This is a genomic window from Curtobacterium sp. MCJR17_020 (assembly GCF_003234365.2).
GTDB lineage: Bacteria > Actinomycetota > Actinomycetes > Actinomycetales > Microbacteriaceae > Curtobacterium.
On the sequence record NZ_CP126261.1, the window covers coordinates 57,672 to 111,928 of the forward strand.

The 54,257-nt window shown below is 68.1% G+C and carries 59 protein-coding genes and 2 pseudogenes; 33 read left to right on the forward strand and 28 right to left on the reverse strand.

The window, feature by feature from the left end:
• Positions 1 to 216: 216 nt before the first annotated feature.
• From DEJ14_RS18960 to DEJ14_RS19005, 10 genes are all read left to right on the forward strand, one after another.
• Positions 217 to 1,695 carry a sugar porter family MFS transporter gene (locus DEJ14_RS18960; RefSeq protein ID WP_111085100.1) on the forward strand — a complete coding sequence of 493 codons (1,479 nt, stop codon included), beginning with the start codon at positions 217 to 219 and terminating at the stop codon, positions 1,693 to 1,695.
• A 21-nt stretch (positions 1,696 to 1,716) separates the two neighbouring features.
• Positions 1,717 to 2,739: a LacI family DNA-binding transcriptional regulator gene (locus DEJ14_RS18965; RefSeq protein WP_181437501.1), complete on the forward strand. Its 1,023-nt coding sequence runs from the start codon at positions 1,717 to 1,719 to the stop codon at positions 2,737 to 2,739.
• Between the two features lie 141 nt (positions 2,740 to 2,880).
• On the forward strand, positions 2,881 to 4,041 hold the full coding sequence (locus tag DEJ14_RS18970) for a Gfo/Idh/MocA family protein (RefSeq protein ID WP_111085198.1): 1,161 nt from the start codon (positions 2,881 to 2,883) through the stop codon (positions 4,039 to 4,041).
• Entirely contained in the window at positions 4,038 to 4,940 is a 903-nt protein-coding gene (locus tag DEJ14_RS18975) for a sugar phosphate isomerase/epimerase family protein (protein WP_111085102.1), read from the forward strand. Before DEJ14_RS18970 ends, DEJ14_RS18975 begins: the two co-directional genes overlap by 4 nt.
• A complete protein-coding gene (locus tag DEJ14_RS18980; RefSeq protein WP_111085103.1) occupies positions 4,937 to 5,989 on the forward strand; it encodes a Gfo/Idh/MocA family protein in 1,053 nt (350 codons plus the stop codon). Before DEJ14_RS18975 ends, DEJ14_RS18980 begins: the two co-directional genes overlap by 4 nt.
• Positions 5,990 to 6,020: 31 nt before the next feature.
• Positions 6,021 to 7,031 carry an inositol 2-dehydrogenase gene (gene iolG / locus DEJ14_RS18985; protein ID WP_111085104.1) on the forward strand — a complete coding sequence of 337 codons (1,011 nt, stop codon included), beginning with the start codon at positions 6,021 to 6,023 and terminating at the stop codon, positions 7,029 to 7,031.
• The gene (locus DEJ14_RS18990) at positions 7,028 to 7,906 is read left to right on the forward strand and encodes a sugar phosphate isomerase/epimerase family protein (protein ID WP_111085105.1); all 879 of its coding nucleotides are present in this window, start codon (positions 7,028 to 7,030) and stop codon (positions 7,904 to 7,906) included. The genes iolG and DEJ14_RS18990 overlap by 4 nt, the downstream gene beginning before the upstream one ends.
• A gap of 101 nt (positions 7,907 to 8,007) precedes the next feature.
• Positions 8,008 to 8,847: a 5-deoxy-glucuronate isomerase gene (gene iolB / locus DEJ14_RS18995; protein WP_111085106.1), complete on the forward strand. Its 840-nt coding sequence runs from the start codon at positions 8,008 to 8,010 to the stop codon at positions 8,845 to 8,847.
• A gap of 24 nt (positions 8,848 to 8,871) precedes the next feature.
• Entirely contained in the window at positions 8,872 to 10,788 is a 1,917-nt protein-coding gene (gene iolD / locus DEJ14_RS19000) for a 3D-(3,5/4)-trihydroxycyclohexane-1,2-dione acylhydrolase (decyclizing) (RefSeq protein ID WP_111085107.1), read from the forward strand.
• Entirely contained in the window at positions 10,785 to 12,290 is a 1,506-nt protein-coding gene (locus DEJ14_RS19005) for an NAD-dependent succinate-semialdehyde dehydrogenase (RefSeq protein WP_111085108.1), read from the forward strand. The genes iolD and DEJ14_RS19005 overlap by 4 nt, the downstream gene beginning before the upstream one ends.
• Before the next feature lie 48 nt (positions 12,291 to 12,338).
• On the opposite strand, the gene DEJ14_RS19010 is transcribed toward DEJ14_RS19005, so the two are convergent.
• Together DEJ14_RS19010 and DEJ14_RS19015 are read right to left on the reverse strand one after the other, a co-directional pair.
• Positions 12,339 to 13,109 (reverse strand): IclR family transcriptional regulator, encoded by a 771-nt coding sequence (locus tag DEJ14_RS19010; RefSeq protein WP_111085109.1) that lies wholly within the window; start codon positions 13,107 to 13,109, stop codon positions 12,339 to 12,341.
• Positions 13,102 to 13,887 carry an IclR family transcriptional regulator gene (locus DEJ14_RS19015; protein WP_111085110.1) on the reverse strand — a complete coding sequence of 262 codons (786 nt, stop codon included), beginning with the start codon at positions 13,885 to 13,887 and terminating at the stop codon, positions 13,102 to 13,104. Before DEJ14_RS19015 ends, DEJ14_RS19010 begins: the two co-directional genes overlap by 8 nt.
• A gap of 122 nt (positions 13,888 to 14,009) precedes the next feature.
• Between DEJ14_RS19015 and DEJ14_RS19020 the strand changes: the two genes are divergently transcribed.
• From DEJ14_RS19020 to DEJ14_RS19035, 4 genes are read left to right on the forward strand one after another with little or no spacing between them, the layout of a single operon-like run.
• Entirely contained in the window at positions 14,010 to 14,900 is an 891-nt protein-coding gene (locus DEJ14_RS19020; RefSeq protein WP_258373247.1) for a transketolase, read from the forward strand.
• A complete protein-coding gene (locus DEJ14_RS19025) occupies positions 14,897 to 15,880 on the forward strand; it encodes a transketolase family protein (RefSeq protein WP_111085112.1) in 984 nt (327 codons plus the stop codon). The genes DEJ14_RS19020 and DEJ14_RS19025 overlap by 4 nt, the downstream gene beginning before the upstream one ends.
• Positions 15,877 to 16,920, forward strand: coding sequence for a 1-phosphofructokinase family hexose kinase (locus DEJ14_RS19030; protein ID WP_111085113.1), 1,044 nt, complete (start codon positions 15,877 to 15,879; stop codon positions 16,918 to 16,920). The genes DEJ14_RS19025 and DEJ14_RS19030 overlap by 4 nt, the downstream gene beginning before the upstream one ends.
• A gap of 45 nt (positions 16,921 to 16,965) precedes the next feature.
• A complete protein-coding gene (locus tag DEJ14_RS19035) occupies positions 16,966 to 18,846 on the forward strand; it encodes a phosphoenolpyruvate carboxykinase (GTP) (RefSeq protein WP_111085114.1) in 1,881 nt (626 codons plus the stop codon).
• Here DEJ14_RS19035 and DEJ14_RS19040 read toward each other — a convergent pair.
• Positions 18,830 to 19,156 carry an MFS transporter gene (locus DEJ14_RS19040; RefSeq protein ID WP_258373261.1) on the reverse strand — a complete coding sequence of 109 codons (327 nt, stop codon included), beginning with the start codon at positions 19,154 to 19,156 and terminating at the stop codon, positions 18,830 to 18,832. The two genes, DEJ14_RS19035 and DEJ14_RS19040, sit on opposite strands and share 17 nt — an antisense overlap.
• Positions 19,157 to 19,452: 296 nt before the next feature.
• Positions 19,453 to 19,896: an iron chelate uptake ABC transporter family permease subunit gene (locus DEJ14_RS19045; protein WP_181437502.1), complete on the reverse strand. Its 444-nt coding sequence runs from the start codon at positions 19,894 to 19,896 to the stop codon at positions 19,453 to 19,455.
• Between the two features lie 147 nt (positions 19,897 to 20,043).
• Between DEJ14_RS19045 and DEJ14_RS19050 the strand changes: the two genes are divergently transcribed.
• Positions 20,044 to 21,402: a hypothetical protein gene (locus DEJ14_RS19050; RefSeq protein WP_146249726.1), complete on the forward strand. Its 1,359-nt coding sequence runs from the start codon at positions 20,044 to 20,046 to the stop codon at positions 21,400 to 21,402.
• A gap of 429 nt (positions 21,403 to 21,831) precedes the next feature.
• On the opposite strand, the gene DEJ14_RS19055 is transcribed toward DEJ14_RS19050, so the two are convergent.
• Genes DEJ14_RS19055 through mobC form a run of 3 tightly spaced genes read right to left on the reverse strand, consistent with a single transcriptional unit; the run spans position 21,832 to position 24,578 of the window.
• A complete protein-coding gene (locus tag DEJ14_RS19055; RefSeq protein WP_111085117.1) occupies positions 21,832 to 22,638 on the reverse strand; it encodes a hypothetical protein in 807 nt (268 codons plus the stop codon).
• 39 nt (positions 22,639 to 22,677) lie between these two features.
• Positions 22,678 to 24,267: a relaxase/mobilization nuclease domain-containing protein gene (locus tag DEJ14_RS19060; RefSeq protein ID WP_146249728.1), complete on the reverse strand. Its 1,590-nt coding sequence runs from the start codon at positions 24,265 to 24,267 to the stop codon at positions 22,678 to 22,680.
• Positions 24,267 to 24,578: a plasmid mobilization relaxosome protein MobC gene (gene mobC / locus DEJ14_RS19065; protein ID WP_181437503.1), complete on the reverse strand. Its 312-nt coding sequence runs from the start codon at positions 24,576 to 24,578 to the stop codon at positions 24,267 to 24,269. The genes DEJ14_RS19060 and mobC overlap by 1 nt, the downstream gene beginning before the upstream one ends.
• Before the next feature lie 379 nt (positions 24,579 to 24,957).
• Here mobC and DEJ14_RS19070 point away from each other — a divergent pair, with 379 nt between their 5' ends.
• From DEJ14_RS19070 to DEJ14_RS19085, 4 genes are all read left to right on the forward strand, one after another.
• Positions 24,958 to 25,323, forward strand: coding sequence for a hypothetical protein (locus tag DEJ14_RS19070; RefSeq protein WP_111085120.1), 366 nt, complete (start codon positions 24,958 to 24,960; stop codon positions 25,321 to 25,323).
• 30 nt (positions 25,324 to 25,353) lie between these two features.
• Positions 25,354 to 26,865, forward strand: a complete 1,512-nt coding sequence (locus tag DEJ14_RS19075; RefSeq protein WP_111085121.1) for a hypothetical protein — start codon at positions 25,354 to 25,356, stop codon at positions 26,863 to 26,865.
• Positions 26,866 to 26,905: 40 nt separating this feature from the next.
• The gene (locus DEJ14_RS19080) at positions 26,906 to 27,061 is read left to right on the forward strand and encodes a hypothetical protein (protein WP_181437504.1); all 156 of its coding nucleotides are present in this window, start codon (positions 26,906 to 26,908) and stop codon (positions 27,059 to 27,061) included.
• 135 nt (positions 27,062 to 27,196) lie between these two features.
• Positions 27,197 to 27,424: a hypothetical protein gene (locus DEJ14_RS19085; protein WP_111085122.1), complete on the forward strand. Its 228-nt coding sequence runs from the start codon at positions 27,197 to 27,199 to the stop codon at positions 27,422 to 27,424.
• Between the two features lie 12 nt (positions 27,425 to 27,436).
• Here the strand turns inward: DEJ14_RS19085 and DEJ14_RS19090 are convergent, their stop codons facing one another.
• The 10 genes from DEJ14_RS19090 to DEJ14_RS19135 all read right to left on the reverse strand — a co-directional run bounded on the left by DEJ14_RS19090 (position 27,437) and on the right by DEJ14_RS19135 (position 32,260).
• On the reverse strand, positions 27,437 to 28,252 hold the full coding sequence (locus DEJ14_RS19090; protein ID WP_111085123.1) for a Fic/DOC family protein: 816 nt from the start codon (positions 28,250 to 28,252) through the stop codon (positions 27,437 to 27,439).
• A 3-nt stretch (positions 28,253 to 28,255) separates the two neighbouring features.
• Complete coding sequence (locus DEJ14_RS19095) at positions 28,256 to 28,459, reverse strand: hypothetical protein (protein ID WP_111085124.1); 204 nt, start codon at positions 28,457 to 28,459, stop codon at positions 28,256 to 28,258.
• A 24-nt stretch (positions 28,460 to 28,483) separates the two neighbouring features.
• A complete protein-coding gene (locus DEJ14_RS19100; protein ID WP_111085125.1) occupies positions 28,484 to 28,903 on the reverse strand; it encodes a hypothetical protein in 420 nt (139 codons plus the stop codon).
• On the reverse strand, positions 28,903 to 29,151 hold the full coding sequence (locus DEJ14_RS19105) for a hypothetical protein (RefSeq protein WP_146249729.1): 249 nt from the start codon (positions 29,149 to 29,151) through the stop codon (positions 28,903 to 28,905). The genes DEJ14_RS19100 and DEJ14_RS19105 overlap by 1 nt, the downstream gene beginning before the upstream one ends.
• Positions 29,148 to 29,759, reverse strand: a complete 612-nt coding sequence (locus DEJ14_RS19110) for a hypothetical protein (RefSeq protein WP_111085127.1) — start codon at positions 29,757 to 29,759, stop codon at positions 29,148 to 29,150. The genes DEJ14_RS19105 and DEJ14_RS19110 overlap by 4 nt, the downstream gene beginning before the upstream one ends.
• 17 nt (positions 29,760 to 29,776) lie before the next feature.
• Positions 29,777 to 30,232 carry a hypothetical protein gene (locus tag DEJ14_RS19115; RefSeq protein WP_111085128.1) on the reverse strand — a complete coding sequence of 152 codons (456 nt, stop codon included), beginning with the start codon at positions 30,230 to 30,232 and terminating at the stop codon, positions 29,777 to 29,779.
• Entirely contained in the window at positions 30,232 to 30,480 is a 249-nt protein-coding gene (locus DEJ14_RS19120) for a glutaredoxin domain-containing protein (protein ID WP_111085129.1), read from the reverse strand. The genes DEJ14_RS19115 and DEJ14_RS19120 overlap by 1 nt, the downstream gene beginning before the upstream one ends.
• 355 nt (positions 30,481 to 30,835) lie before the next feature.
• Positions 30,836 to 31,297: a hypothetical protein gene (locus DEJ14_RS19125; RefSeq protein WP_111085130.1), complete on the reverse strand. Its 462-nt coding sequence runs from the start codon at positions 31,295 to 31,297 to the stop codon at positions 30,836 to 30,838.
• Between the two features lie 85 nt (positions 31,298 to 31,382).
• Positions 31,383 to 31,970, reverse strand: coding sequence for an LPD29 domain-containing protein (locus tag DEJ14_RS19130; RefSeq protein WP_111085131.1), 588 nt, complete (start codon positions 31,968 to 31,970; stop codon positions 31,383 to 31,385).
• An 86-nt stretch (positions 31,971 to 32,056) separates the two neighbouring features.
• A complete protein-coding gene (locus DEJ14_RS19135; protein ID WP_111085132.1) occupies positions 32,057 to 32,260 on the reverse strand; it encodes a hypothetical protein in 204 nt (67 codons plus the stop codon).
• Positions 32,261 to 32,784: 524 nt separating this feature from the next.
• Here DEJ14_RS19135 and DEJ14_RS19140 point away from each other — a divergent pair.
• Complete coding sequence (locus DEJ14_RS19140; RefSeq protein ID WP_284180446.1) at positions 32,785 to 32,925, forward strand: hypothetical protein; 141 nt, start codon at positions 32,785 to 32,787, stop codon at positions 32,923 to 32,925.
• Between the two features lie 376 nt (positions 32,926 to 33,301).
• On the opposite strand, the gene DEJ14_RS19145 is transcribed toward DEJ14_RS19140, so the two are convergent.
• Entirely contained in the window at positions 33,302 to 34,732 is a 1,431-nt protein-coding gene (locus DEJ14_RS19145; RefSeq protein ID WP_111085133.1) for a ParB/RepB/Spo0J family partition protein, read from the reverse strand.
• 223 nt (positions 34,733 to 34,955) lie between these two features.
• On the opposite strand from DEJ14_RS19145, the pseudogene DEJ14_RS19150 reads away from it, so the two are divergent.
• The 3 genes and pseudogenes from DEJ14_RS19150 to DEJ14_RS19160 all read left to right on the forward strand — a co-directional run.
• Positions 34,956 to 35,600: pseudogene (locus tag DEJ14_RS19150) on the forward strand (SGNH/GDSL hydrolase family protein); the annotation flags it as partial.
• A gap of 1,154 nt (positions 35,601 to 36,754) precedes the next feature.
• Complete coding sequence (locus tag DEJ14_RS19155) at positions 36,755 to 37,141, forward strand: hypothetical protein (protein WP_111085134.1); 387 nt, start codon at positions 36,755 to 36,757, stop codon at positions 37,139 to 37,141.
• 591 nt (positions 37,142 to 37,732) lie between these two features.
• Positions 37,733 to 38,965, forward strand: coding sequence for a DUF3500 domain-containing protein (locus tag DEJ14_RS19160; RefSeq protein WP_111085135.1), 1,233 nt, complete (start codon positions 37,733 to 37,735; stop codon positions 38,963 to 38,965).
• A gap of 723 nt (positions 38,966 to 39,688) precedes the next feature.
• Here the strand turns inward: DEJ14_RS19160 and DEJ14_RS19165 are convergent.
• Complete coding sequence (locus DEJ14_RS19165) at positions 39,689 to 40,159, reverse strand: DUF1772 domain-containing protein (RefSeq protein WP_111085136.1); 471 nt, start codon at positions 40,157 to 40,159, stop codon at positions 39,689 to 39,691.
• Positions 40,160 to 40,291: 132 nt separating this feature from the next.
• Positions 40,292 to 40,654 (reverse strand): DUF4267 domain-containing protein, encoded by a 363-nt coding sequence (locus DEJ14_RS19170; protein ID WP_111085137.1) that lies wholly within the window; start codon positions 40,652 to 40,654, stop codon positions 40,292 to 40,294.
• Between the two features lie 207 nt (positions 40,655 to 40,861).
• On the opposite strand from DEJ14_RS19170, the gene DEJ14_RS19175 reads away from it, so the two are divergent.
• Positions 40,862 to 41,320, forward strand: a complete 459-nt coding sequence (locus DEJ14_RS19175; RefSeq protein WP_284180453.1) for a TetR-like C-terminal domain-containing protein — start codon at positions 40,862 to 40,864, stop codon at positions 41,318 to 41,320.
• 325 nt (positions 41,321 to 41,645) lie between these two features.
• Here the strand turns inward: DEJ14_RS19175 and DEJ14_RS19180 are convergent, their stop codons facing one another.
• Positions 41,646 to 42,332, reverse strand: coding sequence for a TetR/AcrR family transcriptional regulator (locus tag DEJ14_RS19180; RefSeq protein WP_111085139.1), 687 nt, complete (start codon positions 42,330 to 42,332; stop codon positions 41,646 to 41,648).
• Positions 42,333 to 42,410: 78 nt separating this feature from the next.
• Between DEJ14_RS19180 and DEJ14_RS19185 the strand changes: the two genes are divergently transcribed.
• The 5 genes from DEJ14_RS19185 (at position 42,411) to DEJ14_RS19205 (ending at position 46,803) form a co-directional block, all read left to right on the forward strand.
• Positions 42,411 to 43,166 (forward strand): SDR family oxidoreductase, encoded by a 756-nt coding sequence (locus tag DEJ14_RS19185; protein WP_111085140.1) that lies wholly within the window; start codon positions 42,411 to 42,413, stop codon positions 43,164 to 43,166.
• Between the two features lie 184 nt (positions 43,167 to 43,350).
• Positions 43,351 to 43,584 carry a hypothetical protein gene (locus DEJ14_RS19190; RefSeq protein WP_258373248.1) on the forward strand — a complete coding sequence of 78 codons (234 nt, stop codon included), beginning with the start codon at positions 43,351 to 43,353 and terminating at the stop codon, positions 43,582 to 43,584.
• A gap of 78 nt (positions 43,585 to 43,662) precedes the next feature.
• Positions 43,663 to 44,847 (forward strand): low temperature requirement protein A, encoded by a 1,185-nt coding sequence (locus DEJ14_RS19195; RefSeq protein ID WP_258373249.1) that lies wholly within the window; start codon positions 43,663 to 43,665, stop codon positions 44,845 to 44,847.
• Positions 44,848 to 44,999: 152 nt separating this feature from the next.
• Positions 45,000 to 45,494, forward strand: a complete 495-nt coding sequence (locus tag DEJ14_RS19200; RefSeq protein WP_111085142.1) for a winged helix-turn-helix domain-containing protein — start codon at positions 45,000 to 45,002, stop codon at positions 45,492 to 45,494.
• Between the two features lie 694 nt (positions 45,495 to 46,188).
• Entirely contained in the window at positions 46,189 to 46,803 is a 615-nt protein-coding gene (locus DEJ14_RS19205) for a DUF6766 family protein (RefSeq protein WP_284180448.1), read from the forward strand.
• Between the two features lie 686 nt (positions 46,804 to 47,489).
• On the opposite strand, the gene DEJ14_RS19210 is transcribed toward DEJ14_RS19205, so the two are convergent.
• Positions 47,490 to 47,768 (reverse strand): hypothetical protein, encoded by a 279-nt coding sequence (locus tag DEJ14_RS19210; RefSeq protein ID WP_111085145.1) that lies wholly within the window; start codon positions 47,766 to 47,768, stop codon positions 47,490 to 47,492.
• Positions 47,769 to 47,995: 227 nt separating this feature from the next.
• Here DEJ14_RS19210 and DEJ14_RS19215 point away from each other — a divergent pair, with 227 nt between their 5' ends.
• The gene (locus tag DEJ14_RS19215) at positions 47,996 to 48,952 is read left to right on the forward strand and encodes a helix-turn-helix domain-containing protein (RefSeq protein ID WP_111085146.1); all 957 of its coding nucleotides are present in this window, start codon (positions 47,996 to 47,998) and stop codon (positions 48,950 to 48,952) included.
• Between the two features lie 19 nt (positions 48,953 to 48,971).
• Here the strand turns inward: DEJ14_RS19215 and DEJ14_RS19220 are convergent, their stop codons facing one another.
• The 3 genes from DEJ14_RS19220 to DEJ14_RS19230 all read right to left on the reverse strand — a co-directional run bounded on the left by DEJ14_RS19220 (position 48,972) and on the right by DEJ14_RS19230 (position 50,859).
• Entirely contained in the window at positions 48,972 to 49,883 is a 912-nt protein-coding gene (locus DEJ14_RS19220) for an NAD(P)-dependent oxidoreductase (protein ID WP_181437505.1), read from the reverse strand.
• A gap of 245 nt (positions 49,884 to 50,128) precedes the next feature.
• Positions 50,129 to 50,386: a hypothetical protein gene (locus DEJ14_RS19225; protein WP_111085148.1), complete on the reverse strand. Its 258-nt coding sequence runs from the start codon at positions 50,384 to 50,386 to the stop codon at positions 50,129 to 50,131.
• A gap of 41 nt (positions 50,387 to 50,427) precedes the next feature.
• Positions 50,428 to 50,859 (reverse strand): Hsp20/alpha crystallin family protein, encoded by a 432-nt coding sequence (locus DEJ14_RS19230; RefSeq protein WP_111085149.1) that lies wholly within the window; start codon positions 50,857 to 50,859, stop codon positions 50,428 to 50,430.
• A 276-nt stretch (positions 50,860 to 51,135) separates the two neighbouring features.
• Here DEJ14_RS19230 and DEJ14_RS19235 point away from each other — a divergent pair.
• Positions 51,136 to 51,652: pseudogene (locus tag DEJ14_RS19235) on the forward strand (TnsB C-terminal domain-containing protein); the annotation flags it as partial.
• A 381-nt stretch (positions 51,653 to 52,033) separates the two neighbouring features.
• On the forward strand, positions 52,034 to 52,321 hold the full coding sequence (locus DEJ14_RS19550) for a zinc ribbon domain-containing protein (RefSeq protein ID WP_111085150.1): 288 nt from the start codon (positions 52,034 to 52,036) through the stop codon (positions 52,319 to 52,321).
• A gap of 338 nt (positions 52,322 to 52,659) precedes the next feature.
• On the opposite strand, the gene DEJ14_RS19240 is transcribed toward DEJ14_RS19550, so the two are convergent.
• A complete protein-coding gene (locus DEJ14_RS19240) occupies positions 52,660 to 52,872 on the reverse strand; it encodes a hypothetical protein (RefSeq protein WP_111085151.1) in 213 nt (70 codons plus the stop codon).
• Positions 52,873 to 52,925: 53 nt separating this feature from the next.
• Between DEJ14_RS19240 and DEJ14_RS19245 the strand changes: the two genes are divergently transcribed.
• A complete protein-coding gene (locus DEJ14_RS19245; RefSeq protein ID WP_111085152.1) occupies positions 52,926 to 53,210 on the forward strand; it encodes a hypothetical protein in 285 nt (94 codons plus the stop codon).
• A gap of 161 nt (positions 53,211 to 53,371) precedes the next feature.
• Here the strand turns inward: DEJ14_RS19245 and DEJ14_RS19250 are convergent, their stop codons facing one another.
• Positions 53,372 to 53,557: a hypothetical protein gene (locus DEJ14_RS19250; RefSeq protein ID WP_111085153.1), complete on the reverse strand. Its 186-nt coding sequence runs from the start codon at positions 53,555 to 53,557 to the stop codon at positions 53,372 to 53,374.
• A gap of 40 nt (positions 53,558 to 53,597) precedes the next feature.
• On the reverse strand, positions 53,598 to 53,990 hold the full coding sequence (locus DEJ14_RS19255) for a single-stranded DNA-binding protein (RefSeq protein WP_111085154.1): 393 nt from the start codon (positions 53,988 to 53,990) through the stop codon (positions 53,598 to 53,600).
• Between the last annotated feature and the right edge of the window lie 267 nt (positions 53,991 to 54,257).

The following is a 54,257-nucleotide window of genomic DNA, read 5'->3' on the forward strand; positions in this document are numbered from 1 at the left end:
GTTCCGCTGTGGTGCACGGGTTCGACGGTTCCGCCGAGGTGCTGTCTGAGAGTCAGCGACCTTGCCAATTCTCACCTGGCGGGTTGTCTGTCCGGCGTACGGTATAACGAATCACCCTGGTCCACAAGAGTGGAACCTCGTGATCGGCGCCTGTTACCCTGTGAACAGTCCGTCCGTGGTGTGAGAACTACGGGAGTCGATGACGAAGGAGTCAGCATGTCTGGACAGGGTCAACCGCGCGGAGCGCTCGAACTGCCACCCCTCACGACGGGACTGCACCGGAAACGAATCGGTCTCATCTCGGTCGTCGCCTGCCTCGGCGGCCTGCTGTTCGGGTACGACACCGGCGTCAGCAACGGCGCCGAGATCTCGATCCAGTCGCAGCTCGGGCTCGACGACATCGGCCTCGGTGTCGTGATCTCGTCGCTCGTCTTCGCCGCGGCCGTCGGCGGCCTGATCGGCGGTCCGGTGTCCGACCGCATCGGCCGGCGCTCCACGATCCTCGCGATGGCGGTCTTCTTCTTCTGCGGCACGCTGCTCGCGGTGTTCTCGCCAAACTTCGAGGTGCTGCTGGCCGGACGCATCGCCGTCGGCCTGGCGGTGGGCGCCGCGTCCATCGTCGTCCCCGTGTACCTGGCCGAACTCGCACCGCTCGAGATCCGCGGCATGATCACCGGGCGCAACGAGCTCGCGATCGTGAGCGGGCAGCTCGCCGCGTTCGTCATCAACGCGATCATCGGCATCGTCCTCGGCGACGAGGGCGGCGTGTGGCGCGTCATGTTCTTCATCTGCGCGATCCCGGCCGCTGCCTTGTTCATCGGCATGCTCCGGATGCCGGAGTCCCCGCGCTGGCTCGTCGAGCACGGTCACGACGAGCGGGCGCTCGCGATCCTCAAGACCGTCCGCAACGAGGGCCGTGCCGAGGCCGAGCTCGAGGAGATCCGTCGGGTGACGGCCGAGGAGCCCAGCGAGACCCGCCTGAACGGGCTGAAGGCCCTGTTGTCCAGCCGCTGGCTCATCCGCATCGTCCTGATCGGGTGCGGCGTCGCCATCGCCCAGCAGGTCACCGGCATCAACTCGATCATGTACTACGGCCAGCGCATCCTGATCGAGTCCGGGTTCGGGGCGAACGCCGCACTCATCGCGAACATCGCCCCGGGCATCCTCGCGGTCGTCGGCGGGCTCATCGCCCTCCGGAACATGGACCGCGTGGACCGTCGGAAGACGTTCATCCTCGGGCTCTCCCTGACCACGACCTGCCACATCCTGATCGGCGTGTCGTCCCTGGTGATCCCGGACGGCAACCCGATCCGCCCTTACGTGCTCCTGTTCCTGATCTGCGCCTTCGTCTTGTCGATGCAGTCCTGCCTCAACATCGCGGTCTGGGTGTGGCTGGCCGAGATCTTCCCGCTCAACATGCGCGGCCTCGGGACCGGCATCGCGGCGTTCGCCGGCTGGCTGATGAACGGTGTCCTGGCCCTCTACGTGCCGTCGCTCATCGAGGGTGTCGGCATCACCGGAACGTTCTTCCTCTTCGCCGTGATCGGTGCCATTGCGTTGGCGTTCATCGTGACGCAGGTACCGGAGACCCGAGGCTGGTCGCTCGAGAAGCTCGAGGAGGAGGTCACGACCGGTGCGATCTACATCGACACCATCAAGGGCAAGGCGAAGCGGGCCGGTCGCGACGAGCGGTGACCGTGCTGCAAGATGTGGAGCATGGCTGACGACGGGTCCACCACAGCGGGGCGGCGCGCGACCATGCGGGACGTCGCCGACCGTGCGGCGGTGTCGAAGTCGCTCGTGTCGCTCGCGTTCAGCTCACCAGGTTCGGTCAGCCCCGAGCGCCTCGCTCGGATCCTCGACGCCGCCGACGTGCTGGGGTTCCGGCCGAACCGGGTGGCGCGCTCGCTCAACGGCGCCCGGGACGACTTCGTCGGGATCCTGGTCGCCGACTCGCGGAACCCCGTGCTCGCCGAGGTCGTCGACGCGGCGCGGGTGTCCCTGGCGTCGGGCGGTCGCCTCGGGCTGATGACCAGTGCGGTGCTGCCGAACGGTTCGTCACGCCCGCGCCTCGACCTCGACGCGGTCGCGATGCTCGGTGACCTGCAGCCGTCCGGGCTCATCGTCGTCGGGTCGGTGCCGACCATGGACCGGGTCGTGCAGGTGATGGGCGCCGCCCGCATCGTGATCGCCAGCGCACGGCCCGGTCGGCTCGCCGGTGCTGCAACGGTCCGCGGGGACGACGAGGTCGGGATCCGGCTCGTCGTCGACCACCTGGTCGACATCGGGCACCGGCGCATCGGGCACGTGGGCGGAGCCGGGGGCCGCGTAGCAACCGGGCGTGTGGAGGCCTTCCGTGCAGCGGTCCATGAACACGGGCTCGACGGGGGGCTGGTCGCCGAGAGCGACTTCTCCGAGGCTGCCGGGTACCGAGCGGCCCTCGAGCTGCTCGACCGGGACGAACCGCCGACGGCGATCACGGCCGTGAACGACCTCGCCGCGATCGGCGTGACGGCGGCCGTCCGGCAGCGCGGGCTCACCGGCTCGGTCGCGGTCACCGGGTACGACAACACGTACCTGGCGGCGCTCGGGGCGGTGGACCTGACGTCCGTCGACCCGGACAACGCGGCGATCGGGCGACGTGCCGCGGAACTCCTGCTCTCGGAGGAGAACCCCGGCGAGGTGCTCATCGCGCCGACGCTCCGGGTCCGGTCGTCGTCAGTACTGCGCCGAGGTTGACATCGGCGAAACCGGGGTCGTACATTGAACCGGTCCAGATTTTGGACCGGTTCAAAATCCTCGCCAGGAAGCAAAGGAGCACCCGTGGCAGAGAACAGCGCACCCCGCTCGGTCGGAGTCGGCCTCATCAGCGTCGGCTGGATGGGGCGCCTCCACTCGCGCTCCTACGCCCTCCTCCCGCTCGTCTACCCGGAGCTCGGGCTCCGTCCCCGACTCGTCGTCGCCGCCGACGTCGCACCCGCCGGTCGCGACCACGCGAAGGACGTCCTCGGCTACGAGAAGGTCGTCTCGGACTACCGCGAAATCCTGGCCGACCCCGAGGTCGACGTCGTGTCGATCTGCGCCCCGAACTCGCTGCACGCCGAGATCGGCATCGCCGCGGCCGCAGCCGGTAAGCCGTTCTGGATCGAGAAGCCCGTCGGCCGCGGGGCGGAAGAGACCGAGTCGGTTGCTGCCGCCGCTGACGCCGCCGGGGTCGCGACCACCATCGGCTTCAACTACCGGCACGTCCCGGCGGTGCAGCACGCACGGCAGCTCGTCCTCGACGGTTCGCTCGGCCGGATCACCAACGTCCGCGGTCGGTTCTTCGGCGGCTTCTCCTCGAACCCGGAGGACCCGCTGACGTGGCGCTTCGTCCGGGCGACCTCGGGCAGCGGGGTCCTCGGTGACCTGATGGGGCACCTCGTCGACCTCATGCACTACGTCCTCGGCCCGATCGGCTCGATCTCGGCCGCGACCGGCACCTACCTGACCGAGCGGCCCGGGCTCCCCGGCACGCCCGACGCCGGCAAGCTGCTCCCCGTCGAGAACGAGGACTACGCCACGATGCTCGTCCGCTTCGGCGAGTCCGCCGTGGGCGCGGGCGCGATCGGCAACCTCGAGGCCTCCCGCATCGCGGTCGGCCCCCGGTCCGAGTACGCGTTCGAGGTCTTCGGCACCGAGGGGTCGGTCCGCTGGGACTTCGAGCGGCTCAACGAGCTCGACGTCGCGCTGGCCCGCACCGGCCCGCACGTCGGCTACACCCGCGCGTTCGCCGACGGGTACTTCCCCGACTACTCCCGCTTCCAGCCGAGCTCGGGCACGAGCATGGGCTACGACGACCTCAAGGTCATCGAGGCGGCGAAGTTCCTCACCGCGGCCACCGGCGGCGAGGCCACCGGGTCGAACATCCACGACGCCGTCGCCTCGGCCCGCGTGCTGAGCGCCGCCGAGGAGTCCGCTGCTTCCGGGCAATGGGTCGACCTGCCCGTCGAACCCGGCACCACCGCCAACACCGCCGTCACCGCAGGGGTGCGTGCATGAGCCTCCGCATCGCGACCGCACCGATCTCCTGGGGTGTCAGCGAGGTTGACGGCTGGGGCCACCAGCTGCCGCCAGAGCGCGTCCTCGCCGAGATGACGTCCCTCGGTTTCGAGGCCACCGAGCTCGGCGCCCAGGGGTTCCTGCCCCCGGCGCCCGAGGACAAGGCGGCCCGGCTCGCCGAGTTCGGCATGACGGCGATCGGCAGCTTCGTGCCGGTCATCGCCCATCAGCCCGGCACCGACCCGCTGCCCCGGATCGAACAGGAACTCGCCGACTACGCGGCCTCCGGGGCGACCGTGCTCGTGGTCTGCGCGGACAGCGAGCAGACCGGCTACGACGCCCAGCGCGAGCCGCTCACCGACGAGCAGTGGGCGACGCTGTTCACCAATTTCGACCGGATCACCGAGGCGGCGGCGGCGGTCGGCGTGACAGCGACCCTGCACCCGCACGTCGGGACCGTCGTCGAGACGAAGGACGACGTCGATGCCGTGCTCGCCGGATCGACGATCCCGTTCTGCTTCGACACCGGACACCTGTTCCTCGGTGGCACGGACCCGGTCCGCTTCGCCGCCGAGCACAGCGACCGCATCGCGTACATGCACCTCAAGGACGTGTCCCTCGAGGGTGCGCAGCAGGTGGCAAATGGCGAGATCAGCTACTTCGACGCAATCAAGGCGGACCTGCTCTACCGACCCGTCGGACAGGGCGACGTGGACATCCGCGCGATCCTGACGAGCATGGTAGAAGCCGGCTTCGACGGCTGGATCGTCCTCGAGCAGGACAAGGTCGTGCTCGAGGAGCCCGCTCCCGGGACCGGCCCGATCGAGGACGCCCGTGCGAGCGTCGAGTTCGTCCGCGCCCTCGTCGCCGAGCTCGAGGCCGCCGAGGTCACCCGGTGAGGGTCGGCGTCGCCGGCCTCGGCCGCATCGGCGCGATGCACGCGCGGAACCTCGCCAGGACCCCGGGCGTCGACGAGGTCGTGCTGATCGGCCGCGACGCCGGCCGGACCGAGGGCGTGCGCACCCGGCTCGACGAGCAACGCGGGGCCGAGACCGGCTGGGCGTCGGTGTCGACCACCGTCGAGCCGCTCGCAGACGTCCTGCCCTCGCTCGACGGCGTCCTCGTCGCGGCGGCGACGGACACCCACGCCGACTTGGCCCGCGTCGTCGCGGACTCGCACACCCCGCTCCTGATCGAGAAGCCCCTCGCACTCGGCGTGGACGAGCTCACCGAGCTGTCCCGCGACCTCGACGCGACCGGCACCCCGATCATGGTCGCGTTCCACCGCCGCTACGACCCGGGCTACCAGCGATTGCGGCAGCACGTCCTCGACGGTGACATCGGCACGCTGCGACTCGTGCAGGCGACCGAGAACGACCACCACGCCCTGCCGGTGGACTACATACCGCAGTCGCACGGCATGTGGCTCGACCTGCTCGTCCACGACTTCGACATCATCCCGTGGGTCGTCGGCGACCCCGTCGTCGAGATCTCGATGATCGGGTCCGTCCTGGACGAGCCCGTCTACGGTGACTACCAGGACACCGACACCGCGATGGTGACCCTGCGGTTCGCCTCGGGTGCCGTTGGCAGCATCGGGGCGCTCCGCCGGAGCGACGCCGGCCAGGACGTCCGGCTCGAGGTCACCGGGACGAACGGCGCGTTCGGCGCGGGCTACGGACCGCGCACGCCGATCACGTCGACCGAGCCCGGCGGCATCGCCCCGGCGAACCCGTACGACACCTTCGGCGACCGGTTCGTCCCGGCGTTCGAGGAGGAGATCGCGCACTTCGTACGGATGATCCGTGGTGAGTCGGAGAGCCTCACCCCGCCCGCCGCCGGTCTCGTCGCCACCGCACTCGCCGAAGCTGCTGCCGAATCGTTCCACACCGGTCGTCCTGTGCGACCGCGCAGTACCGCGTCGACCATGCGGACCACCACCGCGTAGACCACGCGACCAACACCACCTGGAGATTGCAATGGCGCAACAGATCCGGATCGGCCTCTTCGGCACCGGGCGCATCGGACAGGTCCACGCCATGAGCGTGGCCGCCATCGACGACGCAGAGCTCGCGTGGGTCTGCGACCCGTTCGTCGAGGGCGCCGAGCGAACGGCCGCCGAGTACGGCGGCGCGGTCAGCACCGACCCGGCCGAGGTATTCGCCTCGGGCGAGGTCGACGCGGTCATCATCGCGGCACCGACGGTCACCCACGTCGACCTCATCGACGCCGCGATCGACGCGGGCGTCCCGGTGCTCTGCGAGAAGCCGATCGACCTCGACCTCGAGCGGGTGGACCGGTTCCGCGCGAAGGCCGCGGCCGCCACCGTCCCGATCGTGCTCGGTTTCAACCGGCGGTTCGACCGACACTTCGCCGAACTACACCGCCGGGTGAGCGCGGGGGAGATCGGCACGCTGGAGCAGGTCCTCATCACGAGCCGCGACCCCGCCGAGCCACCGGCCGGGTACCTGGCGTCGTCCGGCGGGATCTTCCGTGACATGACGATCCACGACCTCGACATGGCGCGCTTCTTCGTGCCGGACATCGTCGAGGTGACCGCCCGTGGCGCGAACACGTTCAGTGCGACGGCCCGCGAACTCGGCGACTTCGACTCCGCGGTCGTCACCCTCCGCGGTGCGGGCGACGAACTCGTGGTGATCACGAACTCGCGGCACGCGGCGTACGGGTACGACCAGCGCTTCGAGGTCTTCGGGTCCGAGGGGCTCCTGCAGGTCGGCAACCAGACCGACACGCTCGTACGGCACTGGGGTGCCGACGCCGTCGAGGCACTGGAGCCGTACCAGAACTTCTTCCTGCAGCGGTACGCGGAGGCATACCGGCTCGAGGTCGTCGAGTTCCTGAAGGCGGTGCGGGGCGAACCCTCCCGCAGCCCCGGGTTCGAGGACGGCCGTGCCGCGCTCGTCCTCGCCGACGCCGCCGACCGGTCGGCCCGCACGGGCGGATCGGTCGCGGTCGACCTGTCGCGATGACCGGGATCAGCCACGACCTCGTCGCCACCTGCTGGACGACGTCGGGGACCGCGGTGCCGGACGGCACGTCGGAGCGCAGCTCGTTCTCGGCACGGGACCGGGTCAGTGCCGCGGCTGACGCCGGGTTCACCGGGCTCGGGTTCGTCGTCGACGACCTCGAGGTCGTCCGGGACACGATCGGGTTCGACGCGCTCCGGGCCCATGCCGACCGCCTCGGCATCGGTCACCTCGAGGTCGAGCTCGTCAAGGACTGGTGGCGCGACCCGTCGGACGCGCCGTGGCGTGCCCGATGGGGCCTGCTCCGCGACGCCGCGCAGGCCTTCGACAGCCCGATGGTGAAGATCGCTCCGCCTCCGGCGCCGACGGTCGCTTCGGTCGAGCCCTACGTCGGACCGTTCCGCCGGCTGGCCGACGAGGCTGCGGCGATCGGCACGCGACTCGCGCTCGAGCCGCTGCCCTTCGCCGGTATCTCCTCGCTGCCGCAGGGGTCCGAACTGGTCGGGGCGGTGGACCATCCCCACGCCGGCCTGGTCGTCGACTCCTGGCACGTCTTCCGCGCCGGGACCTCGCTCGACGAGCTCCGACGCACCCTGGACCCCACGACGGTCGTCGGGGTCGAGGTGAACGACGCGGACGCCCTGCCCGAGGCTGGCCGCACCCTGTTCGAGGACACCCGGGACAACCGGCGCTACCCGGGCGAGGGCGCGCAGGACGTCGTCGGCTTCTTCCGCACGATGGCCCGGGTCGGCTGGTCCGGCCCGTGGGGCGTCGAGATGCTCTCGATCGAGCACCGCGCGAAGTCGCTGGCCGACGCCCTGGACGCCGCACGGGACACGACCCTGCGGTGCATCCGGCTCGCTGAAGCCGGGTTCTGATTCGTCTGACCGCTTTTCTCACAGCGGACGGTTCGTCCGCCAAGCGAGAACAGCTGTATGCTCTCCCCATCCGAACGCAACGACGCAGAGAGGATCACAACATGGTCGACCCGCAGGTGCTCAAGCACGGCGCATGGGACGTCATCACTCCGGAGATCGCCGGTTGGGAGTTCATCACCTTCCAGGTGAAGACCTTCGGCGACGGCGAGACGGTCGAGCTGCCCGCCGACGGCAACGAGCGGGCGTTCGTGAACCTGCACGGCGACCTCGTCCTCACGGTCGCCGGCGAGGAGTACCGCCTCGGTGGCCGGGACACCGTCTTCGACGGACTCGGGCACACGCTCTCCGTCCCGCGCGACACCGGAGTGACGATCACCGCCACCCCCGGAGCCGAACTGGCCATCGCGACCGCGTCGGCCACCGAGCAGCACGAGGTCGTCCTGGTCACGCCGGACGACGTCGGATCCGCCACCCGCGGTGCCGGCAACGCGACGCGGCAGGTCTCCACGCCGATGTCACCCGACTTCCCGGCCGACCGCCTGCACATCGTCGAGGTGTGGACCCCGGGCGGCAACTGGTCGAGCTTCCCGCCGCACAAGCACGAGCACGACATCGACGGCGAAGCGCAGCTGGAGGAGGTCTACTACTACCGTCTCCGCGACCCGGAGAACGGGTGGGCGCTGCAGCGGGTCTACAGCCCGGAGCGTGACTTCGACCTCGACGTCCCCGTCCGCGACGGCGACATCTGCCTCATCCCCTGGGGGTACCACACCACCGTGGCCGCCCACGACCAGGACCTCTACTACCTGAACGTCCTCGCCGGCCCGGCGCCGAAGCGCACCCTGCAGGCCGCAGAGGACCCCGCGCTCGCCCCGGCCCGCGCCAAGTGGGAAGCCCTCGGCACCGATCCGCGTGTGCCGTTCGTCCCCGTCCGCCCCTGACCCACCACGAAAAGGAAGTTCGCAATGGCGCAACACCCTCAGCCGACCCGCCGCCTCACGGTGGGCCAGGCGATCGTCGAGTTCATGCAGGCCCAGCACGTCGAACGTGACGGGGTGACGCAGTCCTTCTTCGGCGGCGCGTTCGGCATCTTCGGCCACGGCAACGTCGCCGGGCTCGGACAGGCGCTCCTGCAGTACCAGGACGTGTTCCCCTACTACCAGGGCCGCAACGAGCAGGGCATGGTCCACATCGCGACCGGCTACGCGAAGACGAAGAACCGCCTCGGCGCGCTGGCCGTCTCGACCTCGATCGGCCCCGGCGCGACCAACATGGTCACCGGTGCCGGTACCGCGACGGTGAACCACATCCCCGTCCTGCTCTTCCCGTCGGACGCCTTCGCCACCCGGTCCACCGGCGCGGTGCTCCAGCAGCAGGAGCACCCGTACGCGATGGACGTCACAGCGAACGACTCGTTCCGTGCGGTGTCGCGGTACTTCGACCGGATCAGCCGGCCGGAGCAGCTCCCCTCCGCCCTGCTCGAGGCGATGCGCGTACTGACGAGCCCGGCCGACACCGGCGCCGTCACCATCGCCCTGCCGCAGGACGTGCAGGCCGAGGCGTTCGACTTCCCGGAGACGCTGTTCTCCGAGCGGGTCTGGCACGTCGCCCGCAACCGTCCCGACACCGCGGCGATCCAGCGTGCGGCCGAGCTCATCAAGGGTGCGAAGAAGGCCGTCGTCATCGCCGGTGGTGGCGTCGTGTACTCCGAGGCGACCGAGGAGCTCGTGCGCTTCGCCGAGTCGACCGGCATCGGCGTCGGCGTGACGCAGGCGGGCAAGGCCGGCATGCCCTGGGACCACCGGCTCGCCCTCGGCGCACTCGGTTCCTCCGGATCCGCGTACGCCAACGCCATCGCGAACGACGCCGACGTGGTCATCGGCATCGGGACCCGCTACACCGACTTCACGACGGCCTCGAACACCATGTTCCAGAACCCCGACGTGGCGTTCGTGAACATCAACGTCGCCGAGATCGACGCGTTCAAGGAGTCCGGCATCCCCCTGGTCGGCGACGCCCGCGAGACGCTCGCTGAGCTCCGCGCCGCGCTCGACGGCTTCACGCTCGACGCCGACGTCGTGGCCGCGAACGAGCAGGCGGCCGCGGACTGGCGTGCCGAGGTCGACCGCATCGTCGAGGTCCAGGACAGCCCGACGCTGTCCCAGGCCGAGATGCTCGGGCTCCTCAACGCCTCGGCCGAGCCCGACGACGTCGTGGTCAACGCCGCAGGCTCGATGCCGGGCGACCTGCACCGCCTGTGGCGTCCGGGCGGCCCGAAGGGCTACGACATCGAGTACGGCAACTCGTGCATGGGTTACGAGGTCGCCGGTGGCGTGGGGGCACAGCTCGCCGCACCCGAGCGGCGCGTGCACGTGCTCGTCGGTGACGGCTCGTACCTGATGATGTCGCAGGAGATCATGACCGCGGTGCAGGAGCACCTGCAGATGACCATCGTCATCGTCGACAACTTCGGCTACGGCTCGATCGCTGCACTGTCCGAGACCCTCGGCTCGCAGACGTTCGGCACCCGCTTCAACGAGCGCGGTGAGGCACTCCGACACGACGGCCGCCGGCTCGAGGTCGACTTCGTCGCCAACGCGGCGAGCTACGGTGCCGAGGTCTTCTCCGCCGACACCGCGGACACCTTCCGTTCCGCGCTCGACGCGGCCCGTGCACACGACGGCACCAGCGTCGTGTACGTCCGCGTCGACGCCCAGGGTCGCTTCGGCGGCTCCGGCGCCTGGTGGGACGTGCCGGTCGCCGAGGTCTCGACCCTCGACAGCACGAAGGACGCCCGTGCCACCTACGACGAGCACAAGCGCGAGCAGCGCCTCTACCTGACGCAGCCCGCACCCCGCGTCCGAGAACTGGAGCACTCATGACCGACGTGACCGACGTCCGCGACGCCATCGACGCCGTGGACTCGACGACCGACCGGGCGAGTATCACCGCCGGCGTCCCCACGGGCCTCCTGATCGGCGGGGTGGAACGCGCAGCGTCCGACGGCGCGACGTTCGACGTTCACGACCCCGTGGACGGCAGCGTCATCGCCACCGTCTCGAGCGGGACCCGGAACGACGCCCAGGCGGCCGTCGACGCCGCGGCGGACGCTGCCGCCGGCTGGGCCGCGACCCCGCCCCGGAAGCGATCCGAGGTGCTGTCGCGGGCGTACGACCTGATGGTCGAGCGCGCCGACTGGTTCGCGCGGCTCATCACGGCGGAGAACGGCAAGGTCTTCGCCGACGCCCGCGGCGAGGTCCTGTACGCCGCCGAGTTCCTCCGCTGGTACGCGGAAGAGGCCGTCCGGATCCCGGGTGCGCTGCAGACCGCACCGGGTGGCACGAACAAGATCCTCGTCGAGCACCGTCCGATCGGCATCGCGATCCTCGTCACCCCGTGGAACTTCCCCGCGGCGATGGCGACCCGGAAGATCGGACCGGCCCTCGCCGCCGGGTGCACGACGGTCCTGAAGCCGGCGAGCGACACCCCGCTGACCGCCCTGGCGATCGGCGCGCTCTTCGCCGAGGCGGGCCTGCCGGCCGGTGTCCTCAACGTGCTGCCGAGCCGGTCCTCCGGCACCGTGGTCGAGCAGATGGTGCGCGATCCGCGTGCCCGGAAGCTCTCGTTCACCGGATCGACCGAAGTGGGCGTGAAGCTCATGAAGCTCGCCGCGGAGTCCGTCGTGAACACGTCGATGGAGCTCGGTGGCAACGCACCCTTCGTGGTCTTCGACGACGCCGACCTCGACGAGGCGGTCGCCGGCGCCATGATCGCCAAGATGCGGAACGGCGGCGAAGCCTGCACCGCGGCGAACCGCTTCTACGTGCAGGAGGGCATCGCCGATGCGTTCTCGGCACGTCTCGCCGAGGCGATGGGCGCGCTCCGGACGGGCGACGGCCTCGACCCGCAGGTCCAGCTCGGCCCGATGGTGAACGAGACCGCCCGCGACGACATCGCCCGGCTCGTCGACGGCGCGAAGGAGGACGGCGCCACGGTGCTGACCGGCGGAGCGTCCCCGGACGGCCCCGGCTGGTTCTACCCGGCGACCGTGCTGACCGGGGTGCCGGAGCACGCGCGCATCCTCAAGGAGGAGATCTTCGGGCCGGTCGCGCCCGTGGTCACCTTCCGCACCGAGGACGACGCCGTCCGGCTCGCGAACGGGACCCCGTTCGGCCTGGTTTCGTACGTGTACACGCAGGACCTCGCTCGGGGCCTGCGGGTCAGCGGACGGATCGAGTCCGGCATGGTCGGGCTGAACCGTGGTCTGGTGTCCGACCCGGCGGCGCCGTTCGGCGGGATGAAGGAATCGGGCATCGGCCGCGAGGGCGGCGCCGAGGGGCTCCTGGAGTACATGGAGTCGCAGTACATCGCCGTGAGCTGGTAGCGCTCGCGCCACCGCAGGCCCGGGCCCGCCGACGGCACGGCGTGCGCGTCAGGACAGCGGGGTCGCCAGTTCGCTGGTGGCCCCGCTCCTCAATTCCGCGACGGCCGCACGCGCGGCGTCGGTGAACTCCTGCTGGCGCTCGCGGACATCGACCGACCGGCCGGCGACCGACAGGCACCCGATCAGCGCCCCATCGGACCCGAGCACGGGGAACGCGAGCGCGCCGATCCCGATCGTGGCGTCGTCGAGCGACAGTGTGAACCCCTGGGACCGCGTGCGCTCGACGTCCTCGCGGAGCGCGTCGGCGTCGACGATCGTCGCGCTCGTCAGCGGTCGACGCTCGGGCCCGTCGGCCAGGTACTCGTCGACGTCACGGGCGTACGCGAGCACGAGGCGACCGGCGCCCCCGGCGTACAGTGGCAGAGACCGGCCCGGTGCCAGGGTGAGGACGCCGATGCCTCGACCGGGCGCCCAGTCGACGCACACGGCCTCGTCGCCGCGCGGCACGGTCAGGAACGCGGTCTGTTCGGTGCGCTCGGCGAGGTCGTCGAGGATCCGTCGGGCGCCGGACCACTCGGTCATGGCGTCCCGTGCGGCGTCGGCAAGGTGCAACCACTTCACGCTGAGGCGCGCACGGTTCTCGTCCGTGGTGGTCGCCATCCCGACGGCCCGGAGTCCGTCGATGAACCGGTAGACGCTGGGGCGGGGGAGTCCCGTCGCCTCGGCGAGTTCAGCGGGCGAGAGGTCCCCCCGCTCGGCGAGGGCCTCGACCACCGCCATCGAGTTGGCGAGCACGCGCATCGGCTTCCGGTCAGCCACGTCGACCTCCGTCGTACCCCAGGTCCGCACTGATCGCGGCGGCGGTGGACATCACCAGGTCCGCGAGCTCGGACTCGCGGTCGACGAGCCGTTCTCGCAGCCCGCTGATGGACACCGCGGCGACGAGCTCGCCGCGGTGGTTGAAGACGGGACTGCCGAAGGCGGCGATGCCGATCGTGACGTCCTGGTCGGACCGGGCGTACCCGCGCGATCGAGTCGCCTCGAGCTCCGCCTGCAGCGCGCCCCGGGACGGGACGGCGTACGGCAGGTCGGGCGTCGCCAGGAGCTCGTCGACCACGGCGTGCTGTTCGCCGGCGGCCAGGAACGCCAGGAGGGCGCGGGGCGCCCCGCCGACGTGGAGCGGCAGCGAGTCGCCCACCTGCATCGCCACGGAGCGGACGTCGTGGCCCTCGAGGCGTTCGACGCACACGGCGCGCGTGCCCCGGCGGTAGCAGAGCAGTGCAGCCACGCCGGCGCTCGAGCGGAGTTCTCGCATCCGGGGCAGGGCGAGCCCGCGGACGTCGAGCGAGTCCTCCAGGACGCCGCCGATCTGCATGCAGGCGAGCCCGAGACGGTAGGTGCCGCGGGCCGGGGCGGCGTCGACCCAGCCCATCGCGATGAGGCTCTGCAGCAGGCGGTAGGTGGACGACGTGGGTTCCCCGACCGCGTCCGCCAGCGCGCTCACCGTCAGGGCCTCGGTCTCGGCCAGCGCGTCGATGATCGCGCCGGCCTTGCTGAGGATCTCGATCCCACCGTCGTCGGAGGCGCCGTCTGCCATGTCGTCATCCTCCCACGCCGACCACGCCGGCTTCGTCGACTCGTCCCGCTAATCTCACGCAGTAGACACGCCGTTCACAGAGTGATAGTTTGATGCCACCACCGCAGAACGAAGGAGTCGCCGTGACACGCAACGACGCGAGAGACGTCGAACACCTGGAGACCGTCGCCCGAGAAGGACGCTGGCGTGTCCTCGAGACGGTCGCGACGAGCAAGGCGGGGCACATCGGTGGCCCGATGTCCGCCATGGACCTGATGGTCGCCCTCTACTTCCACCAGCTCCGGATCGACCCGGAGCAGCCGCAGGACCCTGACCGCGACCGGTTCATCCTGTCCAAGGGGCACTCGGCGATCGGGCTCTACTCGGTGCTCGCCCTCCGGGGGTACTTCCCCGTCGAGGAGCTCGCCACCTTCGACCACGGCGACTCCCGACTCCAGGGGCACCCCGACATGAAGCTCACGCCGGGGGTGGACTCCTCCACCGGGTCCCTCGGGCAGGGACTTTCCGCCGGCTCCGGAATGGCGATCGCCGCGAAGATGCAGGGCAAGGACTTCCACACCTGGGTGGTGCTCGGCGACGGCGAGATCGAGGAGGGCATGGTCTGGGAGACCGTCATCCACGCCCCCCGCTACGGCCTCGACAACCTCACCGCGATCGTCGACCTCAACGGTCTGCAGCAGTACGGCTGGCCGGCCGGCGAGCACGACCGCTACGACCGCAGCGAACCGATGGGGCACGTGAACCTCCCGGCCGTGTTCCGCGGGTTCGGCTGGAACGTCATCGAGATCAACGGCCACGACTTCGAGGAGATCCTCGACGCGTACTCCGAGGTCGACGCCGCCCGCGGCGCGACCGGCAAGCCGACGGCGATCATCGCCCACACCGTCAAGGGCAACGGTGTCTCGTTCACCCGCGCCACGTTCAAGTGGCACAACGGCGTCCCGACCGCGGAGCAGCTCGACACCGCCCGCACGGAACTGCTCATCGACCAGAAGACAGAGGCCCTGGCATGAAGGCGCAGCGCGCAGTGTGGGGCGACACCCTCACCGAACTCGCACGGACCGACGACCGCATCGTCGTCGTCGACGGCGACCTCGCGACCTCGACCATGGCGGTCACGTTCGCCGAGGCCCACCCGGACCGGTTCGTCCAGGCCGGCATCGCCGAGCAGAACATGGTCGGCATCGCGTTCGGCATGTCGACGCTCGGCTACCGCCCCTGGCTGTCGTCGTTCGGGGTCTTCCTGACGAACCGCGCGCTCGACCAGGTGCGCATGCTCGTCTCCCAGACGAAGGCCCCCGTCCGGCTCGCCGCCGCGTACACCGGGCTGCTCAACGGCGCGAGCGGCAAGACCCACCAGGACATCGAGGACCTGTCGGTGATGCGTGCGCTGCCGAACATGATCGTCCTCGCGCCGGCCGACGAGACCGAGGCCGCCGCGATGATCCGCTGGGCCGCCGACCACGACGGCCCCGTGTACCTCCGGCTCGCCCGCGACGCGGTCGCCGACGTCTTCGACGGCAGCTACGCGTTCCGCATCGGCGCGCCCGTGCTGTTGCGAGACGGCAGCGACGACGGCGAGGGCAACGAACGCGACGCGGGGACCGGCCCCGACGTCACCGTCGTCTCGACCGGCGTCCAGACCTCCCGCACCGTCGAGGCCATCACCGCCGTCGAGGCCGAGGGACACCGCGTCCGACACGTGCACCTGCCGACGATCAAGCCCCTCGACGACGACGCCCTCTGGGCGCTGCTCGACGGTGCGGCCCAGGTCGTCACGGTCGAGGAGCACAACGTCGTCGGCGGACTCGGTGACGTCGTCGCGGCGGTCCTCGCCGGCCACGCCAGCGGAGCCCGACTGCACAAGGTCGGGCTCGTCGACTCCTGGGCCGAGTCGGGCCCCAACGACTTCCTGCTCGACAAGTACGGACTGTCGGTCGAGCGCGTCGCGGACCGCATCCGTGCCGTCCTCGGGGAGCGAGTCGCCGCATGAGCACGGTACGTCCGGACGCTGCGGCGTGGACGGCGACCCGGACGGGACGCACGATCGTCACGCTCACCCCGGCGCCTGCGATCGACCGGACGTACTCCGTCGACACCCTGCGGGGCGGGACCGTGCACCGCGCCCACACCGTCACCGAGACACTCGGGGGCAACGGCGTGAACGTCACCCGTGCGCTCCTCGCGCACGGCGCGGCGTCGCACGCGGTCGCCCCGTTGTCGCCGGAGGCGCTCGCGCCGCTCGACGACGACGCACGCTCCGGCCTGACGCCGGTGGACCTCGGCGTGCGCACCCGGGTCAACACCGTCGTGACCGCGGCGGACGGCGCCACCACGAACGTCAACGAGGCCCCGGCCCCGCTGACACGTGCGCAGTGGACGACGCTGACCGTGGCCGTGCTCCGCACCACGCTGGAGACCGACGCCCGATGGCTCGTGGTGACCGGGTGCCTCCCGGCCGTCGCCGGTGGCGACCACCTCGTCGACGTGCTCCCGCTCGTCGTCGCGGCCCGCGCCATCGGACTGTCGGTCGCGTTCGACGTCCCCGGCCACCAGCTGACGGCGGTGCTCGACCCGCTCGCGCCGGTCGACCTCGTGAAGCCGAACGTCGACGAACTCGCGCAGGCCGTCGGACACCCCGTCACGACGGTCGACGAGACGGTGCGTGCAGCGCGCGCCCTCCTCTCGCGGGGCGCACGACGCGCGCTTGTCACGATGGGTGCCGCCGGGGCGCTCCTCGTCGATGCCCACCGACACGAACTGGTCCCCGGGGTCGCGACCGACTGCGTCGACACGACCGGGGCCGGTGACGCGGCACTCGCCGGGTACCTCGCCGCCGAGTCGGACGGCGCGACGCCGTCGGCCGCCGCGCGACTCGCAGTCCGTTGGGGCGCTGCAGCGGTCGCCCAGCGGGGTGCTGCACTCCGCGCCACCCCGGCCACCCGCGGCGACGGCGCCCAGCCGTTCCGCCCACCGCACCACACCGACCACTCCACCTGGCTGCGCGTCGACTCGCTCGCCGCGACCGGCTGACGCCGTCCGCAGCACGCCACGGGCGCCCGACCTCGAAGGATCAGCATGACTGCCACCACCGAGACGATCGGATCGACGATCGAGCCAGGACCCGGCCTGGAGGCCCTCCACCACTGGGTGGACCAGGTCGCGTCCCTGACGGAACCGGACCACGTCGTCTGGTGCTCCGGCAGTGAGGTCGAGAACCGCGCACTGCTCACCGAGATGGTCGCCGCCGGCTCCCTCATCGCGTTGGAGCAGGGCCTGCGCCCGGACAGCTTCCTCGCCAGGAGCGACCCCGCGGACGTCGCACGGGTCGAGGACCGCACCTTCATCTGCTCCGCCACCGAGGCCGACGCCGGCCCGACGAACAACTGGCGGGAACCCGACGTCATGCGCACCGAGCTCACGGCGCGCTTCCGGGGTGCGATGCGCGGGCGGACGCTCTACGTCGTGCCGTTCTCGATGGGGCCGGTGGGTGGGGCGATCTCGCAGGTCGGCGTCCAGATCACGGACTCGCCGTACGTCGTGGTGTCCACCAGGATCATGACCCGGATGGGCGCTGATGCCCTCGCGCAGATCGGGCCAGACACGGTCTGGGTCCCGGCCCTGCACACCGTGGGCATGCCGCTCGTCGACGACGACGGCACGAGGATCCCGGACGTGCCGTGGCCGTCGAACTCGACCAAGACGATCGCGCACTTCCCGGAGACCCGCGAGATCTGGTCGTACGGCTCCGGGTACGGTGGCAACGCCCTGCTCGCGAAGAAGTGCTTCGCCCTCCGCATCGCGTCGTCGATGGCCCGCGCGGACGGCTGGCTCGCCGAGCACATGCTCCTCATCCGCGTCACCACGCCCACGGGGAAGGTCCTGCACGTCGCCGCCGCCTTCCCCTCCGCCTGCGGCAAGACCAATTTCGCGATGATGACCCCGACGCTGCCCGGCTGGAAGGTCGAGACCATCGGTGACGACATCGCGTGGCTCCGCCCCGGTGCCGACGGCCGTCTGTGGGCGATCAACCCCGAGGCCGGGTTCTTCGGCGTCGCACCCGGGACCGGCCCGGACACGAACCCGGCGGCGATGACCACTGTCCACTCGAACACGATCTTCACGAACGTCGCGATGACGCACGACGGCGACGTCTGGTGGGAGGGCGCGTCGGAGGAACCGCCGCGGCACCTCATCGACTGGCGCGGACGGCCGTGGGAGCCGGGCAGCGTGACCCCGGCCGCGCACCCCAACGCACGCTTCACGGTCGCCGCTGACCAGTGCCCGACCATCTCGGACGACTGGGACAGCCCCGACGGCGTGCCGATCGACGCCATCGTCTTCGGCGGTCGCCGCGCCACCAACGTCCCACTCGTCGCCGAGGCCGAGGACTGGGAACACGGCGTGTTCTTCGGCTCGACGATCTCCAGCGAGCAGACCGCTGCGGCAGAGGGACCCGTCGGCGAACTCCGCCTCGACCCCTTCGCGATGCAGCCGTTCTGCGGCTACAACATGGCGGACCACTGGGCGCACTGGCTCGAGATCGGTGACCGCCTCGGCTCGAAGGCACCGCGCGTCTTCCGAGTCAACTGGTTCCGCAAGTCCTCGGACGGCGGCTACCTCTGGCCCGGGTTCGGCGAGAACGTCCGCGTGCTCGAATGGATCGCCGGCCGGCTCGACGGCTCAGCGGACGTGGACTGGAGCCCCATCGGCGGGCTGCCCGCTGTGGGCGCACTCGACCTGGTCGGGCTCGACCTCGACGGCTTCGCGCTCGACGAGTTGTTCGCCGTCGACCCGGCGGCGTGGTCCGCCGAGGCCGAGCAGCTGCGGGCGCACTTCGACCGGTTCGGCGACCGGGTACCGGCACGGCTGCAGGCACGTCTGGACCAGCTCGTCCGTCGGTTGAGGGACAAGGCGCTGGCGGAGAAGACGCGATCGGGGCTTAGTGGGTTTCGATGATGGGGATGGCGCCGGTCTTGAGAGTCTCTTCGATTTCGTGGAGGCTGGCGTCCTTGGTCTCGGGGACGAAGAACCGGACGAATGCGATGCCGGCCGTTCCGAGTCCGGCGAAGACGAGGAAGGTGGCGCCGGCGCCGATGGCGTCGACGAGGGGCAGGAACACCAGCGCGATGGCGAAGTTCGCCATCCAGACGAAGATGCCGCCGATGCCCATGGCGATGCCACGGGCTTGAGCGGGGGCGAGCTCGCTGAGCAGCAGCCAGGTGACGGTGCCGACGGCGGATTGCTGGAACGCGAGGAATCCGATCATCAGGCCCACGAGACGCTCCTGCTCGCGCGAGTCAGCCCACGTCGCCACTGTCGACAAGACAGGGTGGTGCTATACACGCTGCACGATTGTTGAAGTCTTCATCTGTGGGAAGTCCACGGAGTCGATTCGCATCATCGTGTCGACCTGCTCACGTCGCGGTCCGTGATCAGGACGCGGTCGTCGCGAGGCAATCTTCGTGGGCCTTGCGCTCAAACCTGGCATGGGCGGCAAGGTTCTCCAGAACCCTCGAATCTTCAGCGCCCAAGCCAGGTGAGGCAGCCGTGAGCTGGGCTGCCCTACCGGTGGGTTCGTGATCGTTGCGAGAAGCGGCCGTCAGGTTGCGTTTCGGTACTCGGATCCGCCGCGGCGGCCGATGGCAATGAGGAGGTACACGCCGCCAAGGGCCGCCGCGACCAAGCCGACGGGGATCTGAAACGGTGCCAGGAGATGCTGTCCATGAGGTCGGCGGTGACTGTTGCCGCGGCACCGGCACCGGTGGATGCCAGCAACGGAATGCTCGTGGACCCGGTCAGCCAAGCTGCCACCCGGGGTGCAGTGAGCGCGATAAATCCGATCGGTCCGACGGCAGCGACGACGACTGCGACGAGCAACACCCCGCCGGCGGTGATCGTCAGCCGAACCCTTGCCACATTCAGGCCAAGCGAGGTCGCGGTATCGTCTCCGAGCTCGAGTGCCCGCATCGGTCGGCTGAGGATCGGTGCGGTGAGCAGCAAGACCATTTGTTTGACTCTGTCCATGAGCACGTTGGGGAACACTGGTTTCCGCACCGTGTCAGCAGGGGACCGGTGAGCGAGAACGACGGGTCCATCACATCCTGAGTTGACATAAGGTACATTATCGGCACTACTCGACGTTACGCTGGAAACATGTGGAAGTGGAAACGACGGCAGCCCGACTTGGCCGCGGCGCAGCCTGACGAGAACGACCGTACGAAGGCACGCCGCTTGGTCGAGGGTGCGGACGAGTACGTCCGCCTGGTCGGCAGGGAAGTTAGGCGATACGCCATTACGGCGCTGATCCTGACCGCGGGGCTCGTGATATTGGTCCTTGTGAGTTACTTCGGAGACCGCATGGGCGGGGACACAAAAGCAGTTGTAGCGACCCTTGGGCGACCGACGTCAACAGACAATATATTGACAGCGTACACACTGCTCGGCGCCTTGCTTTTCGCGCTTCAGGTCGGTGTACGGAGCCTTAATAAGGACGGCGATTTCCTAAGCCAAATTGAGCCAGCCGAGGTTGGTCGGCGTCGAATGGTCCGAGCGCTGGCCAGCGCGTCCGGGATCGCATCGTTCGGGGTAACCATTCTCTGCTATTACTGGTTCATCAGGCCTGATCAACAGGTGGACCTTTTCAGAACGCTTGGCCCGGTAGGCGCTAGCATCGTGCTCGCCGTGGTCGCTGCAGAGACGGCGGTTGCGGCCGATCTGCCAAATGATCCGCGGCTGCGCGAGGCGCTCGAGAAGCGCAGCATTAGGGAGGCCACGCACGCATACGTGCGGCTGCCGCGAAGAACCCTAAAATATCCGCACACGCGTCTCTTGGTGCTTATCATTTTTGCGTCTGCTGTCCCATGGGGCGCATGGCTGTTCGCGTTAGGTAGACCGGAACCGGGGGTGATGTTTGCGGCCGGAATGCTGTCGGCGCTTGCCGCAGCCGCGTCATGCTGGGCACTGATCTCAATATCGACAGCCATTGCGCAACAGCAGATCCTTGAGAGCGTTTTTCAAATCACGATGCTGATTTTGGGGCTTGCCATCTACACGTTGACGGGCTGGGTGGCTTTCGCACCAGCATTGGACAGTCATTCGTGGGCTCCGATATTGACGTCCGGCGTAGCTTCTGCCCTGCTCTTTTTTGGACCCGCGGTCCTGATGGTATTGTTCTCTCTACGCAGCTCATCGACGGGAAAACCGGGCGTCATTGTTGCTTTCGCGTCGCGCAAGCTCGGGAAGACTCGCGACCGACTGAAGCAGGCAACCGCAAAAATCGAAAAAGCCAGCGATGAAGCACGCCGACGCCGACGCCGACGCCTTTACTTCACATGGGCATTGGTTCTCTCGCTACTACCGGCACTGCCGCAAGTTCTGATCAGGGTAGGCCGTGCCGGAAATAAGGAGGGAGAATACAAGGCACTAGCCACGTCCGCATTATGGACATCCGGGCTACTGTCAATCGGATACGTGGTTACCTTTTACGTTTTAATCGCCGTTCATCGCGTCTAGAGCGGAGAATTAGCTGGTGCCTCCGCACCACAGTCCAAGTGCGGAATGTATCGACCTGGCGGCGAGACATATCCACGCCTCGCATCGTGCGAGTCCTCCGGAGCCGAGCTGCAGGGCCCACTTGGGCGGTTCCTTGGCCACCTGGTGGGTGCCTCGCTCGAAGAGACGAGTCCGGCTGTAGTCGGAGCGGCCCTGGAAATTGGAGAGCCACTCAGGGCCAAGACCACGCCCATTGAAGCGGCCGCGGGCAGCGATCCGCTTCGGAACGGGCGCAACACCGCCAGTGAGATGCTCAGTTACCCATGCGGCCGTCATGCTTTCGACACCGCTAGGGAAGCGGCTGCGCGAAGTTGGGAGTGTTCCACAACAACGTGGAGACCGACGACGAGCGTTTCGTCGCAGCCCTCCAGCGCCGTTGTGCGCTGAGGGTCAGCGAGTGCGGGTGGCTTCGCGCTGGCGATCGCGCTGCTTCGTCCCCGTCTTCTGCGGTTTCACCTGACCGGTGGCCGCGGCCGCCATCAGCGACTCGCGAACGGTCATCGGGTAGCTGGCGTCCACGGTCGCGCGCGCCTGCTGCGTGGCCGTCAGTGGCCGTGTGATGGCCGAAACTCCTGCCACGGCACTGGCCGGCGTCGCGGTCGCCGCGGCGTCTGCACCTGCCTGCAGCGCGTTCGCGTCCTGAGATTCGACGGTCGCGGACGTGAGCGCCTGCTCGCTGCCGTCAACAAGATCCGCGTGCTTCTCCGGATTTGCGACGACGGTTGCTTCGGAGGCGAGGTCATCGGCAGTGCCGGCGTCTGCGTCGGCCGACTGCTTCCGCGCTGCAACGGCGTCGTCGACAGCGTCGATCAGCGCCCGGCGTCGTCCGCTCGCGTCGCCGGCGTAAGTTGTGCGGAGCTCGTCCAGGTCAATCCCGTAGCGGCGCTCAAGGTTGCCGCGGACGGTGTCGTACATGTTTTGCCCGTGCGGGACGTCCGGGCCGGCAGCGACGATGACGTCCACGGTGTTGGCAACACGCTCACCGTTCGCGCTGGCCCAGAAGTCGGGGCTGCGCACGGCCTCGTGCAGCTCGCCCATCCGCTGCTGCAGGAGACGCCGCTGCTCGTCGTACTGAGTGCGGGTCGCTGCGTCCCGTTCGGCCTGCTTCCGCGACGCGTGCTCGCGAAGTTGTCCGAGGGCCATCGAGGCCGCTCGGATTACTCGATCGACTTCCTGACCGATCTCCTCTTCCGACATAACTACTCACCCTTCTCCTGCTGTTCGGCGTTACTGGTCTCAGCGGCCCTGGCCGCGATCGGTGTCCCGGCCGCGACGCGGCGCACGCGTCTGCGTCTGCGGCTGAACCGGCGCTGGCCCCTGCCGGGCCGGGTCGTTCCAGCCCATCGACTGCGCCCACCGCTCCCACGCGGCGTTCGCTTCCGTCGTGGATGCGGCGAGGCGTTGCGCCTCGACGAGGGCTGCACGCTCTCGGCGTGCGTCGGCGACCGCACCCGCGGTGCGGGATGCCTGTCGGAACACGGCTGTCCACCCCGTTCGCGCGCTTGTCGACGTCGCCCGGTTCGCGAGCCGGGCGGAGTAGGCCGCGTCGCCGCGCTGCACCCTCGGCTGCCCGCGACGGCCGCGCCGTGGTGGCTGCGCCTCCTGCGCGAGCTCGTTCGACGTCTCGGCCAGCGGCCCGTGCACTGCGCGCTCGGTCAGCATCGACAGGCGCGCGTAGAACGCTGACGCTTCCGCCGGCGACATCGACGCAGTCTGCGGTACCCCAGAGAAGTCTGGCAGCACCGTCTCGCCGTACTTCCCGTTCAGCTGCCGGATCTCGTCCGACGTGGGCCGCTTACCGAGCGACGACGGCATGTCCTCGAGCTGCTTCTCGACGCGTCCGCGCCGTTTCCAGAACACCACGGCGTCCCCTTCCGTTGGAGGGTCAGACTGCCACTGTTCGCGTAGTTGCCCCAGACCCAAGTTCCGATCGAGCTTCGATCCGGCGAACCAGATCGGAGCCTGCCGGACGCCGTCGATGACTTCGGGGACGATCGCTGCGGAGTAGCCCACGACACGGTCACGGTTGTCCTTATCGAATCGAGGACGCACCAGCACGCGGTGCTGGCGGCACTGATCGATGAAGGACACCTCGTCGGTCGCGACCGCCAGCGAGGACCGCAGCCGACGGCGCAGCTCGTCACGCTGGGTAACCCGGTCACCGTCACGACGTGCGCGCTCAAGCTCTGCAGGCGTCACACCCCGAAGCGTGGACTTGTCCTGCTCACGGGAGGCGAGCACCGTCAGCCCGTACTTGTGCTCGAGCTCGTTCGTGAGTCGCTGCGCGCGACGGAAGTCGTCGTGCACGCGAGCCTTCTCGCCGTCCTCGCGGACCAGCGACACCGCGATGTGGATGTGGTCGTTTCCCCCGGCGGACTCGCCATGCCGGATCGCAACCCACCGGCAGGACCCTGCACCGTCCGCATCGGTGAAGCCCATCCCGTCGACGAAGTCGCGCGCGATGTCACCCCACTTCGCATCCGACAGTGGACCCTCGTCGGCCTTGATCGACAGCGACGCGTGCCACACGTGCGCGTCTCGCTCGCCGACCTTCACCTTCTTGCCGAGCGCGTCGTCCCACTCCTTCACCGGCACCGTCACCCGCGTCCCGTACAAGCGGCGTGGCATGTCCAACAGGTTCGCGATGTCGAGAGCGTCGTCCATCGTGAGCTCGCCCGCCGGGGCGTCGTGCACGATCGCGTCGTGGCCAGCCACGATGTGCGGGTTGGTGTGCGCGTTGGAGTGGTGGTGCGCCTCGCGTGTCGACTGCCCCACCAGGTACGCCAGCAGCCCGGACGCCCGGTCGCCGCGCGTGATGTTCGGCATCATCGGGCGTACTCCTCAACGAGGATCCGATCGATCCGATCGCACAACGTCCGGATCGCACGCAACGTGTGCGGCAGATCGCCCGCGATGCCCTCGCCGACGTTGGCCAGGCGCGCGATCTGGTTGAGGTTGTTCGAGTTCGCCGACAGCAGCCGGCGGATCGTCAACAGGTCCGCGACGCGATCGCGGCGCTCGGTCGACGACGTCCCCGACGGTTCCGCCAATGCGCTCTCCAGCAGCAGCCGCGGAATCGTGATCCCGCCGGCAGCGTGCGCCCGACCGACCAGCGCCGCCTCTTCCTCCGCGTTCACCATCACCTTGTGCGGGATGTTCCGCGGACCGGCACTGGTGTTCGCTCGCCGGCGCCTGGAACGCGCCCGAGCCGAAGGCACTGCCTCTGCCATCAACGCCCTCCAGCCCAGTGCAACGAACCCGCCCCAAGCGGGGACCGGTAGGCCCAGCCTGCCGCATCTGCCACCGGAACGGAAGCAGATCAACCCACTTACGGAGCGTAAGTGTATAGCTTGCTCCGCTCCGCCTCCGCTCCGCACCAACACGGCGCCTAGCGCCTTCACGTGCGCAGCACGTGAAGGTTTTCAGCAGGGACGGCACGAGCATCGCGAGTCCGATGTTCGGCGCACGTCGAAAGTGTGTGACCTTGCGCGCGCGGGCCCGTCTTTCACTGGATGCATGGCAACCAGATACGACCTCGACGACATCACCCGCCGCGCCGAAGAAGCGCACCAGCAGCGCCTCGCCGCGCTCCGCGACACCGTCACCGCAGCTGACGCAGTGGCCGACGCCGAAGCCCAGCTCGTGCAGCTGCGCTCCGACCTGGACACCGCCGTCGCACTCGCTGTCGACGCCGGGTGGAACGAGTCCGAGCTCGCCAGCTTCGGACTGCCGACGGCGTCGCCGAAACCGGCGAAGAAGCGCACCAATACCACCCGGCGGCGCAACTTCAACGGCAGCGCGGCAACGACCCCGTCGCGAGAGATCTCTCGTGCAGAAGACACCGACGCATCCGATCCCGCAGCAGACCAGGCCGCCGCGTAGCGGTCGGACCAAAAACGAAGGAGCAACACCATGTCCGACCCGCAAACCCGCACCGGATTCCTTGCCCGGTTCCGTCGACAGGACCGCGCCCCCATCACCACACCCACACAGGACGAGCAGGCAGCCGAACAGGCGTCGTCGCTCGCCGACATCGCACGCTCCAACGTGGACCTCGGCCGGCACGCGGCCGAACGCACCCGCGACGACCTCGCCGCAAGCAGGACATCGCAGGACCAAGTCACCGCAGCCGCAGCCGAGCGCGCAGCCGCGCTCGACGACGCCATGCACAACCTGACCGTGAAGAGCGCATCACCGGAGACGACCGTGCGGATCGCAGCGGAGGCGTACGGCGAGTGGCAGCACACCTCGCCCGCGGTTGCAGAACGCGCGGTGAACTTGTTCACCGCAGCACACGAAGACACCGGCGTCGCAGCCGCGGCGCCCCTCAGCGAGATCGCAGCGGCAGCCGACACCGACCGGTTCCACGACCAAGCCGTCCGCGGCGTCGAGTTCGGGCTGCGCAGCTCGGCAGCAACACAAGACGACCTCGCATCCGGAGTCGTCGAGACAGCCGACCTCGAAGGGTATGCCGACGGTGTCCGGGACCACGTCAACGCCGCAATCGACCGTCTCGTAAACGACCCCGGCAGCGCCGCAAGCGCCGTCGAACTCGCAGCGAACGCGTACGCAGAGTTCGGCTCCGCGACCAACGCCGAGGCGCTCTACGCGGCCGCGCACGAAACCGCCGACACCACCCCCACCGCGCCACTCGTCGACATCCTCACCAGAGTCATCGACCGCTGGTCCGCCGCGGACGAAGCGGCCGCCGCGGAATACCGCCGGCTCGGGAGCGAACAGGCAGCCGCCGCTACGGACGTCGACAGCCCGCTCACCAGCACCGGCGAATTGATCTCCCTCGAGGTCGACCAGCACGTCGGGCAGATGACGCAGGACTGGGTCGAGCTCGCAGCCGAACCAGGGCGGGAAGTCGACGCGCACAGCGCGTACGTCGCGCTCACCGCGGAGGTCGACAACCTGCACCTCGACGGTACCTACCTCGACCCCCGCACCAAGGAGCGTGCGACCGCACTACCGGCCTTCGTACCCGAAGACGTCGCGATCCACATCGCCGACCTTCACGCACGCCTGGAGACGTTCGAGGGCGCCGCGGACGTGTACTCCGGCAACACCGGGCCGGACTGGTACGACGGCGAAGATGCACCGGCACCTGATCCCGTCCAAGCCCGAGCAGCCGACACCGAGGCCAATACCGTCCGCACAGAACTGCACCGGTACATCGACGAGAACGGCCTCACCGGAACCCAGTGGGACCCGCGCACCACCGAAACCGGAACGCCGGCACCCGCAGCTGCGGAGAGCAATGCCGGCACACCGCCGCACGGGCCGGTGACCTCCTACCCGATGAATGTCGCGTCGTCGCTGCGGAGCGCGGCGGCCGCGCCGGCCGCGGCCGCGACGCCATCGGCCGCGCCGACTCGTCCGACTTCGTCGACGCAGCGCGGCGGCGGTGTCGAGCGATGACGTCCATGCCCGTCCCGGTCACCGGGAACCGGTGACCGGGGTGCGTTCCCGTCGCGGCCAGCAGCTCGCCATCGCCGGCGCGCTGCTGGCCGCCGCCATCATCGGCGCCCTCCTCGCCCCGATCGTGCACCCCACCGAGGTGGCGCCGGCTCCGACCCACTCGCCGACAGCACGGCCAGCGGAGGACGAGTCATGACGACGAAGACCGATGGCGGATCGCTCGGCCGCGGCGCCCACGCATTGCCGCCGACGGCCCTCGGTGACGGCACCGACGACGTCGCAGTCGCATGAGAGCAACAGCGATCACGCCGCAGTGCGGGAGACTGCAGCTGTGACCGTGAACCCGACCGTGATCATGCGGTGCGACCACCCCGGCTGCACCGCAACCCTCGTGCCCGCCTACGACGGCGAAGACATCGACGGAGTCCGGCTCATCGCCCGCGAACAGTCCTGGCTGCCCGCGAACACCCCGGAGGGCCGGCGGCGCGGGTTCGTTGACCTCTGCCCCGCCCACAGCAGCCCGGTCGCCCTCTGGCGGGACAGCAAGCCGGGCACCTGAACCGTCGAAGGGTCAGTCCCGACCGTGCGACCGGTCGATCCGCGGCAGTTGCGCCCCCGTCGATGGCTGTGTCGGCCGATGGTCGGTTGCTGCACTGGCGCGCAGCGCCTCCGTAATCGTCATCGGGTACGACGTCGCTCGAGCAGGGAGCGTGCGTGGCAGCGGTGTCACCGCGTCGCCGAGGACCTCCGCGAGCCGGTCGGAACGGCCGGTGGCCTGGCTGTAGAAGCGAGCCGCGACGAACCGGTCGCGAAGCGGCTCCCCAACCTGGAACGGTGCCGGATCCAGGCGGTAGCCGGCGTGCTCGGCGAGCTGCTGGAAGAACACGAACTGCGCGCGGGTATTGCCCTCTCGGAACGAGTGCACCACGTTGAGCTCCGCCCACCGCTCTGCCACCTGGTCGACGAAGTCCGTTCGTCCCAAACCGGTGAGGTGGTTCGCGTCGGCGAGCTTGCGGTACTCGGCTTCCGCGGCGTCTGCCACCTGCGGGCCCGGGTAGTACCCATACGGGACGGTCGGCGCTTCGGGATCCCCGACAGCGAAGTTGACCACGTCCGGGCCGCTCTTGCTCATCCGCCCATCGGGACCAATGCGTTCCTGGCCGGCCCACTCGTAGACGTCTTGGAAGATCCGGCGGTGGATCTCCTTCATGTGGTCGTAGTCAAACCGACCCTGCACCGGATCCTCGGCGAGTTCGACGAGCCGGACCTGCGCGGCGAACTCTTCCTTCGCGGCGAGGTCCGCCGCATCGGTGGCGCCGAGCTTGTTCCGGAGAACAGTCGTGCCCGGGATGAAGTAGTCATCCCAGGCACGGAAGGTGGTCGGCACGGATCAGCGGGCGTCGATGTGGGCCATTCCAGCAGCGATCGCGTCTTCCGCGGTCATGGAGCCGTCGGCGACGCGGCGGCTGTATTCGCGGAGGATCGGGTCGGTGACCTGGTGGCCGGCCGCGCCGAGCGCAGCGTCCGCGAACAACAGACGACGCTCTGCCTGGGTCGCCGGAACGGTGCGGGTGCCGGGCGCAGTGGTGCTCATAGTCGCGTTCCTCCTGGGTGAATTCTACCGCGGATTGGCCTGCTGAACAGGGTCTACTGGTTCGTCGTCGTCGGGGTCGTCCCAGTGCAGGAGCCGGGTCGCGGCGCCCTGGTAGCGGCCCTTGTTGGCGTGGATTGCGCAGTCGTGGTTGTCGTGGTCGTACGCGGCCCGGTAGTACCGGTCGGCGTCGAAGTCCGCAGCGTTGAACGCGTTCTGTGCGGCGTCGACCTCTGCTTGCCGGGACTCGTAGCCCCACCGTTGCCCTTGCCGGAAGATTGCCCAGTCCCGTGGGGTGAACTCCCCCATCGGGATCTCCGCAGCGCCTCCGTCCGCCGGCGGGGCCGCCAGCTCGTCGAGATCAGCCGGAGCCGCGAATGCATCCGGGATCAGCGGCGATTCCGTCGTCGCTTCTCGTGCGAACATGAACGTGCGGCGCTCGACCATCAGGACATCAGCCCGTGCAACGGCTCCGGGACGGCCGAGCATACTGCCCACGTGTCGACGTCGAACGAGCGGAGCTCGTCGCCGTTGATCAGCTCGATTCGACCGTCTAGGTCGATGCCATGGAGGGCGCCGGTGACGAGTTCGTGCCGCCACTCCCCCTCGAGCGGGAACCAACGGACCAGACCGACGACATCGCCGACGGGAATCTCGAACCCCTGCACACGAATCCGGCGCCGCCCCGCGCTCACCGGTTCCTCCCCCGTCGCCGGCGGCCGCGCAGATCAACCCATGCCAGGCCGCCGAGGAACAGCACGATCAACGACTGCACGCTAACCACGAAGAACAGCCAGGAGGCGGCCGGTCCGAACGGGCCCTGCGCGACGGTGCGCAGTGTCAGCAGCAGCATCGCGATCGCGACAACCAGGAACACCAGGCCGCGAACGCGGCGACTCTTCGCGAACACGATGCGTTCACCGGTGCAGTTCTCCCACCGCGACAGCATCGTCCGCGCTGCTGCGATCGCGGCACGCGTGTCCTCGTCCAGATCGCCTCGGCTGGTGAGCTCGTCGATGTTCGCAGCGACCGCGGGGAAGAACACTCCGTGCTTTGTGCGGGTGACGTTGCGGATCTCCTGCCGGAGCAGCTGCCGACGACGCTCCGCCGGCACAACGCCGGACAGCACCAACGCGGCCCGCACCCGATACCCGTTCGTCCAGCTCGTGGCGAGTGCGAGGACCTCCACGGGCGGTGCGACCGGGTCGAGGATCCCCTCGGCGCGGTCGCCCTCCTGGCCGGAGTGCAGCAACGCCACGACGTCGTCGACGCTCCGGGCGTTCTGCTTCGTGGTCTGCCCCATCGTTCTAGTGTCTTCGATCATGCGTGGGTGCCGGCGTACTGGGGAAACATGCGGTCAATCGCCACCTCGTGACGGGCGGCGCGGTCGTGCTCGCCGCGGGTGCGGGAGATCTCCGCGAACGTCGGACCCGACCCGGACGGTTCAGCGGGCGCCGGTCGGCGGCACATCTCGGCGTAGTACCGATCTGCATCGTGCTCGGCCTGCTGGAGGCGGGACCGCAGCTCGAGAACCTCGGCCATGAGCGCCGGGGTAGCCATCTGGAACCCGACCATGAACCCAGCCTCGTAGACCTGCTGCTGCTCGTCGGACAGTTCCCATTCGCGGACGTTTTCGGACGGGTCGGCGGTGGCCTGGTCGATCGCGCGGAAGGCGGTGACGGTGTCGCCGGCGTAGAGCTCGTCGACGGCAGCACGGGTCTCCGGCTGGATGACGTCGGGGCGGACGGTGGTCGGACGCTCGAGGGTCATCGTCATCACGCGGCCGTGCTCGAGGCGAGTTCGCTGATCTTGTCGGGGCGGAACCCGCTCCAGGAGCCGGTCGCCGTGTCGGTGACGACGATGGGGGCGTTGGTACCGAGGGAGGTCTTCCACTCGTCGATCTGCGCCTGGTCGACGTCTTCGAGGTGCAGCTCGGTGTACTCGATGCCGGCGGATGCGAGAGCACGCTCCGTGGCCTTGCACATGCCGCAGAACCCGGACTTGGTGTAAACCGTGATGCTCATCGAAATCACCCTTTCGTAAAGTTTGTGATGCCAGGGGCCTCTCCCTCGTTGCATGCTTCTATTCTATAACGCGCGGGTCTATATGGGTAGCCTTTTCCGCACATTCTTCTACTATTTTTTACCGGGCGGCACTACTGTTGGCAGGTCGTTGCATATGCATTATCTGACACCAACGCTCGACGTTTACGAACGCGCGGCCGGGGCATCGATAACGGCGGGAGGGCTGGCTATCCCCTGGCGCATTAGCGCCGTTCTGCTATTACCGTCACCTGACAGAAATAGCGTGCTGCGCATTCTCTAACTGTGTCGCCCCGGCGCTTTTCACCATGTCGCCGACCGTCACCGCCCCGGCGGGTCAGCCCGCGACGGGGTGCGTGGTGCTGGTCGCGATGGTCTGCACGGTGACGTCGTCGTGGTCGCACTCCCAGAAGGACATGCGCACGTCGTCGGCGATCGATTCGGGCAGCTGCTCGTTCGTCCACGCCGTCGATGGAAACGAGACCGTGACGGTGACTGTCGTCATGGGGACGGTCGACGACGGGCCGTGGCCGGCGCCGCCCCACTCGTACTGCCACGCGATCGCGATTTGTCCGACGGGGCCGCCGTGGTAGCGGTCGAACACGGCCCGGTGCTCGTCGTCGGTGTGCTGCGGCGGCCGGGTGCAGGTCCAGCGGGTGCCGTCGACGTCGTAGGTCGTCGCGGCGCACACTGACACGCGGGGGTCGACGTCCGCGCCGGGTGCCATGTCTGCGGCCGGGGCCTGCGGGTCGGCCTGCTCGTCGGTGAGATGGGTGGGGCGTTCGTAGGTGATGAACATGGGCTGCGCTTCTCTCTAGGCTGGTTGGGGCAGCGGGGATGCACGTATGGGTACGGGACATCCCCGCCGCTGCTGTCGCGACGTGTCACTTCCTCCTCGAAGCGGCGCGGCCCTTCCGGCTACTGGTGGGCCGGGGTGGGGGGGTGAGGTCGACGCGTTCGAGCACGAACCGGACCGCCGACCACGCCGACAGGGTCGGGTACGGCCACCCGCGGCCGCCGGCGCTGAACTCCTCGCCTCGGCCGTCGGTGAGGTCGTGGTGGCCGTTGAGGGTGCCGTGCTCGTCGCAGAGGACCAGGTGCCGCATGCTGCTGTCCTCGCGGACCACACGCTGCGCGGCCAGGCGACCTGCAGGCGAGTAACCCCGGGTGATGATGATGCCGTCACAGGAGTACCGGACCGCGGTCGGCATCTCGTCTCCGTCGCCCGTGACGAGGGTCGTGCCGTTGTCGTCGTAGCTGTCGGTCTGCCCGTTGAACGAACGCCCCTCGAACCGGCCGGTAATTGCCTGGACCTGCAGGTGGGTCGGGCCGTCGTCGTAGGTGACGTTGATCCACGCGGCCGCGGTACCGGTGGAGCAGCGCACGGAAAACTTCACGCCCGGGAACCGGGTGCGCAGTTCCTTGCGGAGCAAGGCCGCGACGGCCTTCGTGGGGAGGATGGTGGTAGTCATGGTGGTACCGGTTCCTTCGGGATCGGTTGTGGGAAGAGTGATTAGGGGCGGCCGGGACCAAATTGGTGTTGGTCCCGGCCGCTTTCTCACTCCCCGCGGTCGTGCGTGAAGGTGTCGACGAACGTGGTGAAGTGCGGACCTGCCACCGAGGCGGTGTGGGTCAGCTGGTAGCCCTGACGGGCGCGGACCCGGAGGTCTTCGTCCCGCTCGGCGATCTTCGCCAACTGCCGCGGAATGTCGTTCTCGTCCACGACCGGGACGATGGTGGTAACCGTGTCGATGTGCTGCATGTGCTTCTTCCTTCCCTCTCGTTGTTTTGCCGTGAAGGCGACTTGTCGCCGCTAGGACGAGCGCCCGGAATGCAACCGGTCGTGGAATATATGGAGGGGACCCGCTTGCGGGGAGGGGCCGTTTATGCCGCGAAAGCCGGTTGCATTCCGGGTGATCGTCCGTACGCTGCCGAAGGCTTCACGGCAAACCAACGGGCCGCAGGCCCAGACAGTGCCGGCGCAGCCGGTTCCGCCCGGAGCGCAGCGACTCCCGGCCCCTGGCCGGAAGCCTTGGGCTAGTCAGCCCATGACCGAGCACGCAGGACGCCCCGCCACGCGGCCACGTCGGCGCCTGTTCCGCGCGATCGGCGAGCACTTCGGCATGTTCTAAGCCGAGACTTTGTGCAAGATCGCACGAAGTGAGGCAGAATCATGCGAGCGCATCGACGATGCGAGCTCAGCGCTCTGAGGGGGCGCATCGTCGATGCTGCCGTTTCCGACCCGAGGGGAGCTGGCCTATGTTGCTGCGGAAGCATGCTGAAGAGATGCGTGACATGTACGCGAACGAGATCGCTGCTGCTGTCCACGGCGGCGAGCCGCCGTCGCCGCTGCAGGTGGAGTCGTGGGCGCGGTATGACGTCGCGGCACGCGGCGGAGATCCCGCGGCCGCGTTCCCGCCATCCTGACCCGGGCGGACCTGACTACTGCCGGAGGCGGGCAGGGTCACGCTCACGGGTATGCGTGATCGCGACGACCCGGACCAGGATGACCTTGAGTGGGTGTTCGAGGACTTCATTGAGGACCGCGACACCATCGAGCGGAGCACCCCACCGGCATCGCCGCGATGGCCGCTCAGCCGCCGGAGGCTGTGACAGCCGCGAGCTCCGTCGAGCGGCTCCGGGGTGCTTCGAGGGGGCGAAGCCCCTTCGAGTCACGGCGCAGCCGGGACGCAGCCCACGGACACCAGAACGGCCCGATGGGACATTTCCGGTCCTCGATGGGACACGAACCGGTGCCGGGTGGGCGTGAGGGCCGCTGGCTGCGACCCTCACACCGGTTCACCTACTCGGCTGCCTCGATGGTGGCCGGGGCTTCGTCGTTGGCTGATGCTGCGCCGGTGACGATCTGCTCGACGTGGGAGAGCGTGTAACCCCACGCACTCAACTGGTTGAGGTACGGCACCGCCACGGTGTCCGCCATGCCCCACCCGTAGCGGCCGACGTTCGTTTCGACCTCGGCGAGGGCGAACGCGAACGCGACGTGCTGCGCCTTCCCGGGACGCTTGCTGGCCCACTCGGCCGCGTCGGCGTCCTCGGGAACGCCCAGCAGGTCGGTCACGCGAACCCCCTGGCAGTAGTAGTCCCGCGTCCCGGCGATCAGGACGGATGCGGTCCACCGGGCCGCGTCCTTCGGGAGCGTCTTCGAGCCGACGAGTCCGGTGAGCCAGGTCCGGCGGACTTCGCTTGCGGCGGTCCACTCGTCCGCGAGGCGGTTCTCCCGCTCCCGGCGCGCTGCCGCGGCCTCGGCCTCGGCGGCGCGCTCGGCTTCCTGCTCCGGCGTCAACTCGGGCGCGGGGCGGTCGCAGAACGCCCGCGCCGTGTGCTGGTCCGGGGTGGTGCACACCGCGGTCACGTGGGCGCTGTCCCCAGAGGCCCGGACGAGGACCGCGTGGCCTCCGCACGCGGCGGCGTGGGCGTCCTCGTCCAGGGCGGGCAGGAACACCTGCGGGTCGTCCTCCGGTACCGGCTCGTCAGACAGGCCCGTCAGGCGCTTCCACCCGCCGCTGATGTCATCCACGACGGCGACGCCCTGCTCGCGGTACTGCTCCTGAACCTTCGCGACCTCGGCCGCGGCGATCCGGCGGTTGCGGTGCTGCTGGGCGACGAACGGCAGTTCGTCGTCGTAGCCCTCGCTGATGTACTCGTTCAGTTCCGCCGTGGCGTCCTCGTCGCCCTCGAACTCGGCCAGTAGCAGGGCCGCGTCGAACGACACCTGCCGGTCGACCACGGCGGCGGTGGCGGCCTCGGACTTCGCCACGGTCAGGGTCGCCTGCACCTGCTCCTTGTCGGTGCCGGTCTCACGGGCGATCCCGGCGACGGAGAGCCCGGCGAGTTCCAACTGCCGGTACGCGTTGAGCCGGTCACCGTCCGTCAGCGCGGTACGGCGCTCGTTCGCGACCAACTGCTCCGCGATCCGCTGGGCAGGGGTGTCGCCACGCTCGGTGACAAACACCGGAACGGTCGTTCCCGCCTCGCGGGCGGCGAGGACACGCATCTGCCCGTCACGGACCACCACGGCCCCGTCAGCGTTCCGGTAGCCGATCGTCAGCAGGAGGACCCCGTGGCGCTTCACGGACGCCAGGAACGCGGCGTCGAGGTCGGCCGCGGTGCGGACGTTGTCCTCGATCACGGCCTCAGAAGCCGGGATGGTGACGAGGTCCACGCCCACCGCGTCAGCGGTGTCAGTGGTGGTGGTCTGGGTGTTCTCGGTCATGGTCATGTCGTTTGCTACGCTTTCCGGTAGTGACCGGGTGCGGGTCCTGGCAGTTTCCGTCTGTCGGGAATTCCGCACCCGGTCTTTTCTATTCGGTGGGTGCTACTGCGGGTGTTACTGGTCGAGCGCCGCGGTGAGCGCTTCTGCGTGGATGAGAGCGGCGCGTGCGCGGCCGAATGCGGTCATGACCGCCGTGTACTGATCCGGTGACAGGGACCGGGTGGCGTACGCCAACCTGGCGATCCGCGGGCGGCTGCTGCAGCAGATCATCGACGAGCAGGTGGAACCGGCGCTCGCGCTCCGTCCGGACCTGGTCACGGTGTCCGCCGGGGGCAACGACATCATCCGGCCGGGCTCCGATCCGGACGAACTCGCCGAGCGGGTGGACGCGATGGTGTCGCGGCTGCGGAGCGACGGCGCCACCGTCGTGCTGTTCACCGGGCCCGACGTCGGCATGACGCCGGTGCTCGGCATGGTGCGCGGCAAGACGGCGATCTACAACGAGAACCTGCACGCCATCGCCCTGAAGCACGGCGCACTGGTGGCGGACATGTGGGCGCTCCGGGTGCTCCGCGACCCGCGCATGTGGGCACCGGACCGACTGCACCACTCCCCCACGGGGCACGCCACGATCGCCGCCGCGGTGCTCGACGCCCTCGGCGTGCCGCACGGCCTGGAGCCGTTCAACCCCGAACCGCTCGAGGCCCGGCCGTGGCGTGAAGCCCGCGCCGAGGACCTGGGCTGGGCGAAGGAGTACCTGGTGCCGTGGGTCGTCCGGCGCATCAAGCACACGTCGTCGGGCGACGGCGTCTCCGCCAAGCGCCCCGAGCTGCAGGACGTCGTCGAGCACAAGTCCGACACCCCGTAGCGGTCAGTCCGCACCCGTCAGGCGCCGGGACACTGGGGGCTCTCGAGCACTACCCCGGGCGGCGATGTGGCCATAGTCACACGTAACACGACCGTTCGGGCGTCAAAAAGACGGTCTCCAACGCCGAAGTTGCGACCGCGACGAGCGGACGCCCCATCTACCGGACCACAACCCCCGCCGGTGCTTCCAACGCACTCAATTTGACGGCCAGCGATCACTGACACAGCTACGCTCAGCCCCGCTCCAGGTCGTTCGTAATGTGAATGCCGCGAGGCACACCGTCTCCAACGAACGGAGGAGCAGTGGTTGCTCAGATCGCAAGTGGCAGACGCTTTGCCGTTGGCGGCGCACACTGTCGAGGGACTCAGCCCGCGAGGTGCTCCTGGAAACGGCGACGCAGCGGTCACGTGCCCAGTCGCCGCGGTCCCCTGCACCGCTGCGCGAAGTCCGACGGTGAGGGAGTTCTTCAAGAGCATCGCGAAGGTCTACCCGAACAAGAAGTACGCCAGCAACTCCTGCAGCATCGCAAGCAGCTGGCCTGCTCATGCCCTGTCCGAGTAGCTTCCAGAACCGCGCCTCCCAACTCCGCTGCTCCAGCCTGGATCCCATCTGCAACACTCCGAATCACGGTGATGTTGCAACGACCAGCTGAACCCAAGCGCCCTATTCGGGTGCGCGCCGCAGCAAGAGTCTGATGTCCAGTTGGGGCTGACCTCAACTGGACGACTTGTTGTCGATGGCCTAATGGTTACCGAAACGCAGCCCTGAGGGGGATGCGGAGCATGGTCGATAGCGCCTAGACAGGACGCGCGCCTTGGACCGGCTGCGAGGGGCAGTCGGGGGCGCTCTCTGAAAGAAGGTCGGCTGTGCCTATCAACACGAAACCCGCTCTGGCTGCCTCCGTTGCAGCATGTGCCCTCATCGCAACTTCCCTGCTGGCGGCCGCGCCCGCGTCAGCGGCAACGAACGCCCGGACCGAACCCAACTCCACACTCGCTGCCGGTGCACCCGCCGACGCTCCCGCATACGACGCATCGGTGCCAGCCCCGGGACCTGGGGACCTCACCTGGTCGCAAGCGCCGTCGGCGACCACCGGCAGCGCTACCTTCTCCGCCGCGGCACCCGCAGCTACGGGCGGTGCCAGCACGCAGGCGGTGACGCCGATCTCGGCAGCGAACGGTCAGCGCTGCACAATCGACACAGGCAACGTCTACAAGCGGAAGTCTGGCGGGATCTATCCGTACGGCGCGGTCGGCGGCCACCCCGCGACTCAGTGCACCGTCATCATGGTTCGGATCTCTCAGACCACGGACATCTACAAGACGGTGTGGTGGGGACTGCAGAAGGTTGCGGGGCCGTTCAACTCGGTGAACGCAGGACAGGGGCGGCTCGAGCAGACCTCTCCAACCCGGAAGTGTGATGACCTGCGCGAAACCACCTTCCGGATGATCGTGCGCAGCACCGGCACGTTCCCAACCGGCAGCACCGGTACGGCGTCCGCGTACGAAGAGGCGAAGCTCCCCTGCGGCACCAACCCGTGAGCTGAGTTGGCGGGGGCTATCAGCCCCGCCAACGTCCGGACTAACTGACCGCCGGTCCGAACTCCACATGCCCAGGCCCACGGTCGTACCGATAGCCCAGTGCAAAGCGCGTCCAGATGACGCCTTGCGGGAACCGCGCTTCCACCTCGTCCGCGAACCGTGATGCCTCCGGCTCCGTCGCGAACACTCCAAGCACCGTGTTGTGAGGGGACTCGTCATGCAACACGATCCACACTGCCGCAGGCGCCGCAGTCTCGTTGTCACGGCGACTCCTTCGCGATCTCCACACCCCTCAAGCATCACCCTCGCTCACTGCCGTCCGCAACCGACCAGCGCCAGACTCATGCTGCTCGCTAGTTCGTTCCGCGGCACGACGAAGTCAACCCAACCTGCAGCAGTCCCTCCGGAGCCACACGTCTGTATGGGGAAACGTGAACCCCCTCACCGTCGCCTAAGAGGACTGACACTGTTGGCCGGTCGCTGGCCGGTTGCCCGGATTCGTTCAGAGCCGCGACCCAGCCGTCTCCAGCTCTTCCAGGGACCACAGCGACGTCATAGGGAACAGCAAGAAGTCGATCGCAGAGTCGTTGCATGAGCGACCACACAGAATCTCCTACGCATCAGCGCCTGCATCGATCGCGCATCCTCGTCGGCACCAGCTTCCTGCTCGTCAGCGGACTCGCCCTCGCGGGCTGCACTGCTGGCTCCACGACGTCCTCCTCGAGTTCCTCGAGTTCCTCGTCATCGTCGTCATCATCGGGAAGCACGATCACGTCGTCTGCTGAGGCAGCCAGCACCTCCGACTCGTCGACGACCGCGGAGACGATCGCTGCGACCGCCATTGCGGCCGAGGCGTTCCTCGACACCCTGTCCGAGGAGCAGCGCGAAGCGGTGCTGTACGACTACGACGACGAGACCAAGACGACCTCGTGGTCGAACTTCCCCGTGACCTTCGTCGAACGAGCGGGCCTGAACCTCACCGACCTCACCGAGGAGCAGCAGACCGCCGCGATGGCCGTGCTCGAAGCGCTCCTGAGCAATGACGCGTACGAGACCGTCACGAGCATCATCGGCGGCGACGAGTACCTCGCCGAGAACAGCAGCAGCACTGAGGACTCGCTCGGGCAGTACTACATCGCCTTCTTCGGCGACCCGTCCGACACAAGCGCCTTCGAAGTCCAGTTCGGTGGCCACCACCTCGGCATCAACGCCACGCTCGACGGCGACGCAGACGCGATCACGTTCGCACCCACGCACCTCGGCGTCCAGCCCGCGGTCTACACGGACGAAAACGGCGACGAGGTCCAGCCCTTCGACGGCATCTACACCGACGCCTTCGCCTTCTACGATTCCCTGACGGAAGCGCAGCAGGCGACCCTGACCTCGGGCGACGTGACGATGTGTGCGCCCGGCGACACCTGCGACTACACCACCGGTGACGGCCTCACCGGCGCGGACCTCACCGACGAGCAACGCGAACTGCTCCTCGACCTCATCGCGAACTGGTCCGGCATGGCAGACGCGGAAAGCGCCGCGACGACCCGCGCCGAGATCGAAGCGACTCTCGACGACACCGTCATCGCCTGGTCCGGGGAGACCACCTACGACATGAGTACCGGCGACGGCATCAACTTCTCGATCTCCGGACCGAACGTGTACGTCGCGTTCCAAGCCCAGCAAGGATCCGCTGGCGCCGACGTCGACGGGGTCGCCACCTCCGGGTGGGGACACGTACACACCATCTACCGCGACCCCTCCAACGACTACGCGAACAGCGTCGACCAGCAGGCCGCGACCGGCATGGGCGGTGGCCCGGGTGCGTGAGTTGGCGATCCCATCGCTGCGAACTCCCCCGCCGACATCGACTTGAACCGACAGCCCCCCACATCGCGATCGCGTACGGTCACGACGAGCTCACACGCCAGCGGGATCGCTCGGGTCGACTACGCGGAGACGTGCGCACAGCACAGTCCACCCCTTCCCCGGCTCACGTCCCCGCAGACACGGACTCAATCCGCCCGCTCGAGTAAGTGACTATGACGAAATCAGCTCGCTCGTGATGCCCATTAGCCGATGGGTCACTGGACGAGAGGACTTGGTGTTCAGGGGGCCTGGAAAGTCGGCGGCCTGGGGTACCTTCTGCCCAGCGTTGAAGCGGACGTAGACACTGAAGTCGGCGGCAAGCTCGGGGTTCTTGACTGACGACTCCGAGGAGTCGGGCGGCGTGGGTGTGAGCGGCCCGGCTCGCGTGGTACCCGCCGGTGCTGATGCCTCGAAGGCCCACAGCTCGTGCATCGAAACCGTACTGGTTCGGGTCGTTCTCCAGCCAGTCCAGGACGCTGCTCACCAGCCGGTCGGTGGAGGTTGGGTCAACGGGTGCCGCTGGGCAGTCGCCGGTCCCCGGGATCTCGAAGGAGATCCTGGCGGAGCCCTGCTCGAGGTGTCGCTGATACTCGGGGTGTTTTCGGTTCGGTAGGCGTCGAGACCGCACACGAACAGCAGTACCAGCCAACCGCTCGCCGGAAAAGGGCGCCTTCGATGGTGGGGTCAGACGATCAAGCTGATAGCCAGAACCACGAGCCCGATACCGAGCAAGGTGGCGCGCAGGACGATGACTGCGTCCCATCGTGCCTGCAGACCGCGAGCGTTTTCGGCGGTCCTTCCGGCATCTGCGGCGGCGGTCAGGACACGGTTGATGGGGGCACTGATCCTGGCGTAGACCAGCAGCCAAGCCACCCACGCCACGACGGTACCCGCGGCCAGGACCAGCACCGACGTGTTGCCGGCGAACCCGCCCGTGGCGGCCGCTACGGCGGCGAACAGGAGCCCGATCACACCGGGGACCGGCATCCTCTTGTCACCGTACCGGTGCACGTTGCCCATTACCGCGGTGAGCGTACTGTCGTCGATGCGAGCCAGCGCAGGCCGTTGCACGAGCGCGCAGAAGGCGTCCGTTCCGAACACGAGCGCTGTACCGCACAGCGAGATGATCGCGGCCATGTGCGCGAACTCGATCATGACGCCAGCTCGAATCCAGTGATCGTCAGCGCGGCGGTGGCGATGAGCGTCAGCGGAACGATGCGATTGTGCACGGGAAACATGGGACTGCCTTTCGGAGAGGATATGAGACCGGGATGTGGGGCCTGTGCGCTAGACGAGGACGAGGGCGATTCCGGCGAGGATCAGGACCGCGGCGGTGGCGCCATGGACGCTGAGCGCCTGAACAAGCACTCCCCCGTTGGTGGCGACGATGATCGCGTCGCCGATGGGCGTGATCACCGACGCGAGCAGTGCCCACCCGAATGCGTGCGGACCGGCAACGGCAAGGACCACTAGCGGCACGATGCCGGAAGTGATGTCCCGGATGCCCTTGATGCTGGTGAACGCCCGACGGCGGTCTTCAGCCACACCGAACCCGGCGGTCGCGATCCTCGGGGCGACGATGAAGCGGGCACCGATGAAGAGGACGAACAAGCAACCGAGGACAGCGACGATGAGCGCGGCAATGAGCATGAGTAACGACCTTCCCAGTTATCTAACAACGTTCCGTAACGAAGGTAGCGACCCTCCCCGCCGTTGTCTACTCTTGTTATATAACGAGCGCTTTGGTACGGTCTGCGCATGTCTCCCCGGCCAGCTCCAGATCTTGACCTTCGACGCGAGCAGATCACTCGAGCCGCCCGCGACGTAGCCGAAGCTGAAGGGTGGGACGCCGTGACGATGCGCCGAGTCGCGAGCGAAATAGGCGTGACGCAACCTGTGATCTACTCGGCCTTCGCCGGTGGCCGGCAGGCGATCATCGACGCCGTTGCGATAAGCGGCTTCGAGGCGATCGCGACGGCTTTGACCTCACTGCCACCCGAACCAGGCACACGAATGCAGGCATACTTGGACTTCGCTAACGCGCAGCCGAGACTGTACGAAGCGATGTTCTCCATGCCTTCCGGACTCGAGTTCGGAACCGGGGCCACGCCTGAGGTCCTGCAGCGCGCCTTCACGGGCATACAAGAAGCTTTCCCCGCTGCCGACGACGCAGCGGCGGAACTTGCCTGGGCGACCGTCCATGGCCTTGCCACGCTCGAAATCAGCGGACGCTTGCCGACCTCGAAATCACAGGCCCGCCTCGATCACGCCTGCAGGGCCCTCACGCAAGAAAGTCGTTGCGGGGCGGATCTCTAACGAGTCACAACCAGGTAGCTGGTCGGACGACCTTCTATCAAGCCATCGCAGCGGACGGGCCGGCACCCGCCCAGCCGGCGGCCGAGTCGGACGAATGTCACGCCGCAGGGACGGACAGATAGCCGAAGAGTCACACCACGAGCCGGGACCGGTGCCAGCCTGCCAGCCAGCCCCAGGCCAGCCAAGGACCATTAGAGATAGCCGATCGTGTTCCGGTACTGGTGGAGCGTACGAGCGACCCCGCATGAACACTAGGTAGCACAAGTTGTGATTATTCACGCTGTTTTGCATGTTTCTGGTCAAGTTGAAGGGACGTGGTTGGCGGTCATGCTTCGGTCAGGGTCTGCAACCACTTCGTGAGTAGATCGGTCTCTTGCTTGCCAAGCCTGTCGGGGTGCTGGTGTACATGGGTGAGGATCGCGGCGATGTCTGCTCGTGGTGCGATGGCCTGCCGAGTGATCCCCGTGATGGCGGTGATGACGCCGTCTCGCATCGCTGCGGAGAGTGCGAGGTCGCTCTGGGCGAGCATGATCTGCCGCAAAGTGAGGCCGATGTTCGCGGCGAGAATGTGAGCGGCCGCTTGCTCGGCGGATACGACGAGCCGGCCCTGCTTGACCGCTGCGCGCGTCAGGTTGAGCAGGAGACGGCTTGGTTCCGCCTGTACATCGGGGGCGTGTCCTGGTCGAACAGTGCCGTACATGAGCGTGTAGTACCCGGGGTTGGCGAGCCCGAACGCGACGTGCGCGTCCCACCCGGCACGGAGGTCTTCGATCGGATCGCCGCTGCTTTCGTGCGCGTTCTTCGCCGCCACGTACAGGTCGAACCCCCTTTCAGCAACAGCGTCGAGCAGGCCCTGCTTGTTGCCGAAGAAGTGGTACAGCGTCGGCATCTTCACGCCAGCGGCTTCGCACACCGCACGCATCGAGATGTCCTCGCCCGGATACTCCTCGATGCGTGCGGCAGCAGCATCGAGAAGCCGAGTTCGGGACCCTCGCTGAACAACTTCTGTCATGCCGCTACAGTACCTCGTGTATCGTCAGCCTACGCGCTGTGTCATGGCGTTACACGATCGGAAGCGGAAGGAACTGGGATGACCATTCAGACATTGCAGGGCAAGAACGTCCTCGTTGCGGCTGGGGCGAAGAACCTCGGCGGGCTGATCAGCCGTCAGGCGGCGGAGCAGGGCGCAAACGTCGCGATTCACTACAACTCGGACGCCACCCGCCCGCAGGCGGAAGAGACCCTCGCGGCTGTGGAAGCGGCAGGCGGTACGGGTGTGCTGCTGTTCGGTGACCTGACGTTGCCGGGGAACGTGGAGCAGCTGTTCGCGGATGGGGAAGCGGCGCTCGGGAAGATCGACGTGGCGGTGAACACGGTCGGGAAGGTACTGCGCAAGCCGATCGTCGATACGTCTGAGGCTGACTACGACGGCATGTTCGACATCAACAGCAAGGCGGCGTACTTCTTCATCAAAGAAGCCGGCAAGCACGTCGCGGATGGCGGGAAGGTCATCACGATCGTGACGAGCCTGCTCGCAGCGTTCACGGACGGGTACTCCACCTACGCAGGCGGGAAGAGCCCGGTGGAGCACTTCACCCGCGCGGCGGCGAAGGAGTTCGCCAGCCGTGGCATCTCGGTCACTGCGGTTGCGCCCGGCCCGATGGACACCCCGTTCTTCTACGGTCAGGAGACCCCGGAGCGGGTCGAGTTCCACAAATCCCAGGCCATGGGCGGGCAGCTGACCAAGATCGAGGACATCGCCCCGATCGTGACGTTCCTCGCCACCAGCGGATGGTGGATCACTGGACAGACCATCTTCGCCAACGGCGGCTACACCACCCGCTGACTCCGTGGCCGCCATGCGATCAGCCCCGAACCGACCGCATGGCGGCCTCCTCGCGTCACTGAAAGGACACACGCGATGACCACACAGACGCACCCCGCCGACCTACCCGGACCCGTCGCCGCGTTCGTTCACGCGATCAACAGCGCCGACACCGACGCATTCGTCGCGCTCTTCACTGAGGACGGTGATCAATGACTGGGGCACCCGCTACGTCGGCCACGACGGCGTGCGCCGGTGGGTGGGATCAGACGCCATAGGAATGAACGCCCGCATGCAAATTCTCACCACTACGACCGACGACCAGACCGTGACCGTCCGTTTCGACTGGAGCAGCAACAAGTTCTCCGGCAAGTCGACAGGCATCTTCATCGCACGGGACGGACGCCTGGCCTCGTTCACCATCCCGCCGGAACACTAACCAGTACGTCCAACCGCCCTACGGCCGACGAGCGACTCACGCCGAAGCGCAAGCCCACAAACGGGAGGAACGCCATCCATGACCAGTCCCACGGAAACTGATCCCCTGGCCGGTGGCCGTCGGCTCCTGCCGCGGATGAGACCCCGAGACCCGCACGAGGTCGGGCGGGCGGCAAGCCCGCTCGAGCTGTTCTTCGACCTCGTGTTCGTCGTCGCAGTGTCCCTGTCATCGCAGGCTCTGCACCACCTTGAGAGCGAGGGGCACGTCGCTACCGGAGCACTGTCGTACCTGATGGTGTTCTTCGCGATCTGGTGGGCATGGATGAACTTCACCTGGTTTGCCACGTCGTTCGCCACCGACGACTGGCTCTACCGGCTGATGACAATCCTGCAGATGGGCGGCGTCCTTGTCCTAGCGTCCGGCGCCGAAGCGGCGATGGTGCATTACGACTTCACCCTGGTCACCATCGGGTACGTCGTGATGCGTCTCGCCCTCGTCGGGCAGTGGCTTCGCGCGAGCCGCAGCCACCCGGATCTGCGGAACACCGCCTATCGGTACGCGGGCGGCATCGTGGCCGTGCAGGTGGCGTGGGTGGGCCGGCTGTTCTTGCCCGAGACGGCAGGCTTTGGAGGGTTCTTCATCCTGGTCGCAGCAGAAGTGCTCATCCCGGTGTGGGCCGAACGATGCGGCACCACACCTTGGAACCCGCACCACGTCAGAGAACGCTACGGCCTGTTCACCCTCATCCTCCTCGGCGAAAGCATTCTCGCCGCAACCAACGCCATCCTCGAAGCACTCCACGAGGGCCACCACATCCCCGACCTCATCGGGATCGCTGCCTGCGGGCTGATCATCGCCGCTGGGATGTGGTGGATCTACTTCGCCCACGAGCACCAACACCAGCCAGGGCTCGGCGGGTCGTTGCTATTCGGCTACTTCCACTACGTCATCTTCGCCGCCGCCGGTGCCTTCTCCGCCGGCATCGAAGTCACCATCGACGCCACAACCAGACACACCGACCTCCCTGCTGTACTCGCCGCCGGCACCCTCACCCTTCCGATAGCCCTGTTCATCGGAAGTGTTTGGTGGCTGACCCTCCGCCACGGCCTCACCAACATCGGCTCCATCACCGTCGCCTGCGGGGTGCTTGCCACTCTCGCCGCGACGCTGATCCCAGGACTCGTGGTCCTCGGATCCGCCATCGGCACCATCATCGCTGTCATCGCGTCCGAGACCTGCCGAACAGTAGCTGTCCACGGCTGAGGTCGTCCACGAGACAGCCATTGGCCGCGACGTGTGTGAGCAGCTTCGCTCTGCGTCGTCATTTTCGCTGCGGTCCGTGTCGGGTCAGGTGGTGCCAATGATGAGGGTGCTGCGGTGCCCGCCGCCTCCTCCGCGACGTCGTCTACGAGCAGATGCTCGAGGCGATCGAGAACGGCGCGCTCAAGGCAGGGGAGCGCCTGAACAATGAGGAGCTCACGAACTGGCTCGGTGTCTCTCGTACTCCGGTGCGGGAAGCGATCGCCCGGCTTGACTCCGAAGGTCTCGTGGAGATGGTCGCGAACCGGTACACCCGGGTCGACAGCCTCTCAGGCCCGGCGCACGACCAGGCACCCATGCTCCTCGCTGCGCTGCACGCCTGGGTGATCGACCACGCCGGCGAAGCGACCGCAGATGCACGGAAAACTGCGGCCGCTGCGGCGAGCAAGGTCACAGCCGGCATCGGCGTGCACGACGTCGACGCATACCGGGGCCTGCAGGAAGCGGTCGCGGCGCTCGTCGCCGGGTTCGACAACCCGCTCTACACGGCGACAGAGGCCGCGGTGCGTGGCCGGGTGAAGTTCCACGCCCCTGCCCCGGACGCGAACATCGACTGGGCTGCAACGGCTGGCGCCCTCGCGAAGATCTGACCGCCTGCGCTCAGCATCGGGCGCGACGCATCGCGGTTTGTCGCTGACGCTGTCACGTCGCGTCCGACATGAACGGTCACCGATCCCCTACCGGCCAGCGCCACGCGGTGCCGGTCGCGTTCGCTGAGCCACGGCTATCGACGCACCTAGCGTCATCAAGCCGTCGAATGCAGCTTTCGCACAACGGCCACGCATGTGTTCCACGCAGCTGCTCTGCGCCATCGCTCACGTCCGGGCAGTCGTCGAACCGGTGGTACACCCCCGGCGTTGCCGGTGTGTGGAAGGGCGGTACTTGCATGCAGGCTCCTTTGCCGAGCGTCCTGTCTACCGCGCACCCCCTGGGGACAGCAGCGCGGAGCAACGCGGCCGGATCGGTCCGGCAGCCCACGGTTCGTGTGCGGCCGATGCTGCTCAGCACGTTTGCCAAGCGATCGCTTCGGAGCCGCACGGCACGACGGTCGGGCCGGGGCCATTGTCATTCGTTGCGTGCGGCGAACTCCGCTGGCCGGTACTGCGATGGCTACGCTCGCAGCACGATGTCGGGCTCAGTACGCGTCGTGATCGCTCCGGGACCTTGCGGCCTCTCGCCGCTACGGGAGCGGTGGGAGGGTGAGTCGTGAGTGTTTTTCTTCGGGGGCGGCCCCGGGAGTGGCCCTGGCTGCGCCGGAATGGTTTGGTTGTTGTCAACGCAGCCGTGTTCTTCCTCTGCTTCCTCGGCATGGTGTTCGCCGGTTGGCGGGTCGCGGGTCATGACGCCTTGCTGCACGGGCAGACCGCCGAGACGCTCTGGGCGTTTCTGTCGAGCGGTGATTTCGCCGAGGCGACGTTTGAGAACTGGGAGAGCGAGTTTCTCCAGATGGGCTCGTATGTTGTCCTGACGACGTTCCTGTTCCAGAAGGGATCGAGTGAGTCGAAGCCCCTCAACAACGACGCACCGCAAAATGCCGATCCACGGGAACACGCAGACGACTCGCGCGCTCCATGGCCGGTTCGCCGCGGCGGCATCGTCTTGATCTGCTACGAGAACTCCCTCGTGATCCTGTTCGGGGTGCTGTTCTTCGCCAGCGTGGTCGGGCACGTCGTCGGCGGTGCGGCTGCATACAACGAGGATCAAACGGACCATGGTGCGGCCGTGATCACCGCGTGGCAGTACCTCGGCACGAGTCAGTTCTGGTTCGAGTCGATGCAGAACTGGCAGTCGGAGTTCCTGGTCATCTCCGTGATGGTCATCGCGACCGTGTGGCTCCGCCAGCGCGGATCAAGCCAGTCAAAGCCCGTCGCCGCCCCGCACACAGAAACCGGCGACTGACCCGCACTCGCACCGACCCGCGCCGCAAGACGGCTGACCAGGGCGTAGTAGGGACATTCCACGCGCACGAGCGGATCGGGAGGGCGGCTTCCACAGCCTCGCTGCCTCGCTGCCTCGGTCCGGGTGCATTAAGACGGTGCGGCCGCGCCACGGACGGCCTATCGTGGGCGGCAGGTGACCGATGCCCCTGGCCGCCGGAACGATCGCATTGTCCGATGCCGGCCGGAGACAGACATGACCCTCAGCAGCAAACCGCTACTCGCACGATGGCGGCCCATCCATGAGTGACGCGGATCTGCGTTGGAGCGTCCTCGATGCGGACACATGGGAAGCGCATGCCGGACTTCAGCACGTTGGGAACGTGCGGCGCACGTCGGCGTATGCCGTCGGGTACGCCGTTCAGCTCGCGGAGGGTGACCTGATCGGGAGCCACACCAGTTTCGAAAGTGCGCAGGCGCAGCTTGACGCGTTCGCACGGTGGCAGTCTGGCGCTCAACCGGCGCTGTGACCGACGACGCTGAGCGCCCGCACGGGCGAAGCGCAGAGTTCAGGCATGACAGAACGAGGGCGGCCGCACTGTCGGTCGCTGGTCATCTCACTGCTCATGGCGGCCAGCGGGCTTCCGGGACGCGTCTCCGGAAGCCGTGCGTTAGGCCGCAACGGCTTCGCTCGGCTCGGCTCGGTGCTTACCGTGTGTGGAGTGCGCGTGTTCGGCGGCTCAGGTCGGCAACGAACGACGCGTCCGGGCTTTCGAGCAGGTCGTCGTCTGCTCGCATCGACCGGAGCCGGGTAGCCGGCCCGACGAAGAGTCGCTCCCACATGAGGGCGCCGTCCTCATCGATCGCTGGCAGCTCGACTTCGTCGGCGCACCACGCCAGCTCCAAGGATGCGAAGTACGCCAGCAGCGCTCGCGCTGCCGCGTCGCTGGTGAGCATCATCTGGGTGTCGTGGAAGACGTATTGCACGTTGGGCTCTTCGCTTGCAGCAGGGGCCGGGGAAGGTTCGCCGGACTGCGGATGGAAGGCCGAAGTCCGGGGCCGCTGAAGTTCTGAGCGTATCCCGTCGGCCGCGCGCTAAACACAGACACCGCGCCTCTCGCGCCACGGTGGTCGCGGACGGGAGCAAGCCCGCGGGACAGAACTGAACTGCGCAGTCCGGATGATCGCCCGAAACCTTTGGCATTGTGGAAGGTATGGCGGTGGAGGAGCATCGGGAAGCGATGTCGGGTCGCGTTGACGAGTTCGAGGCTCGACTCGCAACCGTGTTCGGGCGGGTACCGGATGGTGGCACGCATCGGCTTGAGCTGCGACGCGCTGGGGACGATGACGTGTCGATCACACGAGTGTTGTGTGATGCCGGCCGGGCGGGGAGCGTGGAACAGCCAACACACCACCTCCTTGTCGCCGTTGGGGACGGGGACGCCACGTTCACCGCTGATGACGGTGAGGTATTCACGGCGTCTCCTGAGGTCCCTGTTCTGCTGCGTGCGGGAACCCGGTACTCCTACGTCGTCACCGGAACGCGGCTGGCGTTACTGCAAATCTCCGACCAGCTGTTGCAAGCCGCCGGCACCTCCGCACGTGGTGCACGGCCGGACCGGGTGATGTTGTCGCAGCCACGAACCGAGGAGGACTGCCGGTCACTGCTCGCACTGATCCGCGACGCCGGTCACGTGATCAGCGGTCCGAGCATCAGCGTCCCCGCGAGGATCCGCCTCCACGACACCATCGCCAACCATGTGCTGTCGGTGCTGACAGCCGACACCACTGCCGCCCCTTCCGGACTGTTCGGTCACGTCGCGACCGCTGACTCCTTGATCCGGCGACAGCTGCCGGCGCCGGTCGCGCCGGCAGAACTCGCGGCCGCGGCCAGGATCAGCCTTCGTACCTTGCAGCAAGCGTTCCAAGAACAACTCGATCAGACCCCCACCGAGTACGTCCGCGCCGCCCGACTCGACCTCGCACGCGACGCACTCGCCGGGGCGGACGCGGACGCGACGGTGACAAGCGTGGCGGTGGCGTGTGGGTTCCGGCACCTTGGCCGTTTCGCCGCCGCATACAGCGAACGGTTCGGGGAACAGCCCCGAGATACCCTCCGGCACGGCCGGCAGTCCGCAACACGTATCGAGGCCGCGCAGTCGCGACGGTAATCCGGTGCGCCTGTGCTCGTCACCGGCGGAGCTGCTGGTCCGCGCGCTCTTCGAGCAGCCGCACGGCAAGGAGCTCGCCGAGCCGGTCACCGTACCGGTCCAGCGCTTCCCGGTGAAGCACCGCTGAGGCATCGAGCACCGGGCTGTCGACACCACTATCCGCCCGGAGGGACGCGACGATGTCGAGTTCCTCGACGACACGGTCGATCCCGAAGGTGGTGAGGTAGTCCCCGTCCAAGAGCCGGCCGGCGTCGTGTTCGAGGAACTGGCTCGAGCCGGCACTGCCGCGCAGCAGCCGATGCAGGTGCTCGGTCGGGAGCCCCAGCTTGGTGCCGATCAGCATCGCCTCGGATGCGGCGGCGGCGTTCGCGAACCACAGCGCGTTAGCAAGGAGCTTCACGATCTGGCCGTCCTCGACGCGATCGCCAACACGGCGAATCCCATTGGGAGCGGCAAGGCGCGCCATGATCGGGAGTGCTCGCTCGACCGCGGCGGCGGTGCCACTGACGAAGAACCCCAACTCCGCAGCTGCTGCTTCCGCAGGCGAGCCGCCCATCGGCGCACTCACCACCTGCACGCCCCAAACGGCCGCCTCCTGCGCGAGCGACAGCGTCGTCTCCGGCGACCCGGAGGTGCAGTCGATCCACAACGACCCCGGCGCGAGCGATGGAAGCGCCAAACAGGCGACGTCGTTGAGTTCTCGAGGGCCTGGAAGCACGGTGACGAGTACCTCGCACGAGACCGCCAGGTCCTCGACCGAGTCGGCCCACTCGACGCCGTTGCCATCGAACGCGCGCATCCGGCCGCGATCGATGTCGTAGACCGCGATCGAGAACGAGCGCTGCAATGCACGTGCGATCGGCGCGCCCATTCGCCCGACACCGACAACCCCGATCCGCCCCAATCTCGTTGCCGCTCGCACTTCGTCCATGCGCCCACTCTGTCCCATGCCGCGGGCCGCCAGCACCGTTCCAGCTCACCGCGGACGACCTCGCCGCGATCGACGCCCTCGACACGGGCGGCCGTGGCAGTATCCCGGTCGACTTCATCAACCTCGAACGCAACAAGGAGTGGCGACCACCGCAGACAGACGGGGGCCCGGTGCACGACGTGCACCGGGCCCCCGTCCGTCTGTTGCCGATTACCCGAGGCGATGGCCAGCCGCACCGACCATCATCACCGTCCCGTGTCCGTGTCATCCGCACGCGGCGGGTTGAACAGGCTCCAGTACGCACGGACGGCGCTCCAGCCTGCGATGAGCAGAACGGTGCCGGCGACCGCCGCGACCCAGGGCAGGACGGGCGAACGCTCCCAGAGCGAGGGGTCGGCGAGCCACAGCAGGAAGTTCCCCATGAGGCTCCCGGTCGCACCGAGCAGTGCCGCCGTGCGCCGGTCGAGGCTGGACAGCGTGAGCGCGATTGTCACCGCGGCCATAGCGGCGACGGCATTGACCATGTCGAACACCGCTGCGGCTCCTACTCCCCGGAGCCGACGGCGAGCTGCTCGCGACCGCCACCCGTGGTCACCGCGATCTTGCGCGGCTTCGCAGACTCCTTCACCGGGATGGTGACGCTCAGCACACCATTGTCGTAGCCGGCCTCGATGCGCTCGGAATCCAGCCCGTCACCGAGGGTGAGCTGGCGGACGTAGGTGCCCGGCTGTCGCTCCCTCGTGAGCCACTGCGACCCCTCCGGTGCGCCGAGGGTGCGCTCTGCACGGATGGTCAGGACAGAGCCGTCCACGTCGATGTCGACAGAGCCCGGGTCGATGCCGGGCAGGTCGACGTCGAGGACGTAGTGGTCCCCCGTGCGGTACAGGTCCATCGGCATCGAGCGCGGCCCCGTGGACCCGAGGAGGGCACCAGCGAGACGGTCGAGCTCGCGGAACGGGTCGAGGTTCATCGTCATGGAAAACAACTCCTTCGTGTCTGCTGTTGAGTCCCCTCGACTCAACTGTCAACGTTCTAGCACTCGACCCTTGAGAGTGCCAAAAACTCGCTCGGAAAATGCTCGGAGCGCCTCCGCGGGATCTCTCCCTGCGGCGACCAAAGGCAGGCGCTCGAGACGACGAGTTAGCTCGCCACCGTGCTGGGCGCCCGGTGACCGATCGGCTACCGGGACGAGATCACGACACGGAGCGCGGCGAGAACGACGACACCGGACGAAGCTGCTCACACCTCCCGTCGCTCTGACAGCGGCCAGCGGCACACGCCTCCCGAACTGATTCGACTCGTCGAGGGGTTGGCGCTGTCGCGGCCGCGACCATCCGTCGCGACGCTGCACCGGCTCGTGGCCGAACGTGCAGCCAGCGAGGGAACAACCGCACCGTCGTACTCAACGGTGCGACGAATCATCCGAGGTCTCGACCCCGCGATGATCACGCTCGCCCTCGACGGGCCGACCTCGTACCGCGACAAACACGAACTGGTACTTCGGCGCCGAGCGAACCGTCCGAACCACGTCTGGCAAGCCGACCACACCATGCTCGACATCCTCATCCGAGGTGCCGATGACAAACCCGACCGGCCGTGGCTGACCGTCATCCTCGACGACCACTCGCGCGCCATCTGCGGGTACATGGTCTTCTCCGGCGCACCGTCGGCGATGAACACAGCGCTCGCGCTCCGGCAAGCGATCTGGCCTAAGCCCGATCCGGCCTGGGCAATGTGCGGCGTCCCCCGACGTGCTGCACGTCGATCACGTGGTTCTGTCAGTCTCGTTCAGGACCAGGGTGACGGTCTGATTCAGGACCACTTGGCTGCTGTGCGGTGTGTTGTGTCGGCTTGATTCAGGACCACCCGGACGGTTGTTTTGCGCGCTCACCGTGAGCGCGGGAAGCGTGGTGGTCGGATGGGAAGTCGCATGCAGCTGTTCGCTCAGATCCACCTTCGACGCCATCCTGGGTCCTCCCGTTCAAGCACATGACTGCTGACGGGACCACGTTCAGGTGGGGCCACTTATCTCCGACACAACCGCCCGGCGCGTCGGCAAGTGGAGCCACTCAACTCCGACAAACCGGGTCCAAACAACGCTGACAGAGACACTCATCCTTGTCCTCCGACGCTGGCGTAACGTCCGATCCATGTCAGGTGCCGGCGTTTCTTGCTTCCGGTGCGGGGCACCGCTCCCCGCCGACGCGGCGCGGTGCACCAGGTGCAGGACGCGGATCGGTTTCGCGGACGGAGCGCGGCCGACACCGCCAGTCCCGGTGCAGTGCGCGATGTGCAGCACCCTGCTCGATCCGCTGGCAGCGACGTGCCGGCGTTGTGGCGCGGTGCAGCCGCCGGCCGAGTGCCGGCACTGCGGATCGGCCATCCCACGCGACGGCCGTTACTGCGGAGAGTGCGGCCGAGAGCGATTCGGCATCTGACGGCGGGGTATCCGCTTAGCTCAGCGCCGGCTCGGCCGTCTTGTGCGAGTACGAAACGGCAAGCCCCATACGGCGGTGATTTCCTACAAGCCGCGGCCGCGACCGCCGAGCTGCAGTGACGTCGAGGAGGTCCTCGAGCGACGAGCTCGACGGCATAAGCGGATACGCCTCACCGCTTCTCGACGGCGCTGCTGGGGGCTTCCGTGGGTCGATCGACTCGGATACCCTGCCGTGGGGCTCGGTTAGAGCTTGCTCCTGTGTCCCCGGCTCGCCGTCCGTTCGCGGTGAGGTCGCGGCGGCGGTGCCGGACCAGTGGGGCACTGGCACCGCCGCCCGATCTACTTCCGCCAGATCGCGTTCGCGGCTGCGTGCTCCGGGCAGAAGTCCCCGAGCCGGCGCGCACCCTCGCCGTGGTCGGCGGTGAGCCACCCATGTTCCCGCGCGACGGTGCGTGCGCCGTCGATGCTGTCGCCGGGGAAGTCCATCGGCGCGATGAACGCCCCACAGGGGCGGAAGTCGCACCGCACCACGACGGTCTGCATGGCGCTCATGGTCCTATCCTCTCGCCGGCTGCGGTGTCGGCGCTGGTTCGTACGATCCACTCGTGGGATCACGTCGACGGGACCGGTACACCGCGCCAGAAGATGCGCGGTTCTCGCTGCCCCCGGAGGCGATCGGCGCACCCATCGAGGGCGCCGGACGCCATCCCGTACGCGCGTGGGTGCTCCGGAACGATGGCACCCTGCATCGCGTCGAAGCGGTCGCGGTGTCGTCGACGCCGGACGCCGTGTGCGTCCGCTGGCGTGACGGCAAGCACATGGTCCAGTCGTGGGTGTGGCGCACCGCAGTGCGCCACCGTGCACGACCGGCAGCAGTGGACGCGGCCTGACGTAGAAGAGGGCCAGCAGCGCCGGCCCTCTTCGTGATCGTGCGGACGAGTGCCACGCCCTATTCCTCGGCGGACAACGCCGCCAGCGGTGACTTCGCCTGGATCAGGGTCCGAGCGAACTCCCGGAACCGGCGAGTGTGCTCCTTGTGGCCACTGGTGAGCTACCCGCCCTGCAACGCCACGAACAGCTCGCCGCCGTGTGTCAGGGTGACCCGGACCATCGTCCGGCGGTAGTCAACCTCGTGGGCGTCCAGCAGCTCCACGAGGGCAACCGCATCGGGATTGAGAATCCCGTAGCCCGCCTCGGCCCCCTGAGTTGCATCCGTGCACAACGTGACTTCGATCATTGGTTCTTCTCCAGTCTCGACCGGCGCTTGGTCGTGCAGCTCACGCGGGCTGTGCCGGCGCTTCCCGCTCCCACACCACGGCCGGCTCGTCGGGCTGCTCTTCCTGCTTGGCCGGCAGGTTCGGCATAATGCCGAACCGGTCGGCCCGCAGGATGCGGTTGTACTGCGTCGTGTCGCCGTTCTTCCACGACTCGGTATGTTCCTTGCCGACGACGATCACGCCGGTGCCCTTGCTGAGGTTCGTGGCGGCGCTCTCGCCGGTCTCGAACCACGCCTCGACCAGGTGCGTGGTGGGGGCGTCGTCGCTGACCCGCTTCCCCGACCGGTAGCTGCCGGTGTTCTCGACCACGCGGAACCTGGTCACCTTGGCCTTGCCGACGTCCTGCACAACAGGATCGGCGGCGAGGTGGCCCCACACGGTGCGCTCAGCCATTGGTCCGGTCCTTGCTTGGGATGGCCACGCCGGTGGCCACTTCGGGGTAGATGGGTTCGAGCGGCCGGACAGCGCGAACGAGCCGGGTCACGGCAAAGCGGATCGCGATACCGACCAGGGATGCAGAGATGATCAGTACGGCCGAGGCGATGAGTACGCCGGCGTTGTAGTCCTGGTCCGCGGTGAGGGCTGACGTTCTGCGCCGCAGATTGCTCCTATCGGCTGGGGATCGGAGGACCAGCGTTGGGAAGGCGTTGCTCTGGCGAA

Excerpts from the sequence above, each read along its gene's own strand:
- DEJ14_RS18960 (WP_111085100.1), top strand. The coding sequence starts at position 217 with ATGTCTGGACAGGGTCAACCGCGCGGAGCGCTCGAACTGCCACCCCTC.
- DEJ14_RS18965 (WP_181437501.1), top strand. The coding sequence starts at position 1,717 with ATGGCTGACGACGGGTCCACCACAGCGGGGCGGCGCGCGACCATGCGG.
- DEJ14_RS18970 (WP_111085198.1), top strand. The coding sequence starts at position 2,881 with ATGGGGCGCCTCCACTCGCGCTCCTACGCCCTCCTCCCGCTCGTCTAC.
- DEJ14_RS18975 (WP_111085102.1), top strand. The coding sequence starts at position 4,038 with ATGAGCCTCCGCATCGCGACCGCACCGATCTCCTGGGGTGTCAGCGAG.
- iolG (WP_111085104.1), top strand. The coding sequence starts at position 6,021 with ATGGCGCAACAGATCCGGATCGGCCTCTTCGGCACCGGGCGCATCGGA.
- DEJ14_RS18990 (WP_111085105.1), top strand. The coding sequence starts at position 7,028 with ATGACCGGGATCAGCCACGACCTCGTCGCCACCTGCTGGACGACGTCG.
- iolB (WP_111085106.1), top strand. The coding sequence starts at position 8,008 with ATGGTCGACCCGCAGGTGCTCAAGCACGGCGCATGGGACGTCATCACT.
- iolD (WP_111085107.1), top strand. The coding sequence starts at position 8,872 with ATGGCGCAACACCCTCAGCCGACCCGCCGCCTCACGGTGGGCCAGGCG.
- DEJ14_RS19005 (WP_111085108.1), top strand. The coding sequence starts at position 10,785 with ATGACCGACGTGACCGACGTCCGCGACGCCATCGACGCCGTGGACTCG.
- DEJ14_RS19015 (WP_111085110.1), bottom strand. The coding sequence starts at position 13,887 with ATGGCAGACGGCGCCTCCGACGACGGTGGGATCGAGATCCTCAGCAAG.
- DEJ14_RS19025 (WP_111085112.1), top strand. The coding sequence starts at position 14,897 with ATGAAGGCGCAGCGCGCAGTGTGGGGCGACACCCTCACCGAACTCGCA.
- DEJ14_RS19030 (WP_111085113.1), top strand. The coding sequence starts at position 15,877 with ATGAGCACGGTACGTCCGGACGCTGCGGCGTGGACGGCGACCCGGACG.
- DEJ14_RS19035 (WP_111085114.1), top strand. The coding sequence starts at position 16,966 with ATGACTGCCACCACCGAGACGATCGGATCGACGATCGAGCCAGGACCC.
- DEJ14_RS19040 (WP_258373261.1), bottom strand. The coding sequence starts at position 19,156 with ATGATCGGATTCCTCGCGTTCCAGCAATCCGCCGTCGGCACCGTCACC.
- DEJ14_RS19045 (WP_181437502.1), bottom strand. The coding sequence starts at position 19,896 with ATGGTCTTGCTGCTCACCGCACCGATCCTCAGCCGACCGATGCGGGCA.
- DEJ14_RS19050 (WP_146249726.1), top strand. The coding sequence starts at position 20,044 with ATGTGGAAGTGGAAACGACGGCAGCCCGACTTGGCCGCGGCGCAGCCT.
- DEJ14_RS19055 (WP_111085117.1), bottom strand. The coding sequence starts at position 22,638 with ATGTCGGAAGAGGAGATCGGTCAGGAAGTCGATCGAGTAATCCGAGCG.
- DEJ14_RS19060 (WP_146249728.1), bottom strand. The coding sequence starts at position 24,267 with ATGCCGAACATCACGCGCGGCGACCGGGCGTCCGGGCTGCTGGCGTAC.
- DEJ14_RS19070 (WP_111085120.1), top strand. The coding sequence starts at position 24,958 with ATGGCAACCAGATACGACCTCGACGACATCACCCGCCGCGCCGAAGAA.
- DEJ14_RS19075 (WP_111085121.1), top strand. The coding sequence starts at position 25,354 with ATGTCCGACCCGCAAACCCGCACCGGATTCCTTGCCCGGTTCCGTCGA.
- DEJ14_RS19095 (WP_111085124.1), bottom strand. The coding sequence starts at position 28,459 with ATGAGCACCACTGCGCCCGGCACCCGCACCGTTCCGGCGACCCAGGCA.
- DEJ14_RS19100 (WP_111085125.1), bottom strand. The coding sequence starts at position 28,903 with ATGGTCGAGCGCCGCACGTTCATGTTCGCACGAGAAGCGACGACGGAA.
- DEJ14_RS19110 (WP_111085127.1), bottom strand. The coding sequence starts at position 29,759 with ATGGGGCAGACCACGAAGCAGAACGCCCGGAGCGTCGACGACGTCGTG.
- DEJ14_RS19115 (WP_111085128.1), bottom strand. The coding sequence starts at position 30,232 with ATGACGATGACCCTCGAGCGTCCGACCACCGTCCGCCCCGACGTCATC.
- DEJ14_RS19120 (WP_111085129.1), bottom strand. The coding sequence starts at position 30,480 with ATGAGCATCACGGTTTACACCAAGTCCGGGTTCTGCGGCATGTGCAAG.
- DEJ14_RS19125 (WP_111085130.1), bottom strand. The coding sequence starts at position 31,297 with ATGTTCATCACCTACGAACGCCCCACCCATCTCACCGACGAGCAGGCC.
- DEJ14_RS19130 (WP_111085131.1), bottom strand. The coding sequence starts at position 31,970 with ATGACTACCACCATCCTCCCCACGAAGGCCGTCGCGGCCTTGCTCCGC.
- DEJ14_RS19135 (WP_111085132.1), bottom strand. The coding sequence starts at position 32,260 with ATGCAGCACATCGACACGGTTACCACCATCGTCCCGGTCGTGGACGAG.
- DEJ14_RS19140 (WP_284180446.1), top strand. The coding sequence starts at position 32,785 with ATGCGTGACATGTACGCGAACGAGATCGCTGCTGCTGTCCACGGCGGC.
- DEJ14_RS19145 (WP_111085133.1), bottom strand. The coding sequence starts at position 34,732 with ATGACCGAGAACACCCAGACCACCACCACTGACACCGCTGACGCGGTG.
- DEJ14_RS19160 (WP_111085135.1), top strand. The coding sequence starts at position 37,733 with ATGAGCGACCACACAGAATCTCCTACGCATCAGCGCCTGCATCGATCG.
- DEJ14_RS19165 (WP_111085136.1), bottom strand. The coding sequence starts at position 40,159 with ATGATCGAGTTCGCGCACATGGCCGCGATCATCTCGCTGTGCGGTACA.
- DEJ14_RS19170 (WP_111085137.1), bottom strand. The coding sequence starts at position 40,654 with ATGCTCATTGCCGCGCTCATCGTCGCTGTCCTCGGTTGCTTGTTCGTC.
- DEJ14_RS19175 (WP_284180453.1), top strand. The coding sequence starts at position 40,862 with ATGCGCCGAGTCGCGAGCGAAATAGGCGTGACGCAACCTGTGATCTAC.
- DEJ14_RS19180 (WP_111085139.1), bottom strand. The coding sequence starts at position 42,332 with ATGACAGAAGTTGTTCAGCGAGGGTCCCGAACTCGGCTTCTCGATGCT.
- DEJ14_RS19185 (WP_111085140.1), top strand. The coding sequence starts at position 42,411 with ATGACCATTCAGACATTGCAGGGCAAGAACGTCCTCGTTGCGGCTGGG.
- DEJ14_RS19195 (WP_258373249.1), top strand. The coding sequence starts at position 43,663 with ATGACCAGTCCCACGGAAACTGATCCCCTGGCCGGTGGCCGTCGGCTC.
- DEJ14_RS19200 (WP_111085142.1), top strand. The coding sequence starts at position 45,000 with ATGCTCGAGGCGATCGAGAACGGCGCGCTCAAGGCAGGGGAGCGCCTG.
- DEJ14_RS19215 (WP_111085146.1), top strand. The coding sequence starts at position 47,996 with ATGGCGGTGGAGGAGCATCGGGAAGCGATGTCGGGTCGCGTTGACGAG.
- DEJ14_RS19220 (WP_181437505.1), bottom strand. The coding sequence starts at position 49,883 with ATGGACGAAGTGCGAGCGGCAACGAGATTGGGGCGGATCGGGGTTGTC.
- DEJ14_RS19225 (WP_111085148.1), bottom strand. The coding sequence starts at position 50,386 with ATGGCCGCGGTGACAATCGCGCTCACGCTGTCCAGCCTCGACCGGCGC.
- DEJ14_RS19230 (WP_111085149.1), bottom strand. The coding sequence starts at position 50,859 with ATGACGATGAACCTCGACCCGTTCCGCGAGCTCGACCGTCTCGCTGGT.
- DEJ14_RS19550 (WP_111085150.1), top strand. The coding sequence starts at position 52,034 with ATGTCAGGTGCCGGCGTTTCTTGCTTCCGGTGCGGGGCACCGCTCCCC.
- DEJ14_RS19240 (WP_111085151.1), bottom strand. The coding sequence starts at position 52,872 with ATGAGCGCCATGCAGACCGTCGTGGTGCGGTGCGACTTCCGCCCCTGT.
- DEJ14_RS19250 (WP_111085153.1), bottom strand. The coding sequence starts at position 53,557 with ATGATCGAAGTCACGTTGTGCACGGATGCAACTCAGGGGGCCGAGGCG.
- DEJ14_RS19255 (WP_111085154.1), bottom strand. The coding sequence starts at position 53,990 with ATGGCTGAGCGCACCGTGTGGGGCCACCTCGCCGCCGATCCTGTTGTG.